Here is a 56,332-nt window from a genome sequence, read left to right on the forward strand (position 1 = left end):
ACCGCGCGGTCGGAAAGCTGCGTCAGCCCCTGAGTTTCATCCCGTGTTCGCGCGCGCAGTGCCGGGCTATGTCGGCATGGGTCGCGATCCAGCAATCGCCTTTGTCCGCGATCCGCCGCAGCAATTCCTCAAGGATGAAGATGCGCGAGCGATAGCCGGTGACATGGGGATGCATGGTCAAAAGGAACAGCCCGCCTTCTGCATAGGCGCCCTCGAATTCACGCAGGAAGATGTCGAGGACGGCGGTCGGAGGCGTATAGGGCCGCTGGCCGCCGAAGCGGTTCATCATGAAATAGGGGGCGTCGTCGCGGATCCATTCCACCGGCAGTTCCACGATGCCGGTCGGGCGACCGCTGCTGACAATCTCATAGGGGTCGTCATCGGCGAAAAGCGAGCTGTCATAGACCAAGTCCAGCTCTTCGGCGATTGCCAGCGTCGCCGGGCTGTAATCCCAGGACGGCGTGCGCATCCCGACCGGGCGGGTTCCGGTGATCCGCTCAAGCGTGTCAGCCGCACGCAGCATCAGCTCGCGCTCGCGTTCGGGCGGAACCTGGGTGTTTACCTCGTGAATCCAGCCATGCAGCGCGACCTCATGCCCGTCGCCCACCAGCGATTTCTGTTCGTCCGGGTAAAGTTCGGCCGCGACGCCGGGCACGAAGAAGCTGGCTTTCGCGCCGAAGCGGTCCAGCGCCTCGCGGATGCGGGGGATCCCGCGACGGTTGCCATATTGCCCCCAGGACAGGCGCCCGAGGGACTTGCCGCCGTCACGCAGCTCGTTCGTCTCGTGGTCGCTGTCAAAGCTCAACGCGACCGCGCAGCGTGCCCCACCCGGCCAGCTCGCCGGTTTCAGCGAGCGTCCGGCGCGGACGAAATCCACCAGGCTACGCCAGGTCGGTTCGTCCCAGCTATGGGGCGGGGTTTCGGGCGCAATGCTCATCGAGTTCTCCATCGGCAGAAAGGGAAGCCGGACCGGAAATTCCGGTCCGGGCTGGCAGATGCGCGTGGTGCCCTGCGCGTCCCCGTTTGCGGGGGCGCAGGGTTCGGGCGATCATTTCGCGGGGTGAACGTCCATGGCGACGGTGTCTTCGTCCGCGCGCGGTTCATAGCTGACCTTGTCGGCCTTCATTCCCCAGGCCGAGACATTGATCGCCAGCGGCAGGTCGGGGCGGTCGGTCGCGACCAACAGGTTCGCCTCTTCCAGCAGGGACTTGCGCTTGGCCTCGTCCATCTCGGCCGCGGCGGCCTCGATCAGCTGGTCCATCTTGGGATTGGCATAGCCGCGCACGTTGAAAGCGCCGAGCCCCTTGTCGGGGTCGTTGCTGTGCATCAGCGAGGACAGGGTATAGTTCGCCTCGCCCGTCAGCGTGGCCCACGACGCCATGTAAAGCGAATATTCGCCGCGCGTCTTGGCCGGGTTGAAGACGGTGGCGGGCACGCCCTGTACGTCTACGGTCACGTCGATCGCGGCCAGCATCTGCGCGATGGTCGGGCCAAGCTCGGTCGGCATCCGGTCGTTGGCATAGGCCAGCGTGACCTTGAACCCTTCGGGATAGCCGGCATCGGCCATCAGCTGGCGCGCCTTGTCGACATCGAATGTGGGCGCGGGGATCTGGTCGTTATAGCCGAAAATATTCGGCGTCACGAGCTGGGTAGCGACCTCTCCCATGCCTTCCAGCGCGAATTCGACGATCGTCTCGCGGTCCAGCGCCAGATCGAAGGCCTCACGGACGCGCGCGTCGGCAAAGGGGTTCTTTTCAAGCTTCTTGCCCGCATTGTCCCAGACCTGCGGCGAGTTCTCGCGGAAATCGAATTCCAGATAGGGGATGAAGACCGAAGGGGCTTTCTCGACCTTCAGGGCGCTGTCCTGTTCGACGCTCGCAAGATCCGTCGCCGGGATCTTCGAGATCAAGTCGACCTGACCCGCCTTCAGCTGCGCGACGCGGGCGGCATCGTTCGGGATCTCCTTGCGGGTGACGTGGTCCCAAGGCTGTGTCCCACCCCAGTAGCCGTCGAATTTCTCAAGCACCAGATCCTGCGTCGGCGCCCAGCTGACGAACTTGTAGGGGCCGGTTCCGATGGTGGCCTTGCCCGAGTTGAATCCCTCGGCCGAAGTCTCCTTGGTCGAGTAGTCGGCAGCCGCGGTGTGGGACACGATGAACAGACGGATCAGGTCGTTGGGCAGCGTCGGCGCCGGACCCTTGGTCTTGATGCGGATGGTATGGGGGTCGACGATCTCGACCCCGGCCACGCGACGGACATAGATCGTGGTCGGGTTCGGGCCGGTCACGTTCGGGATCCGCTCGATCGAGAATTTCACGTCCTCGGCGGTAAAGTCGGATCCGTCATGGAATTTCACGCCTTCGCGCAGCTTGAATTCCCAGGTCGTGTCGTCGATCGGCTTCCATTCGGTCGCCAGCGACGGTTCGATCTGCAGGTTGTTGCCCGATTTCAGCAGCGTGTCGAAGACCTGCTTGGTCGCCTCGGCATTGGCCGAGGTGGCGGTGAAATGCGGGTCCATCGAGGCCGGGCCGGATTTGGTGGCGATCACCAGATCGGCGGCCATCGCCGAATAGGGCAAGGCAAACGCGCTCATCAGCAGCGCGGCGCGAAGCATGGGCTTCAGGTTCATCGGTTCCCTCTTGGGTTGTGGTTGTATCGCCGGCTTTGCACCGGTCTGTTCTGGCATCGGGCTGTCATGGCTCATCCTCGGCCGGTTCGTTGCCAAGCGACTGGGGCCAGTCCCCCGAAGCCGCGACCAGCTTGGTCAGAATTTCGGACAGGCAGAGCCTTTCGGCGGGGCTGAGCCGTTCCAGCATCAGCCGTTCATGCCCCAGCATCTCGGCCTTGACCGCCTCGACCCCTGCCCTGCCCTCGTCGGTCAGGTGCAGGGTGACGCGGCGCTGATCCTCGGCATCGCCTTCGCGGTCGATCATGCCAAGGCGGTAGACCTTGTTTGCGGCGCGGCTCAGCGTGTTCTTGGGAAAACCCGAGGAGCGCACCAGATCGGTCAACGTCGAGGGTCCGCCCAGATATAGCGACCACAGCACCACGAAATCCGGCCTGAGCAGCCCCAGCCGTCCCTGGATGAAGCCATAGACGGGGCTGTTGAAGTGAAGCGCAAGATAATTCAGCCGGTACGAGAACCAGCACGGATTTTCCCAAAGACGGGTACGAAGCGGGCTGTCCTCGGCAATGCCTTCGGCCGTGATGGGCATGTCCCGGCCCGCCCTTCCTTCAAAAAGCGACTGCCTTATCTCGTCATCCATGAGAATGCCCATGATTGCGTCACAAGTTCCGTTTGGGACGTTATTGGCAACAAATACCTTGCGTCAATGATAATATTTGTTCCTTATGGAACCAAAAATACGGCGATTCACCGACCCTGGCCACCTTGCCCGGTGCCGTCCGGGGCGGCCCGCCAAAGCAGGAACGGGACCGGAAGAATGCGAATTCAGGACATGAACTGGGGCCAGGTCGAAGCGCGCGTGACCCAAGACGACCGTTGCGTGCTGCCCATCGGCTCTGTCGAGCAGCACGCTTATCTAAGCCTTGCGACCGACATGATCTTGGCCGAGCGCATCTCGGTTGAGGCGGCCGAGCCCACGGGCGTGCCCGTCTTTCCCTGCCTGCCCTATGGCATGGCCTCCAGCTTTGCGGCCTATCCGGGGACGATTTCGCTGAAGCTGCGCACCTATCTGGCGGTGATCGAGGACATGCTGGACAGCCTCCACCGGGGCGGGTTCCGCCGCATCCTGATCGTGAACGGGCATGGCGGCAATTCGCCCGTCAACCCGCTGATCAGCGAATGGCTGAACGCCCATCCCGACGCCTCGGTGAAACTGCACGACTGGTGGCGGGCGCCACGGACCTGGGCGAAAGTGATGGAAACCGACCCCGCCGCCTCGCATGCAAGCTGGATGGAGAATTTCCCCTGGACCCGGCTGGACGGCGCGCCGGTTCCGAGTTTCAGCAAGGACCGCATCGACTTCGCGGCCGTCGCGCGCGTGGATGCGCAGCGCAAGCGCGAACGCATCGCCGAGGGCAACTATCACGGCGTCTTCCAGCGCCCGGACGCGGACATGCTTGCGATCTGGCAGGTCGGCGTCGAGGAAACCCGGCACGAGATCGAACACGGCTGGCACTGACGGCGGGGGCAGGCATGGCATCCTTCATCTTCCGACGGTTCGCGCAGGCGCTGATCGTCCTTCTGGTCATGTCGGTGCTGGTCTTCGCGGGCGTCTATGTGATCGGAAACCCGGTCGACGTGCTGATCTCACCCGACGCGACGCAGGCGATCCGGCAGCAGGTGATCCAGCAATACGGTTTCGACCTGCCGATCTGGCAGCAATACCTGCATTTCCTGCAACGCCTGCTGACCGGAGATCTGGGCAGCTCCTTCGTCTTCAACATGCCTGTCGGCACGCTGATCGCGCAAAAGCTGCCCGCGACGCTGGAACTGACCCTGATCGCGGTGCTTTTCGCCTCGGCCGTGGGTATCCCGCTGGGGGTCTATGCCGGGTATCGCCCCGACAGCCTCGTCTCGCGCGTGATCATGGCGGTGTCGGTACTGGGATTCTCGGTCCCGACCTTCTGGATCGGGCTGATGCTGATCATGGTCTTTGCAGTGCAGTTCGGCATCCTGCCCGCAGGCGGTCGCGGCGAGACACGGGATCTGTTCGGCGTCCCCTTCTCTTTCCTGACGCTCGACGGCTGGTCGCATCTGATCCTGCCTGCGCTGAACCTGTCATTGTTCAAGCTGTCGATGATGTGCCGTCTTGCGGCTTCGGGCACGCGCGAGGTGATGCTGACCGACACGATCAAATTCGCCCGCGCCGCGGGCATCCCGGAGCGTGTGATCCTGCGTCGCCATGTGCTGAAGCTGATCTCGATCCCGCTCGTCACTGTCTTTGGGCTTGAGCTTGGCTCGACCTTGGCCTTCGCGCTGGTGACCGAGACGATCTTCAGCTGGCCCGGCCTTGGCAAGCTGATCGTCGATTCCATCACCTCGCTCGACCGGCCGGTGATGGTGGCTTACCTCATGCTGGTCTCGGCGCTCTTCGTGGTCATCAATCTGTGCGTGGACCTCGCCTATGCGGCGCTTGATCCCCGCCTGCGTCACGGAGGACGCTGAGATGTCGGTCGCATCATCCGCGGGCTCGGTCTCGCCCCTCGCGCAGTTCTGGCGCGAATTTCGCCGCAACAAGGTCGCCGTGGTGGCGCTGGTCGTGGTGGCGTTGATCGTCTTCGTCGCGATCTTTGCGCCGCTGATCGTGCCGCAGGACCCCTATGACCTGAAATCTCTGGTGCTGCGCGATGCGCGCCGCCCGCCCGGCTATGTCGGGCGCGACGGGATGCTGCACCTGCTTGGCACCGACAGTCAGGGCCGAGACCTTCTGTCCGCCATCGTCTATGGGCTGCGGATCAGCCTGCAAATGGGCCTGATGGCCGGTGCGATCGCCTTCGCCATCGGTGCGGTGGTCGGCTGCTCTGCCGCCTTTGTCGGGGGCCGGATCGAGGCGCTGGTGATGCGCATCGTCGACATCCAGCTGTCCTTTCCCGCGATCCTGCTGGCTTTCGTGGTGGCCGCGATCCTTGGCCAAGGGAAAGAGCAACTGATCCTGGCGCTGGTCTTTGCCCAATACGCCTATTTCGTGCGCACCGCCCATGGTGCCGCCGCGGCCGAGCGGCAGAAGGATTATGTGCAGGCCGCGCTGTCCGTGCCGATGGGCGGCTGGTTTGTCATCACCCGCCATATCCTGCCCAATGCCCTGCCGCCCCTGATCGTGGTCGCGACGGTTCAGGTCGCCTCGGCCATCTCGCTTGAGGCGACGCTCTCCTTCCTCGGCGTCGGTTTGCCCGCGACCGAACCCTCGCTCGGGATGCTGATCGCGAACGGCTTCCAATACCTGATGTCCGGCCGCTACTGGATCGCGATCTATCCAGGGGTGGCACTGATCATCCTGATCATGGGGATCAACCTTGTCGGCGACCAGATCCGTGACCAGCTGAACCCGAGGCTGCGCAAATGACCGACCTGCTTGAGGTGCGTGACCTGCGCACATGGTTCCACACCGACCGGGGTATCGTGAAATCGGTCGACGGCATCTCGTTTTCGCTGAAGCGGGGCGAGGTCATGGGGCTGGTCGGCGAATCCGGCTCGGGCAAATCGATCACCGGGTTTTCGCTGATCGGCCTGATCGACAGGCCCGGCAGGATCGAGCAAGGCAGTTCGATCCGCTTTGGCGGGCGCGAACTGGTCGGACTGGACGAACGCCAACTGCGCGGCATCCGGGGCAAGGACATCTCGATGGTGTTCCAGGACCCGATGATGACGCTGAACCCCGTAGTCCGGATCATCGACCAGATCGGCATGGCGATCCGCGCGCATGAGGCGGCCTCGGATGCCGAGGTCCGCCGCCGCGCCGTCGAGGCCTTGGCGCGCGTCCGCATTGTCGACCCCGAACACAAGGTCGACCAGTACCCGCATGAATTCTCGGGCGGCATGCGCCAGCGGGTCGCCATTGCCATCGCGCTGCTGCACCGACCCCGGTTGGTGATCGCGGATGAGCCGACGACCGCGCTGGATGTCTCGGTGCAGGCCGAAATCCTGAAGGTGGTCAAGGCGCTGGTGGCCGAAATGGGCACCTCGCTAATCTGGATCAGCCACGATCTTGCGACAGTGTCATCGATCGCGGACCGGATCACGGTCATGCGGCGCGGCCGGATCGTCGAGGCGGGCCCGGTCCGCACAGTGCTGGACGCGCCCGCCCATCCCTATACGCAGGCGCTGCTTGATGCCCTGCCGTCACGCTCGAAGCCGGGGGAGATGCTGGCCTCTGGCGCGACCGAGGTGGCGGGTCAGCTTGATCCGTCGATGCTGCGCGGCGCTGCCATCGGCGCGCCTGCCGATCCGGGCTTCGTCACTGCGCGGGGCGTCGACAAGCTGTTCCAGCGCCCGGCGGGCAATCTGCGGCGGCTGGCGATGCGGCTGGGTCTGGCGGGCGCGCCCCCGCAGGTCCACGCGGTCAAATCGGCTTCGCTGACGATCGCGCGGGGCGAGATCCTTGGCCTCGTCGGAGAATCCGGCTCTGGCAAGTCGACGCTGGGGCGGATCCTGTGCGGCATCACCCCGCCCACCGCTGGTACCGTCTTGGTCGGCGGCGAACCTGTGATGAAGGGAGAGCGCAAGCATGGCACCAGGGTTCAGATGATCTTTCAGGATCCCTTCGCCTCGCTTGATCCGCGGCGGACGATCTTTCAATCCGTAGCCGAGGGGCCGGTCGCCCATGGCCTTTGCACCCGTGCCGAGGCGCGACCCTATGTTGAGCGCTGGCTGCGCGCCGTGGCCTTCGACCCGGCGCTGGCAAACCGCTATCCGCACCAGTTCTCGGGCGGGCAGCGCCAGCGGATCGCGATCGCCCGCGCGCTGGCCATGCAGCCCGAGATGCTGGTCTGCGACGAACCGGTCGCCTCGCTGGACGTGTCGATCCAGGCGCAGGTCATCAACCTGCTGATGGAGCTGCGTCGGCACCTGAACCTGACGCTACTGTTCATCAGCCACGACCTGTCGGTGGTCCATCACCTGTGCGACCGGGTCGTGGTGATGCGGCATGGCGAATTCGTCGAGACCGGCACCGCCGCCCGCATCTTCCATGCGCCGGAACAACCCTATACGCGGATGCTGCTGGAGGCGATTCCACGGCTGGAATCCTGAAGGCAGACGGGTCGGACAAGGAAAGGGACTGCATGGCACGGGCGCGCGAATTCGGACTTGAAGCGGGGATCATGTCCCCCGGTGCAGGCAACGCGATCACCGACGTGCCGGGCGTCCGAGTGGGCCACACCACCCTGCGCCGCGGCACGGTCAATACCGGCGTCACCGCGATCGTGCCGCAGCCGGGGAACCTGTTCCTGGACAAGCTGACAGCGGCGGTCGAGGTCATCAACGGCTTTGGCAAAAGCGCGGGGCTGGTGCAGGTGGCGGAACTCGGCACGCTGGAAACCCCGATCCTGCTGACCAACACCTTCGGCGTCGGTACCTGCGTCAATGCGCTGATCCGCCGCGCCATCGCCGAGACGCCCGCCATCGGGCGCGAGACCTCGACCGTGAACGCCGTGGCCTGCGAATGCAATGACGGCCCGCTGTCCGACATCCAGGCCCTTGCCGTGACCGAGGCAGACGCGCTGGCGGCGCTGGATGCGGCAGGGGTCGACGTGGCCGAAGGCTCGGTCGGGGCCGGGACCGGCATGTCCTGCTTCGGCTTCAAGGGCGGGATCGGCACCGCCTCGCGCCGCATCGCCATTGCCGGGCGGGATTGCCATCTTGGCGCGCTGGTGCTGGCGAATTTCGGGCGGGCGGGCGATCTGGTGCTGCCCGACGGACGCCGGCCCGATCCCCGCATTGCTCCGCAGCCGGAAAAGGGTTCGATCATCGTGATCCTGGCGACGGACGCACCGGTCGATCAACGCCAGTTGCAACGGATTTGCCGCCGCGCGGGCGCGGGCATCGCCCGGCTTGGCGCGTTTTGGGGGCATGGCAGCGGCGACATCGTGCTGGGCTTCACCACCGCAAACCGTGTGCCGCATTTCCCTCAAGGCGACACGACCCCGCTTGTGCGCCTGTCCGACAGCCGCATCGACGACCTGTTCCGCGCCGCCTGCGAAAGCACCGAGGAAGCGATCCTGAACGCGCTTTGCACCGCGACCGAGGTCACAGGCCCCGGCGGGCTGACGCGTCCGCAGCTTTCGGACTGGCTGCGCGGGCACTGAACGCCTGCGCCGGGCTGGACCACAAGGCCCGCCCGGCGCGCTTTTGCGTTCAGTGCTGGCCGGCCGCAACCAGCGGGACCTCGTTTCCGGCGGCATCGAACAGCTTGCCATCCAGGAAGTAGTCCCCGTCCTCAAGCTGGGCGATATCGGCATAGCGCAGCGTTCGCTCGGACGCCGCGCCAAAGACCGACGGCTCGGTCGGCGTGCCGGCCCGCAGGTGGTTGAACAGCACGTTCAGCACGATCGCCATCAGCGCGGACGAGCTGATGCCCGAATGGAATATGGTCTGCACCCAAGCCGGGAACTGATCGTAGAAGCCCGGCAGGACGATCGGGATCGTTCCGAAGCCGATCGAAGTCGCAACGATGATCAGGTTCATGTTCCCGGCATAATCGACCCGCGCGAGGGTGCGGATGCCGCTGGCAGTGACGGTGCCGAACAGCACGATCCCCGCACCACCAAGAACCGGGCTGGGAATGGCCGCGACCACGCGCCCCATGACCGGCAGCAGTCCCAGCGCGACCAGGATCAGCCCGCCCGTGGCCACGACATAGCGGCTTTTGACCCCGGTGACGGCGACCAGTCCCACGTTCTGGGCAAAGGCGCTTTGGGTGAAGGATCCGACAACCGGGGCCAGCATGCTGGACAGCATGTCGGCGCGCAGCCCGTCGCCCAGCCGTTGCGAATCCACCTTGGTCTCGACGATTTCACCGACGGCGAAAATGTCGGCCGATGTTTCAACCATCGTCACCAGGATGACGATGAACATCGACAGCGTCGCCGCGATTCCGAAGGTCGGCAGGCCGAAATGGAAGATGCCCGGCAGCGCAAAGGTCGGACCGCTTCCGACCTGCGAAAAGTCGGTCATCCCTGTCGCATAGGCAATGACCGTGCCGAAGACCAACGCCAGCAGGATCGACAGACGCGAGATCGCGGCATTCCCGACCTTGCTGAGCAGCAGCACGATGGCCAGCGTCATCCCGGCCAACAGGATATTGGCGGGGCTGCCGAAATCGGGCGCGCTGCGGTTGCCGCCCATCGCCCAGGAGCCAGCGACCGGCATCAGGGTCAGGCCGATGGTGGTGATCACGATCCCCGCCACCAGCGGCGGGAAAAAGCGCGTGATGCGCGAAAAGACCGGTGCGATCAGCAGGCCCAGGAACGATGCCGCCATGACCGAGCCCAGGATCGCCTGAATGCCGCCATTGCCCGCAATCGCGATCATTGTCGCGACTCCGGCAAAGGACACGCCTTGCACCAGCGGCAACTGGCAGCCGAAGAAGGGCAAGCCCAGCGTCTGCAGCAGTGTCGCCACGCCCCCCGCGAAAAGCGATGCGGTGATCAGCAGCCCGATATCGCCCGGGCTCAGCCCCGCGGCCTGGCCAACGATCAGCGGGACGGCGACGATGCCGCCATACATGGTCAGGATATGTTGCAGCCCATAGGCCAGATTGGCAGCAAGGCCGAGCTTCTCGTCCTCGGGGCGCGTCGCGACCTCTGCTCCAGTATTCTCCAATGTTTCCAAAGTCATCTCGCCCCTTTCAGCAATTTTGCCATCCCCCCGGCAGAGGGGGCGGACCATAATGGCAAAGGTCGGGTACGACTTTTCGATTAGGCTTTAAGCTATCTTAACCGATGGGATAAAATACGGGGGCTAGGCCTTCCAACGGAACACCCTTCTCGCATCTGGCGAGTCTCAGGGGCGTGGCCGGGCGCTGCAAGTATCTGAAATAAAGCGCAAACCCGGAACGGCCCAAATGGGCGGCGGGGAATGCAGGGATCCGGCAGGATCATGTTATCCCCGCGCGCCGCGGTCATGTCCAGCATCGGGCGGCACGTCACGGGAAAGCGTGGCACATGGATCACCATGCACCACGCCAGTCAGTCTGCTAGGGGCGGCGGACCGGTTCCGGCGCCCCCTTGCGGGATCAGGGGATCAGCCGGGCGATGATCAGGTCGGCCGCCTCTTCCGGGGTCATCGCGGTCGTGTCGATGCGAATCTCGGCCGAGTCCGGCGCCTCATAGGGCGAGTCGATGCCGGTGAAGTTCTTCAACTGGCCCGAACGCGCCTTGGCATAAAGACCCTTCACGTCTCGGCCCTCGGCCACTTCCAGCGGCGTATCGACAAAGACCTCGATAAACTCGCCCGGCTGCATCATGCCGCGCACCATGTCGCGTTCCGACCGGAACGGCGAGATGAAGGCGGTGATGACGATCAGACCGGCATCGGTCATCAGCTTGGCGACCTCGCCGACGCGACGGATGTTCTCGATCCGGTCGGCCTCGGTGAAGCCAAGGTCCTTGTTCAGACCGTGGCGGACGTTGTCGCCGTCAAGAAGGAAGGTGTGGCGGTTCATCCGCGCCAGCTTCTTCTCGACGATATTGGCGATCGTCGACTTGCCCGAACCGGACAGGCCGGTCAGCCACAGCACGGCGGGCTTCTGATGCTTCATCCCGGCATGATGCTCGCGCCCGATATCGGTCGCCTGCCAGTGGATGTTCTGGGCGCGGCGCAGGGCATAGTGGATCAAGCCGGCGGCGACCGTGTGGTTGGTCATCTTGTCGATCAGGATGAAGCCACCCAGGTCGCGGTTCTCGTCATATGGGGCGAACGGAATCTCGCGGTCCGTGGTGACGTTGGCGACGCCGATGGCGTTCAGGTCCAGCGTCTTGGTCGCCAGATGTTCCTGCGTGTTGACGTTCACCTCGTATTTCGGGGCATGGACCGTGGCCGAGACGGTCTGCGTCCCGATCTTCAGCCAATAGGCCCTGCCCGGAACCATCTCGTGCTCGTCCATCCAGACGATGGTGCTTTCGAACTGGTCGGCAACCTCCAGCGGCGACTGGGCCGCGACGATCACCTGCCCGCGCGAGCAGTCGATTTCGTCCGCCAGCGTCAGGGTGACGGATTCGCCAGCCACCGCAAGATCGCGGTCGCCTTCCAGCCCAACGATCCGCGCGATGGTCGAGGTCTTGCCCGAGGGCAGCACCCGGACCGCGTCACCCGGCTGGATCGTGCCCGAGGCAACCAGCCCTGCAAAGCCGCGGAAATCCAGGTTCGGGCGGTTCACCCACTGCACCGGCATCCGGAACGGCTTGGCCTGATCGGCGGTGGCGTCGACATCGACAGTTTCAAGATGCGGCAGCAGCGCGGTGCCCGAATACCAGGGCGTGTTTTCGCTGCTCGCAGTGATGTTGTCGCCCTTGAAGCCGGAGATCGGGATCGCGGTGAACTCCTCGATGCCGATGCTTTGCGCGAATTGACGGTAATCGGCGACGATCTTGTCGAAGGCGGCCTGATCGTAACCGACCAGATCCATCTTGTTCACCGCCAGCACGATGTGACGGATGCCCAGCAGCTTCACCAGATAGCTGTGCCGGCGGGTCTGGGTCAGCACGCCCTTGCGCGCGTCGATCAGGATCACGGCCAGATCGGCAGTCGAGGCACCGGTGACCATATTGCGGGTATATTGTTCGTGGCCGGGGGTGTCCGCGACGATGAACTTGCGCTTTTCCGTGGCGAAGAAGCGATAGGCCACGTCGATGGTGATGCCCTGCTCGCGTTCGGCGGCCAGCCCGTCGACCAGCAGCGCGAAGTCGATTTCCTGGCCCTGCGTGCCGACGCGCTTGCTGTCAGCCTCCAGCGCGGCAAGCTGGTCTTCGAAGATCATCTTGCTGTCGTAAAGCAGCCGCCCGATCAGGGTGGATTTGCCGTCATCGACCGAGCCGCAGGTGATGAAGCGCAGCATGGTCTTGTGCTGGTGCGCCTCAAGATAGGCGTCGATGTTCTCGGCGATCAGGGCGTCGGTCTTGTAGATCGGTTCTTGGGTCGTCATGGGGTCACCTGATTTCGGTGGAATTGCTGGGAGAGGCGGCAAAAGGGCTTAGAAATAGCCTTCCTGCTTCTTCTTCTCCATCGAGGCGGCCTGGTCGTGGTCGATCGCGCGGCCCTGACGTTCCGAGGTGGTGGTCAGAAGCATTTCCTGAATCACCTCGGGCAGGGTCCGGGCCTCGCTTTCGACGGCGCCGGTCAGCGGATAGCATCCCAGCGTGCGGAAACGGACCGACCGCATCACCGGGGTTTCGCCCTCGGCCAGCCGGAACCGCTCGTCATCCACCATCAGGATCAGGCCGTCGCGCTCCACGGTCGGGCGCGGGGCCGAGAAGTACAACGGGACGATCTCGATCCCTTCCAGATGGATGTATTGCCAGATGTCCAGCTCGGTCCAGTTCGAGATCGGGAACACCCGGACGCTTTCGCCCTTGGCCTTGCGGGCGTTGTAAAGCCGCCAAAGCTCGGGGCGCTGGTTCTTGGGATCCCAGCGGTGGTTGGCCGACCGGAACGAGAATACGCGTTCCTTGGCGCGCGACTTTTCCTCGTCGCGGCGGGCGCCGCCGAAGGCGACGTCAAAGCCGTATTTGTCCAGCGCCTGCTTGAGGCCCTCGGTCTTCCACATGTCGGTATGCATCGAGCCGTGATCGAAGGGATTGATCCCCTTCGCCACCGCCTCGGGGTTCTGATAGACCAGAAGCTCCATCCCGGCCTGCTTGGCGGCCTTGTCGCGCAGCGCATACATGTCCTGGAACTTCCAGGTCGTGTCGACATGCAGCAGCGGGAAGGGCGGCGGCGCGGGATAAAATGCCTTCTTCGCAAGATGCAGCATCACTGCGCTGTCTTTGCCGACGCTGTACAGCATGACGGGATTCTCCGCCTCGGCGACGACTTCGCGCAGGATGTGGATGCTTTCGGCCTCAAGGCGCTGCAGGTGGGTCAGGGTTTTCTTGTGCATTCGAAAGACTCGGTCAGAACAAAGATTGAAACTGATCTAGCGTTGCAATCCCGCGCTGTGCCCCCCCATATGGGGGGTAAATTCGACAACTGGACGAGGACCGGAAGATTTCCGCCGACGAAGACCTGATCCTGGCGCTTTTTGCCGCCGCCTCTGGCTATCCCGTGGGCGATGGGCCCGAGGCGCGACAGCCCCGCGCCGACCTGTGGCCCGCCTTTCTTGCGCTGCTGGCACGCCGCACGGGGGCCAGCGCCGCCACCATCGCGATCGAACGCAATGGCCGCCGAACCGAGATCTGGAGCATCGGCCAGCCCCCTGCCCCCGTGCCCTCGGATCTGGCGCAATTGCGGCGCAGCCGGGTCTATTCCCAGCTGGACCTGCCCGGCCAGCCGCCGGGGCCGGGCTTCCTGCGCGTGCTGAAATGGCCGATGGAACCGGGGGAATACGGGGTCGCGGCGATCCAGCGCCTGGACCGTGACTTTCGCGCCATCGACGCGGTCAAGCTGTCCGAACTGCTGCCCTTTCTGCCGCAGGCGCTGACAAGCTGGCGGCGTATCGCGCAGGAACGTGTCCGCGCGGAATGCGACCGTTTTCTGGCTGGGCGGCTGGCGACGGGCTGGGCGCTGTTCTCGGCCGGGGGGCAGGTGCTGGATCTGTCGGACAGCGCGCAGCGGCTGATCGCCGAGGCCGAGGGCATCCGCCTTGGTCCCGAAGGTCGGCTTCAGTTCCGCGATATCGAAGCCGAGCGCCGCTTTCAGGGTGCCATCGCCGAGGCAGGGTCCGTGTCCGGAAGCCCGTCGCTGATCCGGATCTCGGAAAGCCCGCTTCTGCACATGGTCGTTACCTCGACAATGCTGGCGGGCAGTCCCACGCCTTTGGGTCTTTTGCGCGGCGAAAGGATGGCACGCGGGGTGCCCGTGCACGAGGTCGCGCGCGCCTTCAACCTGACCCGAAGCGAGGCGCTGCTGGCCCTGCTTCTGGCCGATGGCTTCACCCTGGGCGATGCGGCGCAGGAACTGGGCTGGACGATCCAGACCGCGCGGTCCTGTTCGAAACAGGTCTATGCGCGGCTGAACGTCCACAGTCAGGCCGATGTCGTCCGGCTGATTCACCAAAGCGCCATCTGGTTCGCCTGAAAGACGGGCGCGGCGCGTTCACACCCCGCGCGCGTCCCTCAGGGCCTGTTGCAGCGCCCGGAACGTCGCATAGCGGGCATCATGGATCGCTGCGGCCCCGGCATCGGGGCCATATTCGCGATCCGGGCGCGACATGGCAGCCATCGCCTCGACCATTCCGGGATATTGGCCCGCGGCGACGGTGCCAAGGATCGCCGAACCCAGCAACACCGGCTCGGCCGCCTTGCTTGACAGAACGGGCTTGCCAGTTCCGTCGGCCAGGATCTGGCGCACCAGGTCAAGCTGCCCCGCCCCGCCCGATATCACGATCCGGTCGACGCTCACACCCTGACTGTCCTGCGCCTCGATGATCTGGCGCAGGCCATAGGCGATGCCGCACAGCCCCGCGACGTAAAGCGCAACCAGGCTGTGCAGGTCCCGCTCCATCCCCAGACCGGCGATGACAGCGCGGGCGTGCGGGTCGGCGAAAGGCGCGCGGTTGCCCAGGAATTCCGGCACGACATGCAGGCCCGTGGCAAGACGCACCACATCGGACAGGTTTTCCGCCTTGCGCGCCGCGACCTCCGCCAGCCAGACCGGCAGCGGCTTGCCATCGGCACGGGCGGCGGCACTGGCTTCAGGCAGGGCCGGATGAAGGGCCAGCAACTGTTCGATCGCCGCGCCCGCAGCGGATTGCCCGCCTTCATTCAGCCACAAGCCCGGCACCATCGCCTGATAGTAAGGCCCCCAGACCCCCGGCACGAAAGCGGGTTCACGTGTCGAGGTCATGGTGCAGGACGAGGTGCCGAAGACATAGGCAAGGTTGCTTTCCGGCCCCTCTGCCATGCCGACGGTGCCAATCCCGCCGGCATGGGCGTCGATCAGGCCCGCGCCAACCGGGGTGCCCGGGCGCAGGCCCAGTTCGGCCGCGGCACTCGCGGTCAGTCCTGCCCCCAGCGCGGTGCCGGGCGGCACGATCCTTTGCCCGATCCGAATGAAATCCTGATCGGCCAGATCGCCCAGCCCGATGCTGCGGAAATAGTCGGGATCCCAGCGATCCTCATGCGCAAGATAGGTCCACTTGCAGGCCACCGTGCAGCTTGACCGGGTCAGATCACCCGTGGCTCGCCAGCCCAGGTAATCGGCAAGGTCCATGAATTGCCATGCATTCCGATAGGTTGCGGGCTGGTTCTCAAGCAACCACAGCAGCTTCGGCGTCTCCATCTCGGGCGAGATCCTGTCCCCGACATAGCGCAGGACGGGGTGGCCGCCCGCGTTGATCCGCTCGGCCTGGGAAATCGCGCGATGATCCATCCAGACGATGATATTGCGCGCATCGTCACCCGACGCGCTGACGGTCAAGGGACGGCCACCTTCGCCCAACACGACCAGTGAACAGGTGGCATCGAAGCCAAGCCCCTCGATCCGGGCCGGATCAATGCCGGATGCGGCTACCGTTTCGCGCGTGGCGGCGCAGACGGCGGCCCAGATGTCCTCGCTGGACTGTTCGGCGATATCCGCGCCGTCGCGCCACAAAGTGATGTCGCGCCGCGCGCTGGCCAGCATCGTGCCCCGCGCATCGAACAGCCCCGCCCGAGCGCTGCCGGTGCCGACATCGATGCCAAGGAAACAGGGGGGTGCGCTTGCCATGGTGTCAAAGATCGACGCTGTTGGGCAGGATCACCAGATCGCGGATCACCACGTTGCGCGGCCGCGTCAGCATGAAGATGACCGCATCCGCCACCTCGGTCGGCTGCATCAGCGACCCGTTGGCCAGCGCCTCCTCCATTTTCGCCTTGGGCCAGTCGTCGAGAAGCGCGGTCACGACCGGACCGGGCAGCACCGCCCCCATGCGGATGCCATGCGGCGCGACCTGACGCCGCGTCGCGTGCAGGAACGCCTGAACCGCGAATTTTGACGCGGTATAGATTGGCTCCCACACCACCGGGACAACGCCAGCGACGGAGGAGGTGAAGATCACGTCGCCGGTCTTTCTGGCGATCATCCCGGGCAGGACCGCACGCACGCTGCGGAAGGCCGCGTTGATGTTCAGGTTCAGCATCCGGTCCCAGGCGTCGGGGTCGCCCTCGGCCGCGGGTCCCCCGATATAGGCCCCGGCATTGGCGTGAAAGATGTCGACCGGCCCGGCCAGGTCCTCGATGCCCTGCGCGATGCCGTCAACTTCCGCGCCGCGCAGCAGGTCGACGACCAGCGGCTTTGCGTTCGGCCCCAATTCGTCGCAAAGCGCCTGCAGCCGGTCGGCCGCGCGGTCGATCAGCACGACAGTCGCCCCCTCGGCCAGCATCGCGCGCGCGCAAGCCAGCCCGATCCCGGATGCCGCACCGGTGACGGCCGCGACCTTGCCCTTCAATTGATCACCCATTCCCGTTTTCCTTTCCTATGCCCGGCCGTGGCTTGCCCGCGAACGGCGCGCCAGCGAGTCGACGATCACCGCGACCGCCAGGACCGCGCCCGTGATCATGTAGCGCAGGGACGAGCTGAGGTTCAGCAGCGTCAATCCGTTCGAAATCGCCTGGATGACGATGACGCCCAGCAGCGCCGACCAGGCCGATCCGCGCCCGCCGAACAGCGAAGTGCCCCCGATCACGGCAGCCGCGATCGCGTTCAGGTTCACGTCCCCCGTCCCTGCCTGCTGGCTGGACGAAGCCAGCCGAGACGCCGCCAGCGTGCCCCCCAGCGCCGCAAGCATCGAACACAGCATGAAGGCCGAAATGCGGATGCGGTTCACGTTGATCCCCGAGCGCCGCGCCGCCTCGCGGTTGCCGCCGACGGCGAACATCGCACGGCCCCATTTCGTGCGCGTCAGCGCATATTGCATGATGACGACCAGCAGGACGAACAGGCCGAACATCCACGGGATCCCGCGCCCCATGTTCAGGTAATGGACCGCGCCCAGCAGGATCAGCGTCAGCACTGCGACCTTGACCAGCAGGACGGAAACGCCGCCCGGATTGGACAGGTTGACCGCCGCCCGCCGCCGCATCCGTGCGAGCCCCAGCGCCAGCATTACCACCCCCGGCGCAAATGCGAGCACATAGCTGAACCATGCCGGCATGACGTAGATCTGCCCGAACCGCACCATGGGCGAGGCATAGGGCAGGTTGATCGATCCGGTCCCCCCCAGCAAATAAAGCTGCAGGCCCAGCATCGCCAACAATCCCGACAGGGTCGACACGAAGCTGGGCATTCCGAAGCGGTTCAGCATCGTCGCATAGACAAAGCCCATGAACGCGCCCGCGCACAGCGCGACCAGGATTGCCAGTGGCACCGGCAGTCCCATCCTGACCCAGACGACGCCCAGGATGGCCGAGGCCAGCCCGCTCATCGAGCCGATGGACAGGTCGATCTCGCCCAGCATCAGCACGCAGACCACACCCAAAGAGATGCATCCCACCGCCGCCGCGTCGAACAGCAGGTTCGCAAGGTTGTTCGGCGCCAGGAAAATCGGGTTCAACGACCAGAAGACCGTCGCGATCAGGATCAGCCCAATGACCACCGGCAAGATGCCAAGATCGCCCGAGCGCACTCGGTCGATGAAGCCGCGGATCGCGCCCGCGACGCCCTGATCCTGGCGCAGGCGACTGTCGGATTGGTCAAGGGCGGTCCGGGTGTTCGGATCGGTCATCTCAGCCTTCCAGTTGTTCATGCTTGCGGGCCTGACGGCGCGAGACCGCGTTTTCGGTCGCGCCGGTAATCGCCGCAACCAACTCGGCATTCGAGGATTCCGCCGTGAAGACGCCGTTGTTGCGGCCCAGCCGCAGGACCACGATCCGGTCGGCGACGGCGCGCACATCCTCCATGTTGTGCGAAATCAGGATGACGCCCAATCCGCGGTCGCGCACGCGCTCGATCAGGTTCAGCACCTCGGCGGTCTGCGCGACGCCAAGGGCTGCGGTCGGTTCATCCAGCATGATGACCCTGGGGTTCAGCAGCAGCGAGCGCGCGATCGCGACGGTCTGGCGCTGCCCGCCCGAAAGCGAGGCAATGGGTTCGCGGACCGAAGGGATGCGCGCCGCAAGTTCGCGCAGCAGGGTCCAGGCGCGGACCTCCATCTGCACCTCGTCCAAGCTCCAGGGAGAAATTTCCTGTCCCAGGAACAGGTTGGCGACCACATCCAGATTCTCGCACAGGGCCAGATCCTGAAACACGGTCGCGATGCCCAGTTCCAGCGCGCTGCCGGGACTGTCCATCGTCACCGGACGGCCCATGAACTCGATACTGCCCTCGGTCGGCTGGTGGACGCCCGCCAGCACCTTGACCAGAGTGGATTTGCCCGCGCCGTTGTCGCCGACCAGCGCCACGACTTCGCCCGCATGGACGTCAAGCTCGATGTCCTTCAGTGCCTGAACCGCGCCGAATTGTTTCGAGACGCCGCGCAGCTTCAGGATCGGGGCGGCGGGATGGCCTGTTTCGGTCATCGCGTTTCCTTTCCGAAGAAATGGCGCGCGCCCCGGGGGACGCGCGCCGTCGAGGCCTATTTCGTGATGCCAAGCTCGCGGCAGGCATCGGCGTAATCGGCGGTGCAGATTTCCTCGGGGGTCTGGATGCCCTTGTCGAAGATCTCGGCCTTGATGTTCTCTCGCGTGACGACGGCCGGCACGAACAATTCGGACGGGGTGTCGTAAAGCGAGGTCTTGGGCTCTGGCGTCTCGCCCTTCAGGAAGGTGGCGACGACATTGGCGGCGGCGGCGGCCACGATCTCGGACGGCTTCGAGATGGTGTTGTACTGGTCGCCCGCGATGATCAGTTGCAGCGCCGCGATGGTCGCGTCATTGCCGGTGACCGGCGGCAGCGGATCGACCCCCGCCGCCTTCAGCGCCGCGATGGCGCCGCCAGCGGTGCCGTCATTGGCCGCGACGATGCCCTTGATGTCTGCGCCGAAGCGGTTGATCTGCCCGGCGGTGAATTCCTGCGCCTTGGGCGGGGCCCATTCCGGCGTGTCGTATTCGGCCAGGGTCTTGTATTCCGAACCGTCCAGCGCGGCGTCGATCCCGTCACGGATCAGCCCCGCCGCCGCATCGGTGGGCGAGCCGTTGATCTGCAGCACCCCTGCCCCGGCGGCCACGCCCGACGCCTTCAGGTGGTCGACCAGCGATTGCGCGATGGCTTGCCCGATGCCCTTGTTGTCAAACGAGACATAGTAATCCGCCGGCGTGTCCGGGATCGGGCGGTCATAGGCGATGACCTTCACATCCTGTGAATGGGCCATCTGCACCAGTCCCGCGGCCGCCGCCGAATCCACCGGGTCAAGAACGACGATCTTGGCACCCTGCGTAATGACCGAGTTGAATTGCTGCTGCTGCAGCGTCGCATCGGCATTGGCGTTCTGATAGATCACCGTGCATTTCGGGCACAGCTTCTCCATTGCGGCCTTGAAGCCGGGGAAATCATGCTCCTCGTAGCGGGTCGATGCCTGATCCGGCATCAGAAAGGCGACCGTCGCCGCCTCTTGCCCCAGGGCCGCACCGGCCAGCAGCGTCGTCGCCGCCAGCGAGGCCGCGGCGAGCGGGAATTTGGACTTCATCTTTGTCTCCTCCACATGTCGGGATGCGACCCGCAATGGCCATCTCTCCCCCGGCCCCGGTGTCGTTCCCCTTGTTGCTTCCCCCGGACTCCGGCGCACCGCATGGGTTTGCGCCATCGATGAAGCAAGCGTGCTCAATCGATGTAGCAAAGCTGTGGCATTTATGATTACCTGTCAAGATAATCAATTGAGCAGGTATGCGGCTGCGCGTGCCAAACATGGCGGAACATGACCGAAAGCGACGACGCTCCCGCGAAAAGGCCGACCATCTATGACCTGGCCCAGATCGCGGGCGCCAGCCCCAGCGCGGTTAGTTCGGTCCTGAACGGCACCTGGCAAAAGCGCCGGATCAGCGCAAAACTGGCCGAGCGCATCAGCCTGATCGCCAAGGAACAGGGCTATGCCGTCAACCTGCAGGCCAGCATGTTGCGCCGCGAAAGGTCGCGCATCGTCGGCATGATCATCCCGAAGTACGACAACCGCTATTTCGGTGCCATCGCCGAGCAGTTCGAGGCGATGGCCCGCGAACGTGGGCTGTTCCCCGTCATCACCTGTACCCAGCGCGACCCGGCGCTGGAAGTCGAGGCGGCGCGCGAGCTGATGTCCTATCAGGCGGAATGCCTGATCGCGACCGGCGCCACCGATCCCGACCGCATCGCCGAGATCTGCGCCCCCGCTGGCATCCGCACGATCAATCTGGACCTCCCCGGCACTGGCGGTCCTTCTGTCGTGTCGGACAATTTCGGCGGCGCGCGCGACCTTGCACGGCTGATCCTGGACCGGGTACGGCGCGATTTTGGCAGCGTCTCGCCGCTTTTCTTCATCGGTGGACGCGGACAGGACCACAATACCCGCGAACGCTTGCGCGGCTTTCTGGCCGCCCATGCCGAGCGCGGGATCGACGTGCCCGAAACCCGCCTGCTGATGCGCGGCTATTCCGCCTCAAAGACCGAGGCGAGCCTTGCCGGGCTGGACCTGCCGCAGGACTGCGGGATCTTCGTCAACTCGACTATCGCGCTGGAGGGGGTGATCCGCTGGATCCATGCCCGCCCGATCCCGCCCCAGATGCGTTTCGGCTGCTTCGACTGGGACCCTTTCGCGGCATTCCTGGACCAGAATGCCGGGATGATGCGGCAGGATGTGGGCGCGATGCTGGCACAGGTCTTTGCCTTTGTCGAACATCCCCCGGCGGGCGCCCCCCGGATCGAGGTGCCCTGCATTTTCGAACCGGCCCGCAGCGCACTGGCCGCCACCGCGGGCTAAAGCCGCGCTGCTTCGCGGCGCGCCTGCCGACAAGCCCCCGTACGCGGGCCAGATGCGATAGGTTCCGAACTCCTTTTCCGAAACCCGATCCGAGGGTCCGGAGAATATTCTTGTCGTTTTCCCCGACACAATCACCGTCCGCCTGTCGCGCGCGATCGATCTTTGGGATCGCCTGCGGGGAATGGCCCCTCTAATATCTACCGAACAAGTCGTGAATAAGGAGGCGGAGATGACCCCTCGACTCACTTATGCAGCCATCGCCCGAAACAGCCTTGCCGGCTCGTGTCGATGCATGTGCGGCTGTTGCCGCGGAACTGCGCTGGCCTGAGGGCCGCGCCCTTTCTTCCCCCTGTCAGCCCCGCCCCCCAGCCGGTCGTTCCCGGCCGGTCGGCGGCACAATCCCCACGTTTTCAACTTTCCCGCGATCCCGTGCCGGATCGCGTCGGATCCCCCATGCGCCCCGAAAGGATCACAAGATGACCCGACACGAAACCTTTGCCCCCGCCATCCCGGCCACGGACGTCCATCCCGTCACCCCGCGTATCGGGGCCGAGATCGCCAATCTGCGGCTGGGCGGGGATCTGCCCGACCAGACAGTCGCCGAAATCAAGGCGCTGCTGCTGCGCCACAAGGTGCTGTTCTTCCGCGGCCAGCACCATCTGGACGATGCCGGGCAAGAGGCCTTTGCACTCCGTCTGGGCGAGTTGGTGCCGCATCCAACCCAGGCCGTGGTCAAGGGCAGTGCCGCGATCCTGGAACTGGATTCCAGCCGGGGCGGCGGGCGCGCGGATCGCTGGCACACGGATGTGACTTTCGTCGAGGCCTATCCCAAGGCGTCGATCCTGCGCGGGGTCGCGATCCCCGAGGTCGGCGGCGACACCATTTTGGCCAATACCGTCACTGCCTATGCCGATCTGCCCGAAGCACTGCGACTGCTGGCCGACAGCCTGAGGGCTGTCCATTCGAACGCTTATGACTATGCCGCCGAACGCCCGCGCGCCTCGGATCTGGACCGCAAGCACTATGCCGAGGTCTTCGCCTCGGCCGTATACGAGACCGAGCATCCGGTTGTCCGCGTCCATCCCCAGACCGGGGAAAGGTTGCTGCTGCTGGGCAGCTTCGTGCAACGCATCAGCGGGTTGTCGCGCGACGACTCGCAAAAGCTGGTCGAGATCCTGCAGGCCCGGATCACGGCGCCGGAAAACACCGTGCGCTGGCGCTGGCAGGCGGGTGACGTGGTGATCTGGGACAACCGCGCCACGCAGCATGTCGCGGTGAACGATTACGGCGACGCCCACCGGGTCGTGCGCCGTGTGACGCTGCAAGGCGACATTCCAGTCGGTCCCGACGGGCGCACCAGCACCGCGCTGACCAAACCCGCGATCTAAGGAGAAGATCATGACCCGCAAGATCAGACTTGGCGCATTCCTGCCCGGCGGCGGCCAGCACGTCGCGTCGTGGCGCCATCCCGACCAGCCCGCCGATGGCGCGGTCAGCTTTGCCTTCCACCTGCAACTGGCCCGCGAGGCTGAACGGGGCCTGTTCGACGCCTATTTCCTGGCGGATGGACTTGCGACCTCGACCGGGGGCCTGTCCGAGGGCGGTCCGGCCCGTGTCGCCGGGTTCGAGCCGGTGACGCTGTTCGCCGCGCTGGCGCCGCTGACCCAGAACCTGGGCTTCATTGCCACCGCCTCGACCACCTATGAAGAGCCCTATAACACCGCGCGCAAATTCGCGTCGCTGGACCTGATCTCGGACGGGCGGGCCGGCTGGAACGTGGTCACGACCGCGACCGAGGGCGCGGCGCGCAACTTCAACCTGGACCAGCAGCATCCCCACGCGCATCGCTATGCCCGCGCCGCCGAGCATGTCGAGGTCGTGAAGAAGCTGTGGGACAGCTTCGAGGATGACGTCTTCATCCGCGACAAGGACAGCGGGCGCTTCCACGACCGCGACAAGATCCACCCGGCCGCGCATCGGGGGGAACATTTCAAGGTGGCGGGGCCGCTGAACGTCTCGCGCTCGCCCCAGGGACATCCGGTGATCGTGCAGGCCGGCCAGTCCGAGGATGGGCGCGCGCTGGCAGCGGCCACCGCCGAGGTGATCTTCACCGCGCATCAGCGGCTGGACACCGCGCAGGAGTTCTATCGCGACATCAAGTCCCGCGCCGCGGCGCTGGGACGCGATCCGTCCCATATCCTGGTCATGCCCGGCGTCGCGCCTTTTGTCGGCCGGACCGAGGCCGAGGCGCGCGAGAAATACGACCGCCTGACCGCGCTGATCCAGCCCGAGGACGGGGTCGCGCTGTTGAACCAGCTGACCGGCGGGACGCTGGATCTGAGGGGCTTCGACCTTGACGGCCCCCTGCCCCCGGCTCCCCCGACCGAGGGGATGAAGTCGCGCCAGGCGCTGATCCGCCAGATCGCGGACGAGAACGGTTTTACGATCCGTCAGCTTTACCAATGGGTCGCCTCGGCGCGCGGGCATTACACCGTGGTCGGCAGCGCCCGGCAGATTGCCGACACACTGCAGGAATGGTTCGAGAATGACGGCGCGGATGGCTTCAACATCCTGCCGCCCTGGCTGCCGACCGGACTGACCGATTTCGTCCATCTGGTGATCCCGGAACTGCAGCGCCGCGGGCTGTTCCGCACCGAATACGAAGGCCGGACGCTTCGCGCGAACCTGGGCCTGCCCTTCCCGACCAACCGCCATGCCGCGGCGCGCGCGGCCCGGCTTGCAGCGGAGTAGCGCGATGAGCATCGAAACACTCGACACGCCCCGTGCGCCCGCCAGACCGGTTCCGGCGCGGGATGCGGCCGCACGGTTTCTGTCCCGCTGGGGGCTGGTGATGGGCTTCGTCATCCTATGGCAGATCGCGGGCCGCGTCGGCTGGGTCAGCCCCGCCGTGTTCCCGCCGCTGGACAAGATCGCGGTCGCGCTGTGGCAGGGCCTGTCCAGCGGCGCGCTGATCGACGACATCGCCATCAGTCTGCAGCGCGCTGGAACCGCCTTCCTGGCAGCCGTGGCGCTTGGCATCCCGCTGGGCCTTGCCATGGGCCAGCTTCCGGCGGTCGAACGCGCGCTGGACCCCCTGCTGCAATTCTTCCGCCAGACCTCGGCTCTGGCGCTTTACCCGGTCTTTATTCTGCTGCTGGGACTGGGCGAGGCGTCGAAAGTCTTCGTCATCTTCTGGGCGACGCTGTTTCCGATCCTGCTGGCCACCATTGGCGGCGTGAAAGAGGTCGACCGCAAGCTGATCGAGATGGCACGCAGCTATGGCGCAAACCACCTGCAGGTGTTCCGCCGGGTGATCCTGCCCGCCTCGGTCCCGGCGATCTTCGTGGGACTGCGGCTGTCGGCGACGACCGCCTTACTGCTGCTGATCGCGGCCGAGATGATCGGCGCGAACAAGGGCGTCGGCTTTCAGGTGATGAACGCCCAGTACAACTTCCAGATCCCGCTGATGTTCGCCGCGATCTTCCTGCTGGCCTTTCTTGGCCTTGCCGCGAATGGCGTGCTGATCGCGCTGCAGCGCCGGCTGTGCCGCTGGTCAGCCACGGATCGCTGAACACCCATCTTTTCAGATATCAGGACCAAGACCATGAAACACTTCATCCTTTCCCTTGTCGTAACGACCGCCCTGACCGCTCCCGCATGGGCCGAGCAGGTGACACTGCGCTATCTTGCCAGCCACGGCGGCGTCAGCGCGCATGAACTGGCGCAGGAGCTGGGCTATTTCGACGGCACCGATGTCGTGATCGAGGATGTAGGCTATGCCTCGGGCGGGCCGGAATCGCTGATGGCGCTGGCCGGCGGCTCGGTCGACATCGGCAGTGCCGCGACTGCGGCGGTGCTGAACTCGATCATCGGCGGAAACGAATTCGTCGCCGCCTACCCGACGAACGGCGTCAACCATGACGTGAAGTCGATCTTCTACGTGCTTGAGGACAGCCCGATCCGGACGATCGAGGATATCAAGGGCAAGACCGTCGCCGTGAACACGTTGGGCGCGCATCTGGACTATACTGTGCGCGAGGCGCTGAACCAGAAAGGCCTGCCCCAGAACGCCGCAAACCTGGTGACGGTGCCGGGGCCGCAACTGGAACAGGTCCTTCGCTCGGGGCAGGTCGATGTCGCGGCCTTTGGCTATTGGCAGACCACGTTCGAGGGCGCCGCGCGTGAAAAGGGCGGCCTGCGCGCGGTCTTTGACGACACCCAGGTGCTGGGCGAGATCGCGGGCGGCTTTACCGTGCTGCGCAAGGACTGGGTCGCCGAGCATCCGAAGGCGGCCGAGGATTTCGTCAGGCAATCCGCCCGTGCGCTGGACTTTGCCCGCGACCACCCCGAGGAAACCCGACAAATTCTGGCCCGCGTCCTGCAGGAGCGCGGCGAGAACCCCGAGATCGCCAAGTATTTCGCGGGTTACGGTGTGCGTCAGGGTGGGCTTGCGACCGACCGCGACATCCAGTTCTGGATCGACGTGCTGGAACGCGAGGGCAAGCTGACCACGGGCCAGCTGAAGGCCAGCGACATCCTGCTGGTTACCGGCACGGAGGTCGCGGGGAAATGACAGCCAGTTCCCAGATCCGACGCGGCGAGGTGGCCCTGCGCCACCTTTCCAAGACCTACAGTCTGAACGGCCAGCCCCTGCCCGTCCTGCGAAACCTGTCGCTTGATATCCGGGGCGGTGAATCGCTGGCCATCGTCGGCCCCAGCGGTTGCGGCAAGACCACGCTGCTGCGCCTTTTGGCCGGGCTTGAGGGCGCGGATGCCGGGCAGGTGGTGATCGATGGCACCCCCATCGCGGGCGTCGGCACCGAACGCGCGGTGATCTATCAGGAACCGCGCCTGCTGCCTTGGTTGTCCGTGCTGGAGAACGTGGCCTTCGGGCTTGAGCTGCGGGGCGTTCCGCGCGCCGAGGCGCAGGACCGCGCACGCCGCTATATCCGGCTGGTCGGGTTGGATGATTTCCAGAATGCCTGGCCGCGCCAGCTTTCGGGCGGCATGGCGCAGCGCGTGGGCATTGCGCGCGCGCTGACCGTGCAGCCCGAGATCCTGCTGTTGGACGAGCCCTTGGGCGCGCTGGACGCGATGACCAAGCTGACCATGCAGGAAGAGCTGGCCCGGATCTGGGCCGAGGAAGGGGTGACGATGATCCTTGTCACCCATGATCTCGAAGAGGCGATCTTCCTGGCCGACCGGGTGCTGGTCCTGACCAATGACGGCACTGCGCCCACGGTCTTTCCGGTCGATCTGCCGCGCCCCCGCGACCGGAACTCGGCCGGGTTCGTGCAGATGCGCAGGATGCTGATGGGCAAGTTCGGGCTGCACTAGCCCTGCTGCCCCTGGGTGGCGGTGGCCGGCATTCTGCCGCCGCCCAGCCTGCCGGACATGTGGAACACGTCCACGGGGCAGGAATCGATGCAGTTCCCGCAGTTCTGGCAGTCCCCGGACAGGATCAGCGGGCTGCCCTTGCCCTTCAGGGCGGGGACGATCACATGCGGCTCGGGGCAGATGTTGAAGCAGGCGCCACAATCGGTGCAGGCATCGCGCCGCGCCGCCGAGACCCGCAGGACCGAGACGCGACCGATCACGCCGTAGAATGCCCCGACCGGGCAAAGATGGCTGCACCAGGCGCGGCGGGACACGAACAGGTCCAGCAGGAACACCGCCAGGATGACCATCCATCCCATTCCGATCCCGGTGATGAAGGCGCGCTGCAGCAGGCTGACCGGGTTCACGAACTCCCAGGCGACCGTGCCCGTCACCGCCGAGGCCAGCAGCGTTCCCACCAGAACAGCCAGCCGCGTGCGCCGGTCCAGCTTACGGTCCCGCGTCAGGCCGGTCTTCTCTCGCAACCAGAAGGCGGCGTCCGTTACCACGTTGACCGGGCAGACCCAGCCGCAATAGGCGCGGCCCCCGGCCAGAAGATAGCCCAGTGCGACGATGATCGCCCCCGTCACCACCGGCATCGCCGGGGACGTGCCCCCGAAGAGGCCTTGCAGCAGGATATAGGGATCGGCCAGCGTCACCACGCCCCCGATCCGGCTGGCGCCGAAATTGCCGCGCGCGATCCAGATCCCGGCCAGCGGCCCCAGCATGAACAGCCCCAGGACCGAAACCTGGCACAGCCGCCGCAGCAGCCACCATTTATGCGACCGCAACAGCCCACGGGCGGCGACGCTTTGGCGCCGGTTGTCAGAGATCAGTCGCCCGATCATGTTGCCCGCCCCGCACGGTTGCGGCCCTCGCCGCCCAGGCCCAGGTCGCGTGGCAACACCCGGATCGAGGCATGGCCAGTCACGCAATGCTTCTCGCAGGTGCCGCAACCGGTGCAATGGCTGGAATGGACCGTCGGGACCATGATGCGCCGTCCGTTGAACTCGCCCGGTTCAAGCGAGATCGCGTCCCCCCGGATCGGGCAGACGCGCACGCAGATGCTGCAATTCATGCCCTTGTAATTCAGGCAGTCCTCGTGCCCGACCAGCACGGCGACGCCCATGTTCGCGTCCTGGATCGAGGGGATGTCCCTGTCCAGCGCGCCCGTGGGACAGGCCCGCGCGCAGGGAACATCGTGACACATGTAACAGGGGGTTTCGCGCGGGGTGAAAAAGGGCGTGCCAACCGCCGCCTCATCGCCCCATTCCGCCAGCGACAGGGTGTGATAGGGGCAGGCCTCGACGCACAGGCCGCAACGCACGCAGGCGGCCAGGAAATCATCCTCGGGCAGCGCGCCGGGCGGGCGGATGGCGCGGGCATCGGCGCGGTCCGTGGCCTCGATCATGGCGATCAGGGAAAACCCGCCCAGGCAGGCGGCACCCGCGCCGCGCGCGATCTCGGTCATGGCGGTGCGGCGGTTCATCTTGCGCTTGCTGGATGCCATCCCCTTCCCCCTTTGTGTCCTGTCCCCGCCTAATTCCCCTGCGCGGTGGCGGCCCGCTTCTGTTCGGCCAGCAGCGGCTCGTATCGCCGGTCGGTCAGCGTCTCGAGGAAGGCAACCAGCGCATCGACCCGCGCATCGTTCAGCGCCAGCCCCGATTGCAGCTCGGCCAGGGACAGGTTCTGCCCGATCTCGGCCGGGCCCCAGTCCTTTCCGGTTTCGGGATTGATCTGCGCGTCTGGGCGACGGCTGGTATATTTGTTGTAGAACAGGACAGCCGTCCGCAGGTCCGAGAAGGCGCCGTTATGCATATACGGCCCGGTCACGGCGACGTTGCGCAGCGTCGGCACCTTTATCCGCCCGGCTTGTGCCGGGTCCGAGATGCCCGGCCGGTCCAGCAGACCGCGATCCAGATGCCCCAGCCCCAGCCCGTTCGCCTCGCGCGCGGCCGCGTTCACGGGGATGCCGATATTGTGGAACTCAAAGCTGGTGAAGGTCTCGTGCTCGACGATGCCCTGCTTTTGCAGCTGGTGGCACAGGCGGCAGTTCCAGGTGATGAAGACGGTGTGGCCGAACTCCTCCTGCGGGGTCAGCCTGACCTCTCCGCGCAGATAGCGGTCGTATTTGGAATCGAAGGGCATGAACTCGGCCGTGCCTTGATAGGCGGCAAGCGCATCCGCGGCATGATCGAAGGCAGCGTCGACATCGTCCAGCGCACCCGGCCCGAAAAGCGCGGCGAAGCTTTCGACATAACCGGCATCGGCGCGCAGCCGTTCGACCACGGCGGCGCGGTCGGGCATCCCCATCTCGGCCGGGTTCAGCATCGGCTGGCCCGCCTGATCGGCCAGATCGTCGGCACGCCCGTCCCAGAACTGCCCGCCCTTGTAGCGGCCCATGCCGTCGCGATGAAAGCCGGGGCTGAGCGCCGCATAGGTCAGCGTCGGCGTGTTGCGGTCACCATAGGACTGCCCATCATCCCCCAGCGAAACCGCGCGCCCCGCCGCACCTTCGCGCGGGTCGGTAAAGGCGTGGTCGGGATCGTGGCAGGTCGAACAGGATTGCGTGCCTTCACGCGACAGCGCTGTGTCGTGAAACAGCCTTTCGCCAAGCCCGGCCAGCCCGGCGCCCGGGTCGGACAGCGGCTCCTGCCGTCCGGCGGCGGCGCCGACGACGACGGCCCCCGCCAGCGGGATCGACAGGAACAGCACCGGAAGCAGGCTGATGCGCGGCATGGGTCAGGCCCCCGCAGCGCCCTGGGGCGCGCGGGCGGCCTCGCGCCGGGCGCGCAACTCGGCCAGGATCAGGCGATGCGCGGCAAGGTCGGCCAGGTTCGCCATCAGCGCCAGCCGCCTTTGCCCGGCCAGATCGTCCAGCACCGGTGCCAGTACCCCGCGCGGGCCGATCAGCCGGTCATGATGCGGACGCAGATGGGCGATCAGCGCGCCAAGATCCATGCTCTGCAGCAGCTCGGGGCTGGCAAGGGCGCCGGAATGGATCAGCATGTCCTGCGTCACGCGAAAGCCAGCGGCATCGGCGCGGGACAGCGCCGGGTGGGTCGCGGCAAGATCAAGGACCGCAAACGCGGCCATCAGGCGGCTGGCCGCGTCGGGGGCATTCCTTGCGCGCTGGAACAGCTCGACTACTGGGGCAAGATCGGCGGCGACCGGGCCCAGTGGGATATGGTCCGCACGCATCGCGCTGGGACGAAAGGGCGTGCAGCGCCAACGCGCGCCGTGGCGGGGATCGGCGATGCGCCAGCCCGCAATGGCCATGCCGCGCCCGATCTCGGCCATCCAGCGCAGCAGCCGACGCTGGACGTCGCCATGCGCCTGAGCCAGCGCCTGTTCATGGGACACGGCCTGAAGGCGATAGATGACCTCGGACAGCTTTCCGGCTTCGTTGCCGTGAAAGCTGACGCGAGCATCGGGAAGGTCAGGCCCGGCCGAAAGTTCGGTCGGGGCGCCATCGACCGAAATGTCCGCCTCCCAGATCTGGGTGACGGGATTGCGCAGGAAGAAGCCGACCAGGAATTCACGCTGATCCGCGTCGGCAAGCGATTGCCTGACCGCATCCGGCGGGCTTTCCGCCTTGAGCGAGGCGCGGATGTCATAGGGGATCCACATGGCCGGCTCCTGCCTTAAGTCGGGTTACTCGACGATCACCTTGCCGCGCATGAAGGGATGGGGCGTGCAGGTATAGTCATAGGTTCCGGCCTCGTCGAACTTGATCGCATAGGCCTGGTCCTTCTTCAGCATCTCACCCTTGAAGGCTTCTTCGCCGACCTCGCCCTTCTTGAAAGCGACGTTGTGGGGCATGACGTCGTCATTGATCCAGACGACCGTATCGCCGGGCTTCACCTTCACCTCGGGCGTGTCGTACTTCATCTTGGCGATGCGGATGACCACCACGGCCTCGGGGGCCTCGGCGGCGGCAACGGGCTTTTCATTCGGGATCGAGATCTTGTCGGCGGCGAAAGCTCCGGTCGCGGTAAAGGCGGCCAAGACCACGGCGGACAGGGCGATCCGGGGTTTCAGAAGGAAGTTCATGGAATGCTCCTGCAAGGAATGGGCCGGACGCGGGGATGCCGCGCCCGGTTGCAACGTCAGCTGGCTTTGCCGACGATGGGGGAAATGGTGCAGTGATAAGTCATGGCGTCATCTTCGGCGCCGAAGCACCAGATGATGTCATTGGCGAATTCGGGGCGATAGACGGGCAGCTCGCCTTCGGTATTCAGGCAGGCGCAGCGCCCCGAGACGTTCTGGCCGCAGCAGTCGCGATAGGCGATCAGATAGCTTTGGCCATCCGTCGGGTTATAGCAGCTTGCCACCCACGAGGCCGAAGCCAGCTTGGTCCCCGGCGGGCAGTTGGTCAGCGAACCGCCCGAGCAGTCGCAGATGTTGCCGTCGATCGAGCAGTGACGCCAATAGTCGCAGGCCTGCACGTCATTGTCCTGCGGCACGAATTTCGCGCGCGGATCAGTGCCCTCGGGGGCGCCGGCCGCATTGGCGCGACTGACGCGGCCGCGACGGTCCACCGGCAGCAGCGGCACGATCGCCGCCCCCATCAGGACCGTGCCAAGCCTGCCGATGGCGCCCCGGCGGCTGGTGCGCCCAGCGACGCGGCGCGACATCTTTTCGACCAGGTTGTCGAAATTGAAATTCCCCAGCATCGTTTATCCTCCCTCTGCTTGGGGTTGAGACCGGACGGCCGGGTCAGGCCGCGTTCTTCTTGCGGCTGGTCATGAACTGCTGAAGCGAGGCAAAGCCGGTCTTGTCGGCCTCCAGCAGGCTTTCCAGGTGCTCGCGCGTGTTGGTCAGGCCCTTGGCGCGGATCACGCCATCGCTGTCCAGAAGCACGCCATAGGGGATCTTGCCGACCTGGAAGGCCATGCCGATCTCGGCCGAGACGACATAGCGGATCTGGCCCAGGTCATGGGTTTCCAGGAAGCGGGCATGTTCCTCGGGTGCGCCATCGCTGATCATCACGACGCCGATCTTTTCCGCGCGGGCGATCGACTTGATGATTGGGAACAGTTTGTCGCAGACCGGGCAGGTTGGCGCGGTGAACATCAGCAACGTTGGACGCCCGTCGACCGAGGCGCCGCCGATCCGCGCGCTGCGGCCGAAATAGTCGGGCAGCTCGAATTCGGGGGCCTTGTCGCCAATGTCGGGGCCGTGATCGGTGATCATCGCGCCCATGGGCGACGAACGCTCGTGCAGCAGGCCCACCTGTCGCATCAGGCCCAGCATCACCACGACGAGGCCAAGGACAGCGACCCACAGCAAGATGTTGGAAGCAATAAGGAAAGTCATGTCAGCGGCCTTTCGTCGAAGAAGCCCGGTTGTTCATGGCGACAAGGCCGCCAAGCATTTCTGCGCCAAGGTAAAGCAAGGTCAGGGTCAGACCCGCGACCAGTCCGGTGGCAATCTCGCCCGGACCCGCCGCCCGCCCAGTCGCCATCAGCGCACCCGCGCCAAGCGCCAGCGCGGTCAGGACCACGTTGCGCCCGACGGTCGCCCAGCTGATGCGCTGCTTCATCCCGTTGCGGAAGCAGCCGCAGTCGATCTGGCTGCGGCCGCGCTGCACGTTGATGGCGATGGCCAGCCCGAAGACCGCCAGCAGCACCGCCGCCATCAGCGCGGCGGGCCGCGCCAGCGGGCCGATCAGCAGCCCGGCCGCGACGGCCAGTTCGACCACCGGCAGGACCATCGCGACGGGACGGGCCAGCGCGTCGGGCAGCAGGCGGAAGTTGCGGACGACGCCGTGGAACTCGTCAATGGCGGTCAGCTTTGACAGGGCGGCGCTGGCGAACAGCACCGCAAGGAAGCTGCGCAGCGTCCACGCCACCACGGGTTCCTGCACGATCTCCAGCATCTCAGGACCCCATGTCATGGGTGGTCAGAACCTGCGGACCCCGACCCAGATGGGTGACATTGCGCAGTTCCTTGCCCGAGGCGGCGTCATAGATGTAAAGCGTCTGCGCACTGGCGGACAGGCCGTAAAGCAGCGGTTCGGCGTCCTGGCTGACGTTGATCGAGTCGACCTCGTGGCCCAGTTCGATCTTGCTGATCCGCTCTCCCGTGGCGGCGTTCAGGACGACCACAAAACGGCTGGCGGACTTGTGGCGCCACTGATCGCGCTGGTCGACCAGCAGATAAATCCGGTCCGAGGCGCGGTGATAGGCCGTCTGCTGCCAGCCGCCCGGACGCCAGTTGTCGGCGCGTTCTTCCGCGGTCAGGGCCTCGATCGGCTCGCGGAACGTGGCCTTGTCGCCGGTCAGGTCCATCTGGAAGATCTTGCCGGTATAAGTCGGCCAGACCAGCCGACCCGCCCGCATGGAATAGGCGGGGTGGTTGATCAGCAGTTCGTCCTCGCCATGGAAGACTTCGGTATTCGTGACCTTGGGCTCGCCGCCCGAGATATCGACCCGCGCCAGGCTGCCATCGCGGCAGTTCATGTAGAACACGCTCGGGGTGGCCGGGAAGATGTGGTAGCAGTCCGGCACATCGACCATGCGGTCGAACTTCTTGTTCTCAAGATCGACGATGCCGACCGCCGGCGAGGGCGAGAATTGATAGAACAGCAGCTTCTTCTTGTCGGGCGTCAGCGCGTTCATCCACTGATAGGTGCCGATCAGGAAGCGCGAGGCCTCGGGCAGCTCGATATCCGCGGTGGGCTCGAAGGTCTGCGGATCGAAGACCTCGACATAATCGGTGCGGGTCCCACGGGCGATGCGGGAAAAGACCGTGCTGGCCTGCGCGATGAACGAACCGTCATCGGCAGACAGCGGCTGGGTCATGAAGCCGCCATCGGTGATCCCGACCACGCGGCCGGTTTCGCCATCGATCGCGAATTGCTGCGAAATCGCCGCGAAATGCGCCGGATCCTGGACATAAACGCGACGGTCGTCCGGTTTCGGCGCGCTCAGCACCGTGGGCTCGTCGGCCTCACCTGCGGCAAGCTGGCGCGCGGCCTCGGCGGCGTCGCGCTGCCCTTGGGACTGTGCCGCGGCATCCTGCGCGGCGGCCGCGCCGATCGCCATGGCCGAGGCCATTGCGCAAGCGCCGGCAAGGGTCAGGTATCTGGGAATTTGTCTGCTGCTAGAAGCCATGGTGTCCTCCCTGTGATGGCTCCCGGGCCCCGGCGACGGATCGCGGGCCGAGTGGGTGAATTTCGGTGGGATCGGGGTCCGTCAGGCCAGCGCGAGAACCGCGAAGGCTGCGCCAAGCGCCGTCAGGATCGCACCGTCCAGGATCGCCGCGCGTTCCTGATTGCGGCCAAGCCAAGCCTGGATCTGGTAATCCGTGACCGGGAACAGGTTCACCGCGACCGGCAGATAGCGGCCCAGGTTGAAGACGGCGATGATCGCGATGGCTGCGGCCAGGTTGCCGGTCAGGATCGCGGCGGCGGTCATCATGTAAAGCAGGGGCGTCTGCACATAGGTCAGGTAATCCAGACCCAGCGACAGCCCGTAAAGCCCGCCCACGACCCATTTCGGGAACCGCTGGCGTGCATCATGGGGCACCTGCGCCCGGCGCTGCGGATAGGGGACGCGCAGGAAGTCCAGTTGATGCGCGCCATAGACCAACCCGATCAACGCCAGCACCGCCAGCCCGAAACCGGTCGAGAATCCCTGGAACCTCGCCAGACCGCCGATCGCGCCCAGCAGCGTGCCAAGGATCAGCGCACCCGCGGCATAGCCCAGCCCGTGCATGGCGAATGTCGGCAGCCAATCCCTGACTGCGCGCATGCCCCGCCCTGTCGGACGCAGAAGCGAAATCGAGGAATAGCCGCAAGGCGACCAGGTCGACAGCAGCCCACCGGCAAAGGCGGCGCCCAGAACCACGGTCCAAAGGGTGGTGCCGGTATCTGCCTGCGCCTTCAGGGCAAGCCCGGCCAGTCCGCCGACGATCAGGCTGCCGACTAAACAGGCAACTCGCCCTATGCGCGAAAAACTGTCGGGAAAGACGGTGCAATCCTGCACGCCAACGGTCTCACCCTGAGAAACTGAAGTCACCTCACGCCTCCTCTCGTTCGGTATCTTCGAGAAATCGCCAGCGCGATATCACCCATTAACCCGACAAAAAGGCAGATTTCTCATACAGATGTATAACTGCGCCCGCTTCCGGTCGGGGGAAACCCGGAATTTCGGCAGGAGGGGCTGCAAAAATGCAGGGACCACGATTCATGGTTAAGATAGTCAAGTAATTGTTAGGAAATTTGCATTCCACTCAGGAAAAATCGGACAGCATAATCTGTCACAAAAAGTCGTCCTTTGGTGGCAGAGGTGCTGATTCTTCCCGCATTGCGAAAAGAGTGGGCAACCATGCGGACAGTTCTCTCGCGACAGGATCGTCGCGCAAATAGGGCTGGGACAGCAGCCAGACCTCGCGCGCGACGGTGATCGGCGTCGTGAGCAGATCGGCGCGGGCCGAAAGCCTGTGCGCCATGGCTTCGGGCAGGACGCCGATCGCACGGCCGCTCGCCAGCAATTCGCGGATCAGGTTCAGGTCCGATGTCTCGACCCGCGGCTGGCGGTTGCCTATCGTGTCGAACATCTCGACCATCTCGGGCATGTCGATCATGGCTTCGGGATAGGTGACCAGCAGCGGCTCGTCCGCGCCGGTCCGGGCGGGCTGCACCAGCACGAAGTTGATTTGCCCGATCCGCCGCATCAGGAACGAGCCCTGCTTGGGGCGCCCCAGTCGCAGGGCGAAATCCGCCTCCCAGCGGGACATGTCGACATTCTGGTCCGAGGTGTCGATGCTCAGCGACAGGTCGGGCAGCGCCGTCAGAAGTTGCGGCAGGTGCGGGGCCAGCCAATGTTCTGCGATGGCGGCGATGGTCGACAGACGGAACTGCCGCTGCAGGTGGTCGTGACCGCGCAGGGCGCGCCGGATCTCGTCCGCCGATTTCTCCATTTCACGCAGGTTGCGCATGATCGCGGCACAGGCCTGCGTTGGACGCCGCATCCCGTCCACCGCGTCGAAGAGCGTCAGGCCCATCTCGGTTTCCAGCCGGTTGATGCGCCTGCCGACAGTGGTTTCGTTGATCTGCAGGATACGCCCGGCCCGCGTGAAGGAACCGGTTTTGCAGACGGCGGAAACGATCCTGAAATCATCCCAGTTCATGCGGGCTGCTGCCTTTCCTTGCGCGCCCCAAGGGACGAAGAGGAGGGGTCGGTGAAAGCAGCGCCCGCATAGACCAGGGGCCGGGTCCGGGCAAGGCGGTCTCAGCCTGCGACGGGGCCGAAGGATCACCACCCGGCCCCATCGGCGCGGGTCAGGACAGTGGCTTGCGGTTCCCGACATGGCGTTCGACCAGCCGGCGCGCCATTCGGCCCGGCACCAGCATCCGCGCCGGAACCGGGTCTGGAACGCCCGCGGTTAGTTCCGGGAACAGGGCCAGGATCTCGTCCCGCGCCTGCGGTCCGACCGACTTCAGCGCCTCGGGCCCGGTGAACAGGGACTCCGTCTCGGCCCCGTTCGACGACACGATTTCGTGCCGGTCGAACAGGATGTGGAAATACTCGACCGCGCGCAGATCGGTTGCGATCTCGACCCCGTCCAGCCCCAGCAGATGTTTCGCGGCCACCAGAAGCTCGTCGGTGCCGAACATCCGCTGCGCGATCCGCGACCGGACCAGCACCCGGTGTTGGGGCGAGACCAGCAGGTCAGCTGACGGAACCCCCTCGCCAAGTGCGCCGGCGCGGATGCGGACAGGACGGAGATGCGCCGGGATCCCAAGGCGCGCGCCCCCCAGCCTTGCCGAGCCGGTCCAGCGGATGGGCTGCAGGCCATGATCGCGCGTACGGACAAGATCGCCTTCGCGCAGGAGTTCCACCGCGACGGGCCCACGCTCGGTCCCGATCAGGGTGCCCCGCGCGAAGCAGGCGAATTCGGCTAGCGGGATCGGGGTGTTGAAGCTGGCCGTGCCTTCGGACCGGGTGATGTCGCCGCCGAAGGCATTCGTGATCTTTCCGTCGATGATCGGAAAGACGACCGGAACCTGATTGTCCGGCCCCACATACATAGTGACGGTCTGGATGGTCGTGCCGTCGATGACCACCGTGTCGCCGTAATAGATCAGACCGATCGCCTGCGGCACGCCGTCGATGGTGACGGTGTCGCCGGTATTGACCGCAATTGTGCCGTCGCCATTGTCGGTCAGCGTGACCTGAATCACGTTCGCGGACAGGTCATAGGCAGGCCCGCTGGAGCCGTAGACGCTGCTGTCGAAGGTCCAGCCTGGAATATGATCGCCCAGTTCCGTCAATTCGACGTTCCAGGCCGACAGGTTGATCGGCATCTTGTTTCCCTGTGATGTTTGCGCGGCAAGCATTGATTGTGCTCGGCGATTCCTGTCAACGGGGCCGCGCGTTGGCCCGCTTGGACATCCCCGGCCCGCGTCATTTTTGCCCCGCATCGGCGCGCGCGGGGTCGCTGCCGCCCCATGCCAGCCCATATGCAAAACATCTGAACGTCGGCCTAAACCGATATTATACGTCTTGCCCCCGGCATGTGAGGGTCGGACCCAAGGGGAATCATCGATGTCATGAAGGGCGGGTCGCGCAAGGCGATCCGGGGGGCCGCGGCGGCGGCCTCCGGGCAGGTTATGGCCTGCCGCGGGGGAGACAGCGGGGTTTTCCGACCCGTCGGCCCGGGAGAGGCCGAGCAGAAGGAGACCAAGCATGATCATCGATACGAGCTGCTATCCGACGGACGTGGTCGATCTCGCCTGGCAGCATGACGGCGAGCCGTTCAGCGGCGAGCGGCTGATCCAGATGATGAACGGACCCTATACGATCAATGGCAAGCCGCGCCGGATCGATAAGGCCTTCATCCAGCCGCCGCAGGGCAACACCATCTACACCTGGACGGATGGAGAGCTGGACGGACGCCAGTCGATCGAGGCCTACATGGCCTATACGCTGAAGATGGTGCAGACCTATCCCGACCGCTTCATCGGCTGCTTCGTCTATAACCCGCGCTGCGGCGTGGCGAATGGTGTCGAGGCGATCGAACGCTATGTGACCCAGCATGGCTTCAAGATGGTGCAGTTCCAGGCGAACATGCATGCCTATCGCCCGGACCGGGCCAAGGACTGGCTGCGTCCCGCGCTGGACAAATGCGCCGAGCTGGGCGTGATGGTGAAGGTCCATACCGGCGACGGCCCCTATTCGATCCCGTCGGAATGGATTCCGCTGATCAAGGAATATCCGCAGATCGACTTCATCATGGCCCATTTCGGGGTCCAGACCGGTGGCGTCTATACCTTCGAGCCGTTCCAGTGGGCGATGGAATTCCCCAACGTGTATTGCGAGTCGAGCTGGTGCCTGCAGTCCCGGATCGTGGAATTCGCCAAGGACCTGCCGACCCACAAGATCCTTTACGGCTCGGACACGCCGCCGAACGAACCGGGCATGTGGCTGAACCTGCTTGAGGTGCTGTGCCACGAGCCGCCCCAGGGTCTGAACCTCGATGAAGCCACGCTTGAGGATTACCTGGGCAACAACCTGGCACGGATGATCGGGATCGAGCCGACCCCCCATCCCGCCACCTACGAGGATGCAGTCGCCGAACTGGAGCGTCACGGCATCGAGAACAAGCACTACCTCGCCACGCTCGTCTGAGAATTCGGAGAACCTGCATGATCATCGACACCCACCTGCATCCGACCAACCTGGTCGACGAGGCCTGGCGCCACACCGGCGAGCCTTTCACCGGCGAACGGATGCTGAAGTTGATGGACGGCCCCTATATGATCAACGGCAAGCCGCGCCGGATCGACATGGGCTTCATCCAGCCGCCGCCCGGCAATACCGGCTATCGCGACGGCAACCGCCGCGGCCGCGATGGTATCCGCGATTACATGTCCTATGTCGCGGAACTGTGCCAGAAATATCCCGACCGCTTCATCGGCAACTTCAACTTCAACCCGCGCTGGGGACCGGAAAACGGCGCGCTCGAACTGGAATTCCACGTCAAGGAATACGGTTTCAAGATGCTGAAGCTGCATTCCAACATGCACGGCTATCGCCCCGACCGGGCGCTGGAATGGCTGCGTCCGGCGATGAAGATGTGCGCCAAGTACAACATCGTCGTGCTGATCCATACCGGCGACGGGCCATATTCGATCCCGACGCAGTTCTATCCGATCATCCGCGAATTCCCGATGGTCAACTTCATCATCGGCCATTTCGGCATCCAGACCGGCGGCAACTATTCGTTCGAAGCCTTCTGGATGGGGATGGACACGCCCAACGTCTATTGCGAATCCGGCTGGTGCTTCCAGTCGCGGATCGTGGAATTCGCCAAGCAACTTCCGCCGCACAAGATCGTCTTCGGCACAGACTCTCCGCCGAACAACCCCGGCATGTGGCTGCGCGAGCTTGAGGTGCTCTGCTCGCCCGCACCGCAGGGGATGAACCTCAGCGAGGACATCCTGGAAGACTACCTGGGCAACAATATCGCCCGCCTGATCGGCATCGAGCCAACCAAGCCTCCCAAGGACCTGGCCGAAGCCGAGAAACGCCTCACGGCGACCTACGTCTGAGGCGGAAGGGTGCGGGGCCGGCCCCCCGCACCCACCCCCACCACAAATCACCCAGAACCCCCGAGGGCGAGATGCGCGAGTCACAGGATTTCCAAAGCTTTGCCGCCAATTACCGCGAGCGTTTCCCCGACGATATCCTGGACCTGCCCGCGCCCCTGGCCGACGGTCAGGATGTCGCCGCGATCGTCGAGGCCCTCGCCCTGCAGGGACGCGCGCCGATGCTGGCCTGCGCCAGCGTGCCGGGCAGCGACTGGCCGCTGGTGACGAATGTCTTCGCCTCGCGCCAACGCATCGCCCGCCTGTTCGGTGTGGGGGTCGAGGACCTGCACGCGGAATACCAGCGCCGCGCCAATGCGCCGGTCGACCCGGTCTTCGTCAATGACGGCGCCGTGGCCGAGGTGGTGACCGAGGGCGAGGCGGTAGACCTGTCCGCCCTGCCGATGATCCGCCACTTCGACAGCGACCGCGGTCCCTATGTCACCAACGCGATCATCGTTGCCTCTGACCCTGAAACCGGTATCGCGAACCTCAGCTATCACCGCTCGATGCGCCATGCACAGTCGGCGCTGGCTACCAGCCTGCATTCGCGCGGCCACCTGTGGCGCATGTACCAGACCGCACGCGAGGCAGGGCGGCCCTTGCCCGTCGCCATGATCATCGGTGCGCATCCGCTGTTCATGTTGGCCGCCTCGGCCCGCGTCGCCTTTGGGACCGATGAACGCGCGGTGGCTGGCGGCCTGATGCAGGCCCCGCTTGAGATGATCGCGACCCCCCGCCACGGCATTGGCGTTCCGGCCAATGCGGAGTTCGTGCTGGAAGGCCATCTCGACCCCGAGGCCCATGTCGCCGAGGGACCGTTCGGCGAATTTTCGGGCTATTCCTCGGACCGCTCGACCAACACGCTGTTCCATGTCACCGCGATGATGCGCAAGCGCGCGCCCTGGCTGGTCGACGTGGTCGGCGGCGCCACCGACGAACACCTGAACCTGGCCCGCCTGCCGCGCGAGGCCGAGATGCTGGAAAAGCTGAAGGCCCGCTTTCCTTCGGTGACCGGGCTGCATTACCCGACCTCGGGGACGCACTTCCATTGCTATGTCCGCATCCGCCAGACCCGCCCCGGCGAGGCGCGCCAGGTCATGCTGGGGCTGCTGGGCTGGGATCCCTATCTGAAGACGGTGATCGCGGTCGACGACGATATCGATGTGACGCAGGACAGCCAAGTGCTGTGGGCGCTGGCCACGCATTTCCAGCCCCATCGCGACATGTTCACCGTGGACGGCCTGCCGGGCAGCCCGCTTGACCCATCCTCGACCGCGGATGGCACCACCTCGCGGCTGGCGCTGGACGCCACCCGAGGGCCGGATTTCCACGGCATCCGGGCGGTTCTGGACGCGGGCGCGCGCGACCGGGCGCAGGCGTTGCTGCGGGGTCTGGCGGGGGCGCGGCCATGAACGCCCATCACCTGCCCGACCCGCCACGGCGCATGGTGGTGGGTATCAGCGGCGCTTCTGGTTTCGTCTATGGGCTGCGCCTGCTTGAGATGCTGCGCGAACTCGGGATCGAGACCCATGCCAGCGTCACCCGCGCCGCGCTGCTGACCATGACGCACGAGACAGGCTTCAAGCTGTCCGACATAGAGGCGCGCGCCGACTATCTCTATCGCCCCGACGATGTCGCGGCCAGCATCTCCAGCGGGTCGTTCAGGACCATGGGCATGATCGTCGCGCCCTGCTCGATGCGGACGCTGGCCGAGGTGGCGCAGGGCGTGACTTCGGGCCTGGTCAGCCGCGCGGCCGAGGTCACGCTGAAGGAACGCCGCCGGCTGGTGCTGATGGCGCGCGAGACGCCGCTGACGCAAAGCCACCTCGCCAACATGCTGCGGGTCACCGAAATGGGCGGCATCATTGCCCCTCCGGTGCCCGCCTTCTATGCCCGCCCGCGCTCTCTGGACGAGATGGTCGACCAGACGCTGGGCCGGGTTCTGGACCTTTTCGACCTCGACGCCGCGCAGGTGCGACGCTGGGTCAAGACACCCTGACTTCCAAGGGAGGGAAGACCATGCAGAAGACGGTGAAAGACAAGATCCCGGTCACGGTACTGACGGGCTTTCTGGGCGCGGGCAAGACCACGCTGCTGAACTATATCCTGCGCGAGAACCACGGCATGAAGATCGCGGTGATCGAGAACGAGTTCGGCGAGATCGGCATCGACGGCGACCTGGTCATCGGCAGTACCGAGGAAATCTTCGAGATGACCAATGGCTGCGTCTGCTGCGTGGCCGAGGCCCGCGACGACCTGTTGCGCGTCATCCGCCAGTTGCTGGACCGCCCCGACCGGCTGGACCATATCATCATCGAGACCAGCGGCCTTGCCGATCCCTATCCGGTGGCGCAGACCTTCTTCCTGGACGACCCGATCCGGGATGAAACCAATCTGGACGGCGTCATCGCGCTGGTCGATGCCAAGCACATCCTGCAGCATCTGGACGACGCCGATGTCGATGCTCTGGACAACCAGGCCGTGGACCAGATCGTCTGCGCCGACCGCATCGTCATCAACAAGGTCGACATCGCCACCGAGGCCGAGATCGCGGAAGTCACCCGCCGGGTGAAGAAGCTGAACGAGACCGCCGAGATCGTCCGCTCAAGCTTCGCGCAGATCGACCTGGGCAAGATCCTTGGCCTTGCCGCCTTCGACCGCAACCGCACGATGGCGGCCGAGATCGACCTTGATGGCGGCCATGATCATGTCCACCATCCCGCGCCCTGGGACCGCGACGCCAGCCACAGCCACGACGCCTCGGTCAGTTCGGTCGGGATCGAGCTGCAGGGCCACATGGACCCCGCCGCCATGACCCGTTGGCTGGACGAGATCCGCCGCTCGGACACTGCCGACCTGTTCCGCATGAAGGGCATCTTCTCGGTCAAGGGCGACGACTACTGCTATGTCCTGCACGGCGTCCACGGCGAGATCGAGTTCCGCCCCAACCACCCGTGGGCGGATGAGCCAAGATGCAACAAGATGATCGTGATCGGCCGGAACCTCGACCGGAACACCCTCACCCAGAATCTGAAGAAATGTCTCGCAGCCGCGTGAAAGCACAAAGGAAAACGGCTGACGAGAAGGAGAATACCGAAGTCTGAGAGGGACATCCCAAGGGAGGGGATCATGACGAAGACGAAGGGAATACATCCGGTTGACGAAATCCTGCCGCTGCGGCCCATGCTTGCCTTGGCGCTTCAGCATCTTGCCGTGTCCTATGTCGGCTCGGTCGCAGTGCCGCTGATCATCGCCAATGCGCTGGGTTTCAGCCAGCACGACACCATCCTGTTGATCAGCGCGACCTTTTTCTGCTCGGGCGTGGCCACGCTTCTTCAGACCATCGGCTTCTGGCGCTTTGGCGTGCGGCTGCCGATCATGAACGGCGTGGCCTTCAGCAGCGTCTCGGCGATCATTGCCATCGGCACCATGCCGGGTGTCGGGATCAGCGGCGTCTGCGGCGCGGTGATCCTGGGCGGCATCCTGATCACCCTGATCGCGCCACTGGCCGGACGGCTCCGGCGGTTCTTTCCGCCGGTCGTCACCGGCTGCATCGTGACCGCGATCGGGGTCCAGCTTCTGCCGGTCGCCTATCAATGGGCCGGGGGCGGGCATGGCAACGCCAATTTCGGCAAGCCGGGATACCTGGCCATCGCGCTTCTGGTGCTGGTCACGATCCTGCTGTTCAACCGCTATGGCGGGCCGCTGATGCGCAACCTGGCGGTGCTGGGCGGGCTGGTCGTGGGTGCGCTGGTCGCCGTCCTGTTCGGCATGGGCGACCTGACCCCCATGCGCGAGGCGCCCTGGCTGATCGCGCCCGCGCCCTTCGAATTCGGGATGCCGACCTTCGCGATCCTGCCCTTCGCCACGATCTTCATCGTCATGCTGGTGCAGACCGTGGAATCCATGGGCCTGTTCATCTCGATCGGGGATCTTGTCGAACGCGAGGTGACCCCTGGCCAGGTCGCGGACGGCATCCGCGCCAACGGGCTGGCCAGCGCCGTCGCCGGGGTGTTCGCGGGCTTCCCGTTCATCGCCCATATGGAGAATGTCGGTCTGGTCATCCTTAGCGGCGTGCGCAGCCGTTGGGTGGTGGCACTGTGCGGGCTGATCTTCTGTGTCGTCGCCTTCTTCCCGAAATTCGGCGCGATCCTTGCCGCGGTGCCAGCCCCCGCCCTGGGCGGCGCGGGCATTGCCATGTTCGGGATCGTCGCGGCGGCGGGCATCCAGTCGCTGGCCAAGGTCGACTACACCAACAACCGCTACAATATGCTGATCGTCGCGCTGACGCTGGCGATGGCCTTTATCCCGATCCTGCAACCCAGCCTGTTCGAGCAGCTGCCCGGCTGGTCGCAATCGGTCCTGCACAGCTCGGTCGTCGTGGCCTGCGTCGTCTCGGTCGTGCTGAACTTGCTGCTGAACGGCGCGGATGGCGAGGGCGACCACGCCCATGCCCCGCTTCAACAGGCCTGAGTCTGGCAAGTCACAGCAATTGCGTGTGAATGCCTGACAGAAGGGACCGGGTCCATCGGATCCGATCCCACCTATCCCGCCAGAGAGGACAAGATGAGCAAGACCGAACCTATCTCTGTTCCCGCGCGCCCGATCCTGCTGACCGGGGGGCGGATCGCCGCGGCGGACGGGACGCTGACCCGCGCCGAGATCCTGATCGATGCCGCGGGGCGGATCGCCGAGATCGCCGCCAGCATCACCCCCCCGCCCGAGGCGCAGCGCTTCGACGCCACGGGTTGCCTAGTCACGCCGGGCTTCGTGGATGTTCACCAGCATCTGGACAAGACGGGCGTGCTGCGCTTTGCCCCGAACCCCTCGGGCACGCTGCAGGGGGCACGGGACGCCTTTGCCGCCTATGCCCGGCAAGCCCCGCCCGAGGACATCTTCCGCCGCGCCTCGAAGACCATCGCGCAATGCCTGTCGCGCGGGACGCTGGCGATCCGCAGCCATGTCAATGTCGACAAGGATGCGGGCTTCAACGGCATCGAGGCACTGGCCCAGTTGCGCGCCGACTGGTCCGACCGGGTGGCCCTGCAGCTCGTCGCCTTCATGACGCCACATCCGGGGCAAGACCTGGCCTGGCTCGCCGCAAATATCGACCGCGCCGCGCAATCGGCGGATGCAGTCGGCGGCACACCGGCGGTGGCCGAGGATCCCGACCGCTACCTTGACCTGATCTTCGAGGCGGCGGCGCGCCACGGACTGCCAGTCGACCTGCACATGGACGAACATCTGGACCCGAACCGCCTGCATTTCGCCAAGGTGTTCGACCGCGTCCGTCGCTTTGGCATGCAGGGACGCACGGTGCTGGGCCACACCTCGGTGCTGAGCGCGATCCCGCGCGCCGCCTTCGAGCCGATCATGGCCGAGATCATCGATCTGGGGATCGGCCTTGTCACCCTGCCCGCTGCGAACCTGTATCTGCAGGGCCGCAGCGCCGACGAACTGCCGCCGCGCGGCCTGACGCGCGTGGCCGAACTGATCCGGGCAGGCGTGCCGCTGGCCACGGCCTCGGACAATATCCAGGATCCGTTCGTACCCAGCGGATCGGGTGACCTGCTGGAAATGGCCCGCTGGACCCTGCTGGCAGGCCACCTGAAGGGGGATGAGTTGGCCACGACCTATCGCATGATCACCGAGATCCCGGCGAAGCTGATGGGGCTTCGGGACCATGCCATCGAAAAGGGCAGTCTGGCAAACTTCAACGTCATGCGCAGCGACGATATCGACACGCTGGTCGCGGGCGGGCCTTCGGCGTCCAGCATCTTCGCGCGCGGGCGGCTGGTGTCGCAGGATCCCCGTTCGGCGTTGCTGCCAGCCTGAACAGGCCATCACGCAAAAGCGCCGGCCGACACGTTCCTGAGTCGACCGGCGCATCCCGTTCCGCCCGGTGCCTCAGCCTTTCGGCAGGCGCATCAACTCGATCCGGGTGCCCTGCCCCAGATGGACCTGATTTCGCGCGATCCGGGTCATGCGCGACGTGCCCTCGGGTGCGCCGGTATTCGGGTTCACGTCGAATTTCGGATAGTTCGAGGACGAGACGTCCAGGCGCAGCCGGTGCCCTTTGGCGAACAGGTTCGCCGTGGCAAAGGGGTTGATCTCGATCTCGATCACGCCTTCGTCCTGCGCGACCGGCTCGGGGCGATCCCAGCCCTTGCGATAGCGCAGGCGGAAGATCCCGTCCGAAATGATCAGCGCATAGCCGCGCGGGTAATCCGCGCTTGGCGGATAGACATCGACCAGCTTGGCGGTGAAATCCGTGTCCGGCGCGTCGGTCGAAACCGCCAGCCGCACCACTACCGGGCCGACCACGGCCAGATCCTCGGCCAGCGGCGCGGTTTCGAAGCTCAGCACGTCGGGGCGCGCGGTCAGCGGCATTCCCGGATTGCGGCAGCCATAGAATTCCGGCGCCTCGACCTGATCGAAGCCGCCACCCGTAAAGATCGGCTCGCCCGAGGTCAGCGCCCCTCCGATGGTCGGCACCGGGTCGCGCGGGTCGAAGTCATAGCCAAGCACGGCACCGGTTTCGGGCGCGTCCACGGCAAGGCTCATGTCCGGGCGGGGGTAAAGGACCAGCGGTTCGGCAGCCGGAATGGGCCAGTCCGGCGCTTCGATCCAGTGGCCGCCGTGGTCCAGATGTCCTGCCGACGTGCGCATGCCGCTGCCGCCGCCCATCAGGAAGACATGGGCGCGGCCGTCCTGCGCGGGCTGATCCTCGTCCTTCAGCCAGCGGGCGAAGAATTTCAGCCGATAGGTCAGCCAGTCGCGGTCGATCTGCCCGTCGAAGGTCGCGGCGGGGCCGAAATCGACATCGCCGAAGGTGCTGCGCGAGCGGTTGCCATGCGTCCACGGCCCCATGATCAGTGTCAGCGGCCGCGCCGGATCGCCCTTCAGCCCAGCATAATTCTCAAGCGTGGTCGGAACATAGACGTCATACCAGCTCGACATGAAGATGATCGGAACCTTCGGGAAGGTGGCGTAATGGCCCGCCGCCCAAAGCCCGGTCCGCTTCCAGAAATCGTCAAAGGTGCCGTGCTGCCACTGTTCCAGCACATAAGCTTCGAAATCAGGATCCCACTTGATGGGCGAGCGGCCCTTCGTCCAGGGCGTGCGGGCCATCCAGCCGGCCAGATCCTCGGCCTCGATCGCGGCCAGAACGCCGGGGTCGCTGGCGGCAAGCGGACTGTCCTTGGCGTGGCTATAGGCCCAGGTGACCTGCTTCATCTCGAAGGCGCCGCCCTGACGGATGCCGCAGCTGAACGCGTTCGAGAAACCGCCGGAATCGACGGCCATGCAGGCAAGGCCCGGCGGGTTCAGGCAGGCCATCGCCATCTGCACATGCGCGTCATAGCTGAGGCCCATCGTTCCGATCCGGGAATTGTTCCAAGGCTGCGCCTCGATCCAGACCATCGCGTCGAAACCGTCCTCGGCCTCGTTCACGTATTTGGTGAAGCGTCCTTCCGAGGCGAAGCGACCCCGGCAATCCTGCCAGATCACGATGTAGCCCTGCCGGACCAGCAGCACCGCGAGATCGGCCCGCGATTTCGAGACCGGCTCGGCCACAGAAAGCTCGGTCCGGGGGGTGCCCGACTTGTCATAGGGGGTGCGCTCGAAGATCACCGGCAGGGGATCTTCAAGCGGGCGGCCGCCCGACGCCGGACGATAGATGTCGGTCGCCAGACGGACGCCGTCCCGCATCGGGATCATCACGTTGCGATGGACGACGACATCCTGGGTGACCGGCTCGGCCGGCGTCAGGGCGACCAGGGGCATCACTTCGCGGTCCTCACGTTCTGGGGCAGCGTGTATTCGGACAGGCCCGCTTCCAGCGTCAGCCCCTGCTTCATCGCCCAGTCGATCTTCTGCCAGTAAAGCGGCACGATCGGCGTCTTGGCGAAGGCGATACGGGTGGCCTCGGCCAGCAGTTCGTTGCGCTTGTCCAGGTCGAATTCGGATTGCGCCTTGCTGAGCGCCGCGTCGAATTCCGGCGACGAGAACCGCATCCGGTTGAACGCACCCGTGCCCGCTTCCTTGTCATAGGTGCGGATCAGCGAACCCAGCATCGGCGCGGCCGTGGGGGTCGAGGAGCCCAGCGAGAACACGAAGGCGCCATAGGCCCCGGCGGTCGCGTCCTTGGAATAGACGTTATAGGGGAAGACCTGCACGCCGTTCACCTTCAGTCCGCCGCGGGTCAGCATCTGGCCGATCGCCTGCGCCAGTTCGGCATCTCCGGGGAAGCGGTTGTTGGACGACACGACCGTGATCCCGAACCCGTCGGGATAGCCCGCATCAGCCAGAAGCTTCTTTGCCTCGGCCGGATCGGGGGCCTGCGGTTGCAGGTCGGCCGCATAGCCACCCAGAACCTCGGGAACGATCTGCGCGGCCGGCACGCCCGCGCCGCCCAGCAGGCGGTCGACGATCAGCTGTCGGTCCAGCATCAGCGACACGGCCTTGCGGACGCGTTCGTCCTTGAACGGGTTCACCGTCAGCGGCTTGCCCTGAAGGTCGGTCACGCCCGGCGCGGTATCGCCGCGCATGCTGAGCGCCAGATAGACGACGCGACCCGACGGTTCTGACAGGATGGTGAAATCGCCGCCCGAGGAAATCTGCGTGGTGTCGGCCGGCGGGACCGAGTCGATCAGATCGACCGCGCCAGACAGCAACGCCGCGACCCGCGCCGCGTCGTTCGAGATGAACTTGATGTCCACGTCCTTGAACTCGGGCTTGTCGCCCCAGTAGCCGTCATAGGCCTGCAGCTTCAGATCCTCGCCCGGCGTCCAGGACACGAACTTGTAGGGGCCGGTGCCGATGGCGGCGGTGCCCACGTTGAAATCCTCGGTCGCCTTGCCGTCGCTGGCAGCCTTGCTGACGATGAAAACGCGGCCGATATCCTCGATCAGCGCGGGATCGGGGATCTTGGTCGTGATCTTCAGCGTCAGGTCGTCGACCTTTTCCAGCTTGTCGATATTCGACACCATGTCGCTGTAGGGCGCGGGCGAATTCGGGACGTTCGGCGCCCGCTCGAGCGAGAAGATCACATCATCTGCGGTGAAAGGGCTGCCATCCTGGAAGGTCACGCCCTCGCGCAGCTTGACCTGCCAGGTCAGCGGGTCGAGATTCGTCCATTCGGTCGCAAGGCCGGGCGAGATCTGCAGGTTGCGGTCGAACTTCACCAGCTCCTCGAAGATCATGTTCGAGGTGTTCTGGTTGTTCCCCGTGCGCGAGAATTGCGGATCGATCGAGGATTGCTCGGCCGCAAGCCCCATGGTCAGCTGCTGGGCCGAGGCCGACAGCGCCGTCCCGCACAGAAGCGCGGCCAATGCCGCCGTCTTGAAAAGCGTGGTCATGGTGTTCCCTGTCATTTGTCGTTGCTGGTATTGCGTTTGATCGCGCGCAGGCCCGCGCCCCCGTCCAGGTGACAGGCCGCGGAATGGCCACCCTCGAAGTCCTTCAGCGCGGGGCGGGTGGTCTTGCAGATGTCCATGGCAAACGGGCACCTGGGGTGGAAATGGCAACCGCCGGGCGGGCTCAATGGCGAGGGGATCTCGCCCTTCACGGTCGAGAAGGTATGGCCCCGCCGGTCGATCCGCGGCACCTCGGCCAGAAGTGCGGCGGTATAGGGATGGCGCGGTCCTTCCGGGCCAAAGATCTCGTCCGTGGGCGCGCTTTCGACGATGCGTCCCAGATACATGACCACGACCCGGTCCGAGATGTGCTGGACCACGGAAAGATCGTGGCTGATGAACAGCAGCGTCAGTCCAAGATCGCGCTTCAGTTCCATGAACAGGTTGATGACCTGCGCCTGGATCGAGACGTCCAGCGCAGCGATGCTTTCGTCGCAGACCAGGAAATCCGGCTGCACCGCCAGTGCCCGCGCGATGCCCAGCCGCTGGCGTTGCCCGCCCGAGAACTGGTGCGGATAGCGGCCCGCGACCGCCGTATCCAATCCGACCCGCGCCAGCAGGTCCGCGACCAGCGCATCGACGCCCCCCGCGGGCAGAAGCCCGTGGACGCGCGGCGCCTCTCCGATGATCTGGCGGACGGTCTTGCGCGGGTTCAGCGAGGACATCGGGTCCTGAAAGATGATCTGCGTGCGCAGGCGCATCTCCATGCGGTCCCGACCTTTCAGCGACGCGATGTCGCGGCCCTGCCGTTCGACAACGCCGCCCGAGATCGGCAGCATTCCGGCGATGGCGCGGCCCAGCGTGGATTTGCCGCAACCGGATTCGCCGACCAGGCCCACGACCTCGCCCTTCATGACCTCAAGGCTGACATCGTCCAGTGCATGGACGGTCGGAGGCGGCGGCGATCCGGCCAGGCGGCCCACGAAACGCTCGATCATGTCGGGCTTGCGCTGGAAGCGCTTGCTGACGGCGCGTGCGGCGGCCAGCGGTGTGGCGGCTTCGGTCCCGCTCATGCGACAACCTCCATCGGGTGAAAACAGCGCCAGCCGTGATTGTCCGTCCCACTTTCGGAGGGTTCGTGCAGGCATTCGGCGGAGGCACGCGGGCAGCGGGGGCGGAAGGGGCAGCCTTCGGGGCGGCCCAGCGGTGGAGGTGCGGCACCGGGGATCTGGCGCAGCGGCTCTCCGCGGCGGTTCGCCATCGGGGTCGAATCGATCAGCCCGCGCGTATAGGGATGGCGCGGATGGTCCAGAACCTGCGCGGTCGGACCATGTTCGACGATCCGGCCCGCATACATGACCGCGATCTTCTGGGCCAGCGCCGCGACCACGCCAAGGTCATGGCTGATCCAGATCATCGCAAGGCCCATCTCCTGCGACAGCTTCTGCATCTCGGCCAGGATCTGGCTTTGGATCGTCACGTCCAAAGCGGTCGTGGGTTCGTCCGCAATGATCAGGTCGGGTTCGTGCAGAAGCGCGATGGCGATCGCGACGCGCTGGCGCATCCCGCCCGAAAATTCATGCGGATAGGCGTCGATGCGCTCTTCGGGATGGGGGATGCCGACCTTGGCCAGCGCGGCAAGCGCGCGGGCGCGGGCTTCGGCCCGGCTGACCTTGCGATGGGCGCGGACGGTCTCGATCATCTGCGTCCCGATCTTCAGCACCGGATTCAGGGTCATCATCGGATCCTGAAAGATCATCGCGATGCGGTCGCCGCGCAGTGCGCGCAGGCGCTTTGGCCCGGCGGCGCGCAGATCCTCGCCGCGATAATCGATCCGCCCCTCGACCACGCGACCGGGCTTGTCGATCAGGCCAAGGATGGAAAAGCCGGTAATCGACTTGCCCGAGCCGCTTTCGCCGACAAGGCCCAGGATCTCGCCGCGCTTCAGTTCCAGATCGACGCCGTCCACGGATTTCACCGTGCCCTTGGGCGTATCGAACCAGGTTTTCAGGCCTTCGACCTTCAGGATGATGTTGTCGGTCATTGGGCAAGCCTCGGGTTCAGGACCTCGCGCAGGCGGTCGCCCACGACGTTGATCGAAAAGACAAGGGTCAGAAGAAGCAGGCCCGGGAACACGCTCATCCAGTAAAGCCCGGCCAGCAGCACCTGATAGCCATTGGCGATCAGCAGCCCCAGCGAGGGTTCGGTGATCGGCAAGCCGATGCCGAGGAAGCTGAGCGTCGCTTCCGCCGCGATGGCATGGGCGACCTGGATCATCGCGATCACGATCAGCGGCGGCAGGCAGTTGGGCAGGATATGTGACAACAGGATGCGCGTGGGCGACAGGCCCAGGCAGCGCGCGGCCTCGACATAGTCCTTGCCGGTCTCGACCATGGCCGCGGCGCGGACGGCGCGCGCGAAATAGGCCCATTGCACGAAGATCAGCGCCAGGATCACCTTCCACGTCCCTTGGCCAAAGATCACCAGGATCATCAGCGCGACAAGGATTGTGGGCAGCGACAGCATCAGGTCGACGAAGCGCATGATCAGCGTCTCGACCCAGCCGCGGGCATAGGCGGCGATCAGGCCCGCCAGCGTGCCGACCAGCATCGCCAGCATCCCCGCGGTGACGCCGACCCAAAGCGAGGTCCGCAGCCCGTAAAGCATGGCCGACAGCATGTCGCGGCCCTGCGTGTCGGTGCCCAGCCAATAGGTCATGCCCCCCATCGAGGTGCTGCCGGGCGCCAGCTTACTGTCGAAGAAATCGATCGCCCCAAGGTCATAGGGATTCTGCGGCGCGATCCACGGCGCCAGCAGCGATGCCGCAACCAGGATCACGCAGATAAGCGCCGCGATGGTGGTCTTGGGGCTGGAAAGGATGCCGCGCAGGAGGCGGGCGGACAGGGAGTCGCCTTGGGCGATTGCCCGGAACAGGGTCGAAGCCATCACTGACGCCCCCGGATGCGCGGGTCGAGCGCCGAATAAAGGATGTCGACCGTGAAGTTGATGAGGCTGAACAGGCAGACGATGACCAGGATATAGGCCACGATGATCGGACGATCGAGCCCGTTGATCGAATCGATGATCAGCTTTCCGACGCCCGGCCAGGCGAAGATCGTTTCGGTCACGACGGCGAATGCGATCAGCGACCCGAACTCGACCCCAAGGATGGTGATGATCGGGATCATGATCGTCTTCAGCACATGCACGAACAGGATGCGCCGTTCCGAGATGCCACGAGCACGCGCGAATTTCACGAAATCAAGCGGCATGGTTTCCTGCACGCCCGTCCGGGTCATGCGAATGACCAGCGCGATCTGCGCCAGCGCAAGATTCGTCGCAGGCAGCAGCAGGTGCTGGATGCCGTCCCAGGTCGCGAAGCTGGTGGTGATGCCCAGGATGGTTCCCGTCTCGCCCCGCCCGGTCGAGGGCAGCCAGCCCAGCCAGACCGAGAAGATCATGACCAGCATCATCCCCTGCCAGAAATTCGGCAGCGAGAAGCCCAGGATCGAACCGGTAACGATGGTTTCGTCCGTGGTTGATCCCGGCCGCGTTCCGGCCAGAAGCCCGAGCGGCAGGCCAAAGACCAGCGACAGCACCAGCGCGGTGATGGTCAGCTCCAGCGTGGCGGGCAGGCGTTCGAAAATCACGTCCAGCGCCGGACGGTTGAAGACGAACGAATTTCCGAAATCGCCATGCAGCGCCGAAGACAGGAAGCCGAAATATTGCAACGGCAACGGCTGGTCGAGATGCAGCGAAGCTGCGACCTGCGCCCGCTCGGCTAGGCTTGCATCGGCCGGCAGGAGGATTTCCAGCGGGTCGCCGATGGCATAGACGCCCAGAAAGACGATGACCGAGGTCAGCAGCAGAACCAGCATGGTCTGGACCAGCCGCCTCAGGATAAAGACCGTCATGGGCGCAGCCCTGCCGCGGAGCTGCCGATTGGGTGGCTCATGTCTGGAAGTCCTCCGTTTCGGGAATGGTTTGCGAAACGATTCCCGACTATGCAATATTATGATGATTATGTTTCAGTTGATGCGTGGCGCGCATAATGGATTCCGAACTTCTCCGCACCTTCCAGGTCGTATGCGACAAGGGCACCACCCAGGCTGCCGCCGAGGTGCTGGGCGTCTCGCAATCCGCAGTCAGCCGCCGGCTTGCCCAGATCGAGGCTGAACTGGGCCTTGCGCTGTTCACCCGCGAAAAGGGCAGGCTGATCCCGACCCGCGAAAACCGGGCGCTGCTATCGCAGATCTCGGCGGTGCTGGTCCAGAACACCCGGCTGACCCAGATGGCGCGCGATCTCGGTTCGGGGAATTCGCCCATGCTGACGCTGCGGGTGGCCTTTCCCGCCAGCCTGACCATGACCATCATCCCCCGGGTCTTGCAGGACTTCACCGCGACAAACGACCGTGTCCAGGTCGAGATCCATACCGGCACCTATGATACGATCGAACGGATGCTGCTGGACGATCGGGCCGAGATCGGCTTCCTGCGGATGCCGACGCAGCGACCCGGCATCGTCTCGACCCCGCTGATCGAGGTCGAGACGGTCTGCGTCATGCCAGCCGACCATCCGCTGGCCGCACGCGACGTCGTCTCGGTCCGCGACCTGTTTCGCGAGCCGCTGATCCTGCTGGGCCGGATGCGCGCCCCCCGCAGCGAGATCGACCAGCTTCTGATGGAGATCGGCCTGCGCCCGCAGATCCGGATCGAGGCGCATTCGGTCATGTCGGCCTGCGCCCTTGCCGCGCATGGGCTGGGCATCACGCTGGTCAACGGGCTGATGGCGCGCGACTATGCCCATCTTCCCATCGCAATCCGCCCGCTGCGTGAAAGGCTGACGCATCACTTCGCCTTTGCCATGCCGGAATCCATGCCCCCCTCGGCCACGGCGCGCCGGTTCATGGAGGTGGCCGAGCGCCATTTCTCGCAGCTTCTGGTCGCACCGAAGGCCGGGGGTCCCGCCTAGATGCTGCGCGCGATGCCGCCGTCCACGCGGATATTCTGCCCGGTGATATAGCCCGCGCCCTCGGACAGCAGGAAGGCGATGGTGGCGGCGATTTCCTCGGACGTGCCATAGCGGCCCATCGGCACGCTCTCGCGGCGCTCTTCAGTCGCGGGCAGGCTGTCGATCCAGCCGGGCAGGACATTGTTGATGCGGATGCCTTGGCCCGCGTGTTCGTCGGCATAGATCTTGGTGAAGCTGGCAAGGCCCGCACGAAACACGGCCGAGGTCGGGAACATCGCGCTTGGCTCGAACGCCCAGGCGGTCGAGATGTTGACGATCGCGCCCGCGCCCTGCGCCTGCATGATCGGGGTGACAAGCCGGATCGGCCGGACGGCGCCCAGGAAATAGACATCCATCCCTTGATGCCAGTCATTGTCGCTTAGCCCGAGCAGCGGTCCCCTTGGCCCGTGCCCGGCCGAGTTGACCAGCGCATCGACCCGGCCCCACGCCTTCATCGTCGCGTCGACCAGCCGCGCCAGATCTTCGGGCGACTGGTTCGAACCAGTAACGCCGATCCCGCCCAGTTCCCGCGCCAGCGCCTCGCCCTTGCCGGAAGAGGACAGGATGGCGACACGATAGCCGTCCCGGTGCAGGCGGCGGGCCGTGGCCGCGCCCATGCCGGACCCTCCGGCGGTGATAATGGCAACCTTGTCCATGATCATGACATCCTCTGCGTTCATTGCCCCCGTGCTAACATAGCCCAACGCAATGCGGTTGCGCAGTCGAACGGCAGCCGTGACCATTGGCTGCGCGGATGCCTGCGCGATCCGCTCACATCCGCGTGGGCGGCCGCAAGGGCGGTTGTGCCGGAGGCGCGCGGATGGGATGCAGTCGGCCTGCAATGGAAAAGGACCAGATGACCGACCCAGCGAAAACCATCGGGCCGATCCTGTATCTGGATCACGTTGCCGGCGATCTTGTGCATCTGGCCGCGCTGTTCATCGCGCCTCGCGGGGCCGCCGTGCCCCCGGTCGAGGCCGCAGGGGCGTTGTTCCCCGCAAAGCCGCTGGCCGAATACGCGGCCGCGACCGTCCATCGCGCCCGTTTCGCGCTGCCACAAGGGCAGGCCGAATACCGCTGGAACGGCCAGACATTTGCCCTGTCGCTTGACCTGCATGGCGATGCGCGGCTGGCCTATGTCTCGTGCAATGGCGAAGAGGTCGGCGACCTTGACCGCGAGGGGTCCGAGCGCAACGCGATGTGGGAACGCCTGCGCGCGGAACATGGCAAGGCCCCCTTCGCGCTGCTGATGCATGGCGGCGATCAGGTCTATGCCGACGAGGTGACGCAGGGCCATCCCCTGTCCGACCACTGGCCCGACCGCCTTCCCGACCCGGGAGCCGATCTTGGCGACCTGCGCCGGCACCTGCGCGAGCGGTTCCTGGAGCGCTATGCGGCGCTTTACGCCTCGCCCAGCTTCGCCTGGATCGCGGCGCGCGTGCCCTCGCTGATGCAATGGGACGATCACGACATCTGCGACGGCTGGGGATCGCTGGCCCGCCGCGCGACGGAATCCGAAGTCGGGCAGTTGCTGTTCGCGGCGGCGCGCGAAGCCTTTCTGACCTTTCAGGCCGCGGCCGCGGATGGTGACCTGCCTGCGCGCTTCGCCGATCCGCAGGGCGGCCACCTTGGCTGGACGATCCGCGCCCCCGGCCTGCGCCTGCTGGCGCCCGACATGCGATCCGAGCGGACGCGCCGGCGCATCATGGGACCGGGCGGCTGGGCGATGATGGAAGACGAGCCGCCGCTTCAGGGCGACGAGCGTCTTGTCCTGATGTCCAGCGTCCCGCTGCTGGGTCCACGCCTGTCGCTGCTTGAGACGCTGATGATGGCCGTGCCCCGGATGCAAAGCTATGAGGACGACCTGCGCGACCAGTGGCAAAGTCATTCCCATCGCGAGGAATGGCGACGGATGCTGGGCCTGCTGGTCGACTTCGGGCAGACCGGCCGGAACGTCGTGGTGGTCTCGGGCGAGATCCACCTTGCGACGCGGGCCGAGATGCCGCTGCAGGGAACGGCCAAGCTGCACCAGCTTGTCGCCTCGGGGATCGCGCATCGCCCGCCGCCACGGGCGTGGGCGCGCTTTCTGGGAACGCTGGCGATGCTGGGGGACGATCCGCTGCCGGGCAAGCATATCGCGATCCGCCGCATCCCCGGCCAGGTCGGTCGCTATGTCGCGCAGCGGAACTATCTGGTGCTGACGCGGCAGGCGGGCGCGTGGCAGGCCGAATGGGAGTTCGAGATCAGCGGCCGTTCGCCCGCGCTGGCGCTTTGACCCCGCCTGCGAGCCCAGTGCCTTGGCGGGCAATCTTTCGCCGTTCCCCGGCAGGCTTTGGGGGACGGTCATCATCCTTAGTTGACTATTTCCATAGGTATTCATAAACGGCGCGCGTCGCAGACAGTCTTGCCCAGGAACCGCCGCCATGATTCTTCGCCTTGCCGCTGTCGCCAGCGCCCTTTCCCTGTCCGGAATCCTTCCCGCCCTTGCCGAGCCCGTCACCCTGAC

General features: G+C 65.4%; 52 protein-coding genes (1 of these 52 cut by a window edge). 22 read left to right on the forward strand and 30 right to left on the reverse strand.

Annotation, left to right across the window (positions count from 1 at the left end; translation table 11 throughout):
* Positions 1-22 precede the first annotated feature (22 nt).
* The 3 genes from RM190_RS11505 to RM190_RS11515 all read right to left on the reverse strand — a co-directional run bounded on the left by RM190_RS11505 (position 23) and on the right by RM190_RS11515 (position 3,215).
* Positions 23-937 (reverse strand): polysaccharide deacetylase family protein, encoded by a 915-nt coding sequence (locus tag RM190_RS11505; RefSeq protein WP_311759588.1) that lies wholly within the window; start codon positions 935-937, stop codon positions 23-25.
* 111 nt (positions 938-1,048) lie between these two features.
* Positions 1,049-2,629 carry an ABC transporter substrate-binding protein gene (locus RM190_RS11510; protein ID WP_311759589.1) on the reverse strand — a complete coding sequence of 527 codons (1,581 nt, stop codon included), beginning with the start codon at positions 2,627-2,629 and terminating at the stop codon, positions 1,049-1,051.
* Between the two features lie 64 nt (positions 2,630-2,693).
* Positions 2,694-3,215 carry a MarR family winged helix-turn-helix transcriptional regulator gene (locus RM190_RS11515; protein WP_311759590.1) on the reverse strand — a complete coding sequence of 174 codons (522 nt, stop codon included), beginning with the start codon at positions 3,213-3,215 and terminating at the stop codon, positions 2,694-2,696.
* A gap of 228 nt (positions 3,216-3,443) precedes the next feature.
* Here RM190_RS11515 and RM190_RS11520 point away from each other — a divergent pair, with 228 nt between their 5' ends.
* The 5 genes from RM190_RS11520 to RM190_RS11540 are packed head-to-tail and all read left to right on the forward strand — an operon-like array spanning position 3,444 to position 8,769.
* Positions 3,444-4,145, forward strand: a complete 702-nt coding sequence (locus tag RM190_RS11520) for a creatininase family protein (RefSeq protein WP_311759591.1) — start codon at positions 3,444-3,446, stop codon at positions 4,143-4,145.
* Between the two features lie 14 nt (positions 4,146-4,159).
* On the forward strand, positions 4,160-5,131 hold the full coding sequence (locus tag RM190_RS11525) for an ABC transporter permease (protein ID WP_311759592.1): 972 nt from the start codon (positions 4,160-4,162) through the stop codon (positions 5,129-5,131).
* Position 5,132: 1 nt separating this feature from the next.
* Complete coding sequence (locus tag RM190_RS11530; protein WP_311759593.1) at positions 5,133-6,029, forward strand: ABC transporter permease; 897 nt, start codon at positions 5,133-5,135, stop codon at positions 6,027-6,029.
* The gene (locus tag RM190_RS11535) at positions 6,026-7,714 is read left to right on the forward strand and encodes an ABC transporter ATP-binding protein (protein ID WP_311759594.1); all 1,689 of its coding nucleotides are present in this window, start codon (positions 6,026-6,028) and stop codon (positions 7,712-7,714) included. The genes RM190_RS11530 and RM190_RS11535 overlap by 4 nt, the downstream gene beginning before the upstream one ends.
* 32 nt (positions 7,715-7,746) lie before the next feature.
* Positions 7,747-8,769 carry a DmpA family aminopeptidase gene (locus tag RM190_RS11540; protein ID WP_311759595.1) on the forward strand — a complete coding sequence of 341 codons (1,023 nt, stop codon included), beginning with the start codon at positions 7,747-7,749 and terminating at the stop codon, positions 8,767-8,769.
* Between the two features lie 49 nt (positions 8,770-8,818).
* Here RM190_RS11540 and RM190_RS11545 read toward each other — a convergent pair whose 3' ends face one another.
* The 3 genes from RM190_RS11545 to cysD form a co-directional block, all read right to left on the reverse strand.
* Positions 8,819-10,300 (reverse strand): nucleobase:cation symporter-2 family protein, encoded by a 1,482-nt coding sequence (locus tag RM190_RS11545; protein ID WP_311759596.1) that lies wholly within the window; start codon positions 10,298-10,300, stop codon positions 8,819-8,821.
* A gap of 397 nt (positions 10,301-10,697) precedes the next feature.
* Complete coding sequence (cysN, locus tag RM190_RS11550; RefSeq protein ID WP_311759597.1) at positions 10,698-12,605, reverse strand: sulfate adenylyltransferase subunit CysN; 1,908 nt, start codon at positions 12,603-12,605, stop codon at positions 10,698-10,700.
* 48 nt (positions 12,606-12,653) lie between these two features.
* Positions 12,654-13,559, reverse strand: coding sequence for a sulfate adenylyltransferase subunit CysD (gene cysD, locus RM190_RS11555; protein WP_311759598.1), 906 nt, complete (start codon positions 13,557-13,559; stop codon positions 12,654-12,656).
* Positions 13,560-13,723: 164 nt separating this feature from the next.
* On the opposite strand from cysD, the gene RM190_RS11560 reads away from it, so the two are divergent.
* Complete coding sequence (locus RM190_RS11560; protein WP_311759599.1) at positions 13,724-14,695, forward strand: helix-turn-helix transcriptional regulator; 972 nt, start codon at positions 13,724-13,726, stop codon at positions 14,693-14,695.
* A gap of 18 nt (positions 14,696-14,713) precedes the next feature.
* Here the strand turns inward: RM190_RS11560 and RM190_RS11565 are convergent, their stop codons facing one another.
* The 5 genes from RM190_RS11565 to RM190_RS11585 are packed head-to-tail and all read right to left on the reverse strand — an operon-like array spanning position 14,714 to position 20,219.
* Positions 14,714-16,324 (reverse strand): FGGY-family carbohydrate kinase, encoded by a 1,611-nt coding sequence (locus tag RM190_RS11565; protein ID WP_311759600.1) that lies wholly within the window; start codon positions 16,322-16,324, stop codon positions 14,714-14,716.
* 4 nt (positions 16,325-16,328) lie between these two features.
* On the reverse strand, positions 16,329-17,057 hold the full coding sequence (locus tag RM190_RS11570; protein WP_311759601.1) for an SDR family oxidoreductase: 729 nt from the start codon (positions 17,055-17,057) through the stop codon (positions 16,329-16,331).
* 15 nt (positions 17,058-17,072) lie between these two features.
* Positions 17,073-18,341 carry a sugar ABC transporter permease gene (locus RM190_RS11575; RefSeq protein WP_311759602.1) on the reverse strand — a complete coding sequence of 423 codons (1,269 nt, stop codon included), beginning with the start codon at positions 18,339-18,341 and terminating at the stop codon, positions 17,073-17,075.
* Positions 18,322-19,113 (reverse strand): ATP-binding cassette domain-containing protein, encoded by a 792-nt coding sequence (locus RM190_RS11580; protein ID WP_311759603.1) that lies wholly within the window; start codon positions 19,111-19,113, stop codon positions 18,322-18,324. The genes RM190_RS11575 and RM190_RS11580 overlap by 20 nt, the downstream gene beginning before the upstream one ends.
* Positions 19,114-19,169: 56 nt before the next feature.
* The gene (locus RM190_RS11585) at positions 19,170-20,219 is read right to left on the reverse strand and encodes an ABC transporter substrate-binding protein (protein ID WP_311759604.1); all 1,050 of its coding nucleotides are present in this window, start codon (positions 20,217-20,219) and stop codon (positions 19,170-19,172) included.
* Positions 20,220-20,447: 228 nt separating this feature from the next.
* On the opposite strand from RM190_RS11585, the gene RM190_RS11590 reads away from it, so the two are divergent.
* From RM190_RS11590 to RM190_RS11615, 6 genes are all read left to right on the forward strand, one after another.
* Positions 20,448-21,482, forward strand: coding sequence for a substrate-binding domain-containing protein (locus tag RM190_RS11590; RefSeq protein WP_311759605.1), 1,035 nt, complete (start codon positions 20,448-20,450; stop codon positions 21,480-21,482).
* Positions 21,483-21,958: 476 nt separating this feature from the next.
* Entirely contained in the window at positions 21,959-22,870 is a 912-nt protein-coding gene (locus RM190_RS11595) for a TauD/TfdA dioxygenase family protein (RefSeq protein WP_311759606.1), read from the forward strand.
* 10 nt (positions 22,871-22,880) lie between these two features.
* The gene (locus tag RM190_RS11600) at positions 22,881-24,233 is read left to right on the forward strand and encodes an LLM class flavin-dependent oxidoreductase (protein ID WP_311759607.1); all 1,353 of its coding nucleotides are present in this window, start codon (positions 22,881-22,883) and stop codon (positions 24,231-24,233) included.
* A 4-nt stretch (positions 24,234-24,237) separates the two neighbouring features.
* Positions 24,238-25,053 carry an ABC transporter permease gene (locus tag RM190_RS11605; protein ID WP_311759608.1) on the forward strand — a complete coding sequence of 272 codons (816 nt, stop codon included), beginning with the start codon at positions 24,238-24,240 and terminating at the stop codon, positions 25,051-25,053.
* Between the two features lie 33 nt (positions 25,054-25,086).
* The gene (locus RM190_RS11610) at positions 25,087-26,055 is read left to right on the forward strand and encodes an ABC transporter substrate-binding protein (protein ID WP_311759609.1); all 969 of its coding nucleotides are present in this window, start codon (positions 25,087-25,089) and stop codon (positions 26,053-26,055) included.
* Positions 26,052-26,819 carry an ABC transporter ATP-binding protein gene (locus RM190_RS11615; protein WP_311759610.1) on the forward strand — a complete coding sequence of 256 codons (768 nt, stop codon included), beginning with the start codon at positions 26,052-26,054 and terminating at the stop codon, positions 26,817-26,819. The genes RM190_RS11610 and RM190_RS11615 overlap by 4 nt, the downstream gene beginning before the upstream one ends.
* On the opposite strand, the gene napH is transcribed toward RM190_RS11615, so the two are convergent.
* The 12 genes from napH to RM190_RS11675 form a co-directional block, all read right to left on the reverse strand.
* Positions 26,816-27,706 (reverse strand): quinol dehydrogenase ferredoxin subunit NapH, encoded by an 891-nt coding sequence (gene napH, locus RM190_RS11620; protein ID WP_311759611.1) that lies wholly within the window; start codon positions 27,704-27,706, stop codon positions 26,816-26,818. The genes RM190_RS11615 and napH overlap by 4 nt on opposite strands.
* On the reverse strand, positions 27,703-28,368 hold the full coding sequence (napG, locus tag RM190_RS11625; RefSeq protein WP_311759612.1) for a ferredoxin-type protein NapG: 666 nt from the start codon (positions 28,366-28,368) through the stop codon (positions 27,703-27,705). The genes napH and napG overlap by 4 nt, the downstream gene beginning before the upstream one ends.
* Before the next feature lie 29 nt (positions 28,369-28,397).
* A complete protein-coding gene (locus RM190_RS11630; RefSeq protein WP_311759613.1) occupies positions 28,398-29,597 on the reverse strand; it encodes a cytochrome-c peroxidase in 1,200 nt (399 codons plus the stop codon).
* 3 nt (positions 29,598-29,600) lie between these two features.
* Complete coding sequence (mauJ, locus tag RM190_RS11635) at positions 29,601-30,488, reverse strand: methylamine utilization protein MauJ (protein WP_311759614.1); 888 nt, start codon at positions 30,486-30,488, stop codon at positions 29,601-29,603.
* 24 nt (positions 30,489-30,512) lie between these two features.
* Positions 30,513-30,911, reverse strand: a complete 399-nt coding sequence (locus RM190_RS11640; protein ID WP_311759615.1) for an amicyanin — start codon at positions 30,909-30,911, stop codon at positions 30,513-30,515.
* A gap of 56 nt (positions 30,912-30,967) precedes the next feature.
* Positions 30,968-31,534 carry a methylamine dehydrogenase (amicyanin) small subunit gene (gene mauA, locus RM190_RS11645; RefSeq protein WP_311759616.1) on the reverse strand — a complete coding sequence of 189 codons (567 nt, stop codon included), beginning with the start codon at positions 31,532-31,534 and terminating at the stop codon, positions 30,968-30,970.
* 43 nt (positions 31,535-31,577) lie between these two features.
* Entirely contained in the window at positions 31,578-32,177 is a 600-nt protein-coding gene (mauD, locus tag RM190_RS11650; protein WP_311759617.1) for a methylamine dehydrogenase accessory protein MauD, read from the reverse strand.
* 1 nt (position 32,178) lies between these two features.
* Positions 32,179-32,739 (reverse strand): MauE/DoxX family redox-associated membrane protein, encoded by a 561-nt coding sequence (locus RM190_RS11655; RefSeq protein WP_311759618.1) that lies wholly within the window; start codon positions 32,737-32,739, stop codon positions 32,179-32,181.
* A gap of 1 nt (position 32,740) precedes the next feature.
* Positions 32,741-33,976, reverse strand: a complete 1,236-nt coding sequence (mauB, locus tag RM190_RS11660; protein ID WP_311759619.1) for a methylamine dehydrogenase (amicyanin) large subunit — start codon at positions 33,974-33,976, stop codon at positions 32,741-32,743.
* A gap of 81 nt (positions 33,977-34,057) precedes the next feature.
* Positions 34,058-34,882, reverse strand: a complete 825-nt coding sequence (locus RM190_RS11665; RefSeq protein WP_311759620.1) for a methylamine utilization protein MauF — start codon at positions 34,880-34,882, stop codon at positions 34,058-34,060.
* Positions 34,883-35,123: 241 nt separating this feature from the next.
* A complete protein-coding gene (locus tag RM190_RS11670; RefSeq protein ID WP_311759621.1) occupies positions 35,124-35,996 on the reverse strand; it encodes a LysR family transcriptional regulator in 873 nt (290 codons plus the stop codon).
* A 151-nt stretch (positions 35,997-36,147) separates the two neighbouring features.
* Entirely contained in the window at positions 36,148-37,173 is a 1,026-nt protein-coding gene (locus RM190_RS11675; protein ID WP_311759622.1) for a Hint domain-containing protein, read from the reverse strand.
* 382 nt (positions 37,174-37,555) lie between these two features.
* On the opposite strand from RM190_RS11675, the gene RM190_RS11680 reads away from it, so the two are divergent.
* From RM190_RS11680 to RM190_RS11710, 7 genes are all read left to right on the forward strand, one after another.
* The gene (locus tag RM190_RS11680; protein WP_311759623.1) at positions 37,556-38,497 is read left to right on the forward strand and encodes an amidohydrolase family protein; all 942 of its coding nucleotides are present in this window, start codon (positions 37,556-37,558) and stop codon (positions 38,495-38,497) included.
* A 17-nt stretch (positions 38,498-38,514) separates the two neighbouring features.
* Complete coding sequence (locus RM190_RS11685; RefSeq protein WP_311759624.1) at positions 38,515-39,420, forward strand: amidohydrolase family protein; 906 nt, start codon at positions 38,515-38,517, stop codon at positions 39,418-39,420.
* A 71-nt stretch (positions 39,421-39,491) separates the two neighbouring features.
* A complete protein-coding gene (locus RM190_RS11690) occupies positions 39,492-40,871 on the forward strand; it encodes a UbiD family decarboxylase (RefSeq protein ID WP_311759625.1) in 1,380 nt (459 codons plus the stop codon).
* On the forward strand, positions 40,868-41,458 hold the full coding sequence (locus tag RM190_RS11695; protein ID WP_311759626.1) for a UbiX family flavin prenyltransferase: 591 nt from the start codon (positions 40,868-40,870) through the stop codon (positions 41,456-41,458). Before RM190_RS11690 ends, RM190_RS11695 begins: the two co-directional genes overlap by 4 nt.
* Before the next feature lie 20 nt (positions 41,459-41,478).
* Positions 41,479-42,516: a CobW family GTP-binding protein gene (locus RM190_RS11700; RefSeq protein ID WP_311759627.1), complete on the forward strand. Its 1,038-nt coding sequence runs from the start codon at positions 41,479-41,481 to the stop codon at positions 42,514-42,516.
* Positions 42,517-42,588: 72 nt separating this feature from the next.
* Positions 42,589-43,932 carry a nucleobase:cation symporter-2 family protein gene (locus RM190_RS11705; protein ID WP_311759628.1) on the forward strand — a complete coding sequence of 448 codons (1,344 nt, stop codon included), beginning with the start codon at positions 42,589-42,591 and terminating at the stop codon, positions 43,930-43,932.
* A gap of 93 nt (positions 43,933-44,025) precedes the next feature.
* Positions 44,026-45,294, forward strand: coding sequence for an amidohydrolase family protein (locus RM190_RS11710; protein WP_311759629.1), 1,269 nt, complete (start codon positions 44,026-44,028; stop codon positions 45,292-45,294).
* A 72-nt stretch (positions 45,295-45,366) separates the two neighbouring features.
* On the opposite strand, the gene RM190_RS11715 is transcribed toward RM190_RS11710, so the two are convergent.
* The 6 genes from RM190_RS11715 to RM190_RS11740 are packed head-to-tail and all read right to left on the reverse strand — an operon-like array spanning position 45,367 to position 52,729.
* A complete protein-coding gene (locus RM190_RS11715) occupies positions 45,367-47,244 on the reverse strand; it encodes a CocE/NonD family hydrolase (protein WP_311759630.1) in 1,878 nt (625 codons plus the stop codon).
* On the reverse strand, positions 47,244-48,818 hold the full coding sequence (locus RM190_RS11720) for an ABC transporter substrate-binding protein (protein WP_311759631.1): 1,575 nt from the start codon (positions 48,816-48,818) through the stop codon (positions 47,244-47,246). Before RM190_RS11720 ends, RM190_RS11715 begins: the two co-directional genes overlap by 1 nt.
* Positions 48,819-48,829: 11 nt before the next feature.
* Positions 48,830-49,888 carry an ABC transporter ATP-binding protein gene (locus tag RM190_RS11725; protein ID WP_311759632.1) on the reverse strand — a complete coding sequence of 353 codons (1,059 nt, stop codon included), beginning with the start codon at positions 49,886-49,888 and terminating at the stop codon, positions 48,830-48,832.
* A complete protein-coding gene (locus tag RM190_RS11730) occupies positions 49,885-50,859 on the reverse strand; it encodes an ABC transporter ATP-binding protein (RefSeq protein ID WP_311759633.1) in 975 nt (324 codons plus the stop codon). The genes RM190_RS11725 and RM190_RS11730 overlap by 4 nt, the downstream gene beginning before the upstream one ends.
* Complete coding sequence (locus RM190_RS11735) at positions 50,856-51,761, reverse strand: ABC transporter permease (protein WP_311759634.1); 906 nt, start codon at positions 51,759-51,761, stop codon at positions 50,856-50,858. Before RM190_RS11735 ends, RM190_RS11730 begins: the two co-directional genes overlap by 4 nt.
* Positions 51,761-52,729: an ABC transporter permease gene (locus RM190_RS11740; protein ID WP_311759635.1), complete on the reverse strand. Its 969-nt coding sequence runs from the start codon at positions 52,727-52,729 to the stop codon at positions 51,761-51,763. The genes RM190_RS11735 and RM190_RS11740 overlap by 1 nt, the downstream gene beginning before the upstream one ends.
* Positions 52,730-52,866: 137 nt before the next feature.
* On the opposite strand from RM190_RS11740, the gene RM190_RS11745 reads away from it, so the two are divergent.
* Entirely contained in the window at positions 52,867-53,787 is a 921-nt protein-coding gene (locus RM190_RS11745) for a LysR family transcriptional regulator (RefSeq protein ID WP_311759636.1), read from the forward strand.
* On the opposite strand, the gene RM190_RS11750 is transcribed toward RM190_RS11745, so the two are convergent.
* The gene (locus RM190_RS11750; protein ID WP_311759758.1) at positions 53,784-54,488 is read right to left on the reverse strand and encodes an SDR family oxidoreductase; all 705 of its coding nucleotides are present in this window, start codon (positions 54,486-54,488) and stop codon (positions 53,784-53,786) included. The genes RM190_RS11745 and RM190_RS11750 overlap by 4 nt on opposite strands.
* Positions 54,489-54,682: 194 nt before the next feature.
* Between RM190_RS11750 and RM190_RS11755 the strand changes: the two genes are divergently transcribed.
* Both RM190_RS11755 and RM190_RS11760 read left to right on the forward strand, forming a co-directional pair.
* Positions 54,683-56,101, forward strand: coding sequence for an alkaline phosphatase D family protein (locus tag RM190_RS11755; RefSeq protein ID WP_311759637.1), 1,419 nt, complete (start codon positions 54,683-54,685; stop codon positions 56,099-56,101).
* A 148-nt stretch (positions 56,102-56,249) separates the two neighbouring features.
* A protein-coding gene (locus tag RM190_RS11760) for an ABC transporter substrate-binding protein (protein ID WP_311759638.1) crosses the window boundary here: on the forward strand, positions 56,250-56,332 show its 5' end (the start). It continues 1,039 nt past the right edge of the window; only the first 83 of its 1,122 coding nucleotides appear in the window; its start codon is at positions 56,250-56,252; its stop codon lies beyond the right edge, outside the window.

The organism is Paracoccus broussonetiae, from assembly GCF_031854425.1.
Taxonomy (GTDB): Bacteria; Pseudomonadota; Alphaproteobacteria; order Rhodobacterales; family Rhodobacteraceae; genus Paracoccus; species Paracoccus broussonetiae.

What these genes read in the sequence shown, in the direction of transcription:
- RM190_RS11565 (WP_311759600.1), bottom strand. Translation starts at nt 16,324, where the DNA reads ATGGCAAGCGCACCCCCCTGTTTCCTTGGCATCGATGTCGGCACCGGC.
- RM190_RS11700 (WP_311759627.1), top strand. Translation starts at nt 41,479, where the DNA reads ATGCAGAAGACGGTGAAAGACAAGATCCCGGTCACGGTACTGACGGGC.
- RM190_RS11735 (WP_311759634.1), bottom strand. Translation starts at nt 51,761, where the DNA reads ATGGCTTCGACCCTGTTCCGGGCAATCGCCCAAGGCGACTCCCTGTCC.
- RM190_RS11720 (WP_311759631.1), bottom strand. Translation starts at nt 48,818, where the DNA reads ATGACCACGCTTTTCAAGACGGCGGCATTGGCCGCGCTTCTGTGCGGG.
- RM190_RS11535 (WP_311759594.1), top strand. Translation starts at nt 6,026, where the DNA reads ATGACCGACCTGCTTGAGGTGCGTGACCTGCGCACATGGTTCCACACC.
- RM190_RS11580 (WP_311759603.1), bottom strand. Translation starts at nt 19,113, where the DNA reads ATGACCGAAACAGGCCATCCCGCCGCCCCGATCCTGAAGCTGCGCGGC.
- RM190_RS11630 (WP_311759613.1), bottom strand. Translation starts at nt 29,597, where the DNA reads ATGCCGCGCATCAGCCTGCTTCCGGTGCTGTTCCTGTCGATCCCGCTG.
- cysN (WP_311759597.1), bottom strand. Translation starts at nt 12,605, where the DNA reads ATGACGACCCAAGAACCGATCTACAAGACCGACGCCCTGATCGCCGAG.
- RM190_RS11615 (WP_311759610.1), top strand. Translation starts at nt 26,052, where the DNA reads ATGACAGCCAGTTCCCAGATCCGACGCGGCGAGGTGGCCCTGCGCCAC.
- RM190_RS11710 (WP_311759629.1), top strand. Translation starts at nt 44,026, where the DNA reads ATGAGCAAGACCGAACCTATCTCTGTTCCCGCGCGCCCGATCCTGCTG.
- RM190_RS11605 (WP_311759608.1), top strand. Translation starts at nt 24,238, where the DNA reads ATGAGCATCGAAACACTCGACACGCCCCGTGCGCCCGCCAGACCGGTT.
- RM190_RS11685 (WP_311759624.1), top strand. Translation starts at nt 38,515, where the DNA reads ATGATCATCGACACCCACCTGCATCCGACCAACCTGGTCGACGAGGCC.
- RM190_RS11750 (WP_311759758.1), bottom strand. Translation starts at nt 54,488, where the DNA reads ATGATCATGGACAAGGTTGCCATTATCACCGCCGGAGGGTCCGGCATG.
- RM190_RS11730 (WP_311759633.1), bottom strand. Translation starts at nt 50,859, where the DNA reads ATGACCGACAACATCATCCTGAAGGTCGAAGGCCTGAAAACCTGGTTC.
- RM190_RS11515 (WP_311759590.1), bottom strand. Translation starts at nt 3,215, where the DNA reads ATGCCCATCACGGCCGAAGGCATTGCCGAGGACAGCCCGCTTCGTACC.
- RM190_RS11545 (WP_311759596.1), bottom strand. Translation starts at nt 10,300, where the DNA reads ATGACTTTGGAAACATTGGAGAATACTGGAGCAGAGGTCGCGACGCGC.
- RM190_RS11640 (WP_311759615.1), bottom strand. Translation starts at nt 30,911, where the DNA reads ATGAACTTCCTTCTGAAACCCCGGATCGCCCTGTCCGCCGTGGTCTTG.
- RM190_RS11610 (WP_311759609.1), top strand. Translation starts at nt 25,087, where the DNA reads ATGAAACACTTCATCCTTTCCCTTGTCGTAACGACCGCCCTGACCGCT.
- RM190_RS11670 (WP_311759621.1), bottom strand. Translation starts at nt 35,996, where the DNA reads ATGAACTGGGATGATTTCAGGATCGTTTCCGCCGTCTGCAAAACCGGT.
- mauA (WP_311759616.1), bottom strand. Translation starts at nt 31,534, where the DNA reads ATGCTGGGGAATTTCAATTTCGACAACCTGGTCGAAAAGATGTCGCGC.
- RM190_RS11740 (WP_311759635.1), bottom strand. Translation starts at nt 52,729, where the DNA reads ATGACGGTCTTTATCCTGAGGCGGCTGGTCCAGACCATGCTGGTTCTG.
- mauB (WP_311759619.1), bottom strand. Translation starts at nt 33,976, where the DNA reads ATGGCTTCTAGCAGCAGACAAATTCCCAGATACCTGACCCTTGCCGGC.
- RM190_RS11600 (WP_311759607.1), top strand. Translation starts at nt 22,881, where the DNA reads ATGACCCGCAAGATCAGACTTGGCGCATTCCTGCCCGGCGGCGGCCAG.
- RM190_RS11585 (WP_311759604.1), bottom strand. Translation starts at nt 20,219, where the DNA reads ATGAAGTCCAAATTCCCGCTCGCCGCGGCCTCGCTGGCGGCGACGACG.
- RM190_RS11530 (WP_311759593.1), top strand. Translation starts at nt 5,133, where the DNA reads ATGTCGGTCGCATCATCCGCGGGCTCGGTCTCGCCCCTCGCGCAGTTC.
- napH (WP_311759611.1), bottom strand. Translation starts at nt 27,706, where the DNA reads ATGATCGGGCGACTGATCTCTGACAACCGGCGCCAAAGCGTCGCCGCC.
- RM190_RS11695 (WP_311759626.1), top strand. Translation starts at nt 40,868, where the DNA reads ATGAACGCCCATCACCTGCCCGACCCGCCACGGCGCATGGTGGTGGGT.
- RM190_RS11540 (WP_311759595.1), top strand. Translation starts at nt 7,747, where the DNA reads ATGGCACGGGCGCGCGAATTCGGACTTGAAGCGGGGATCATGTCCCCC.
- RM190_RS11525 (WP_311759592.1), top strand. Translation starts at nt 4,160, where the DNA reads ATGGCATCCTTCATCTTCCGACGGTTCGCGCAGGCGCTGATCGTCCTT.
- cysD (WP_311759598.1), bottom strand. Translation starts at nt 13,559, where the DNA reads ATGCACAAGAAAACCCTGACCCACCTGCAGCGCCTTGAGGCCGAAAGC.
- mauD (WP_311759617.1), bottom strand. Translation starts at nt 32,177, where the DNA reads ATGACTTTCCTTATTGCTTCCAACATCTTGCTGTGGGTCGCTGTCCTT.
- RM190_RS11680 (WP_311759623.1), top strand. Translation starts at nt 37,556, where the DNA reads ATGATCATCGATACGAGCTGCTATCCGACGGACGTGGTCGATCTCGCC.
- RM190_RS11520 (WP_311759591.1), top strand. Translation starts at nt 3,444, where the DNA reads ATGCGAATTCAGGACATGAACTGGGGCCAGGTCGAAGCGCGCGTGACC.
- RM190_RS11655 (WP_311759618.1), bottom strand. Translation starts at nt 32,739, where the DNA reads ATGCTGGAGATCGTGCAGGAACCCGTGGTGGCGTGGACGCTGCGCAGC.
- napG (WP_311759612.1), bottom strand. Translation starts at nt 28,368, where the DNA reads ATGGCATCCAGCAAGCGCAAGATGAACCGCCGCACCGCCATGACCGAG.
- RM190_RS11715 (WP_311759630.1), bottom strand. Translation starts at nt 47,244, where the DNA reads ATGCCCCTGGTCGCCCTGACGCCGGCCGAGCCGGTCACCCAGGATGTC.
- RM190_RS11755 (WP_311759637.1), top strand. Translation starts at nt 54,683, where the DNA reads ATGACCGACCCAGCGAAAACCATCGGGCCGATCCTGTATCTGGATCAC.
- RM190_RS11745 (WP_311759636.1), top strand. Translation starts at nt 52,867, where the DNA reads ATGGATTCCGAACTTCTCCGCACCTTCCAGGTCGTATGCGACAAGGGC.
- RM190_RS11725 (WP_311759632.1), bottom strand. Translation starts at nt 49,888, where the DNA reads ATGAGCGGGACCGAAGCCGCCACACCGCTGGCCGCCGCACGCGCCGTC.
- RM190_RS11705 (WP_311759628.1), top strand. Translation starts at nt 42,589, where the DNA reads ATGACGAAGACGAAGGGAATACATCCGGTTGACGAAATCCTGCCGCTG.
- RM190_RS11570 (WP_311759601.1), bottom strand. Translation starts at nt 17,057, where the DNA reads ATGGGTGATCAATTGAAGGGCAAGGTCGCGGCCGTCACCGGTGCGGCA.
- RM190_RS11575 (WP_311759602.1), bottom strand. Translation starts at nt 18,341, where the DNA reads ATGAACAACTGGAAGGCTGAGATGACCGATCCGAACACCCGGACCGCC.
- RM190_RS11590 (WP_311759605.1), top strand. Translation starts at nt 20,448, where the DNA reads ATGACCGAAAGCGACGACGCTCCCGCGAAAAGGCCGACCATCTATGAC.
- RM190_RS11595 (WP_311759606.1), top strand. Translation starts at nt 21,959, where the DNA reads ATGACCCGACACGAAACCTTTGCCCCCGCCATCCCGGCCACGGACGTC.
- RM190_RS11675 (WP_311759622.1), bottom strand. Translation starts at nt 37,173, where the DNA reads ATGCCGATCAACCTGTCGGCCTGGAACGTCGAATTGACGGAACTGGGC.
- RM190_RS11505 (WP_311759588.1), bottom strand. Translation starts at nt 937, where the DNA reads ATGAGCATTGCGCCCGAAACCCCGCCCCATAGCTGGGACGAACCGACC.
- RM190_RS11690 (WP_311759625.1), top strand. Translation starts at nt 39,492, where the DNA reads ATGCGCGAGTCACAGGATTTCCAAAGCTTTGCCGCCAATTACCGCGAG.
- mauJ (WP_311759614.1), bottom strand. Translation starts at nt 30,488, where the DNA reads ATGTGGATCCCCTATGACATCCGCGCCTCGCTCAAGGCGGAAAGCCCG.
- RM190_RS11510 (WP_311759589.1), bottom strand. Translation starts at nt 2,629, where the DNA reads ATGAACCTGAAGCCCATGCTTCGCGCCGCGCTGCTGATGAGCGCGTTT.